General features: G+C 42.2%; 57 protein-coding genes and 2 pseudogenes (2 of these 59 only partly in view). 54 read left to right on the top strand and 5 right to left on the bottom strand.

The features are described 5' to 3' along the window. The 4 genes from FKX92_RS04685 to FKX92_RS04670 all read left to right on the top strand — a co-directional run. Positions 1-259 carry the 3' portion of a GNAT family N-acetyltransferase gene (locus tag FKX92_RS04685; RefSeq protein WP_149565676.1) on the top strand. Its footprint begins 251 nt before the window's first position, so 259 of the gene's 510 nt are visible here — the last part of the coding sequence; its start codon lies off the left edge, out of view; its stop codon occupies positions 257-259. A 125-nt stretch (positions 260-384) separates the two neighbouring features. Beyond that, positions 385-2,814 (top strand): phenylalanine--tRNA ligase subunit beta, encoded by a 2,430-nt coding sequence (gene pheT, locus FKX92_RS04680; RefSeq protein WP_392392043.1) that lies wholly within the window; start codon positions 385-387, stop codon positions 2,812-2,814. A 171-nt stretch (positions 2,815-2,985) separates the two neighbouring features. After that, positions 2,986-3,378, top strand: a complete 393-nt coding sequence (locus FKX92_RS04675) for a YbgA family protein (RefSeq protein ID WP_149565674.1) — start codon at positions 2,986-2,988, stop codon at positions 3,376-3,378. 150 nt (positions 3,379-3,528) lie between these two features. After that, positions 3,529-4,356, top strand: a complete 828-nt coding sequence (locus tag FKX92_RS04670) for an alpha/beta fold hydrolase (RefSeq protein ID WP_149565673.1) — start codon at positions 3,529-3,531, stop codon at positions 4,354-4,356. Between the two features lie 124 nt (positions 4,357-4,480). Here the strand turns inward: FKX92_RS04670 and FKX92_RS04665 are convergent, their stop codons facing one another. Next, positions 4,481-5,626: a cobalamin-independent methionine synthase II family protein gene (locus tag FKX92_RS04665; RefSeq protein ID WP_187759383.1), complete on the bottom strand. Its 1,146-nt coding sequence runs from the start codon at positions 5,624-5,626 to the stop codon at positions 4,481-4,483. 131 nt (positions 5,627-5,757) lie between these two features. Continuing rightward, on the bottom strand, positions 5,758-6,225 hold the full coding sequence (locus FKX92_RS04660) for a GNAT family N-acetyltransferase (protein ID WP_149565671.1): 468 nt from the start codon (positions 6,223-6,225) through the stop codon (positions 5,758-5,760). A 234-nt stretch (positions 6,226-6,459) separates the two neighbouring features. Between FKX92_RS04660 and FKX92_RS04655 the strand changes: the two genes are divergently transcribed. Beyond that, positions 6,460-6,930 carry an SP_0198 family lipoprotein gene (locus FKX92_RS04655; protein WP_149565670.1) on the top strand — a complete coding sequence of 157 codons (471 nt, stop codon included), beginning with the start codon at positions 6,460-6,462 and terminating at the stop codon, positions 6,928-6,930. A gap of 180 nt (positions 6,931-7,110) precedes the next feature. After that, complete coding sequence (locus FKX92_RS04645) at positions 7,111-8,148, top strand: zinc-binding dehydrogenase (protein ID WP_149565669.1); 1,038 nt, start codon at positions 7,111-7,113, stop codon at positions 8,146-8,148. Between the two features lie 90 nt (positions 8,149-8,238). Here FKX92_RS04645 and FKX92_RS04640 read toward each other — a convergent pair whose 3' ends face one another. Next, positions 8,239-8,964, bottom strand: a complete 726-nt coding sequence (locus FKX92_RS04640; protein ID WP_149565668.1) for a hypothetical protein — start codon at positions 8,962-8,964, stop codon at positions 8,239-8,241. Between the two features lie 109 nt (positions 8,965-9,073). Between FKX92_RS04640 and FKX92_RS04635 the strand changes: the two genes are divergently transcribed. From FKX92_RS04635 to FKX92_RS04445, 39 genes and pseudogenes are all read left to right on the top strand, one after another. Next, complete coding sequence (locus tag FKX92_RS04635) at positions 9,074-9,682, top strand: TetR/AcrR family transcriptional regulator (RefSeq protein ID WP_149565667.1); 609 nt, start codon at positions 9,074-9,076, stop codon at positions 9,680-9,682. Between the two features lie 67 nt (positions 9,683-9,749). Then, positions 9,750-10,811, top strand: a complete 1,062-nt coding sequence (locus FKX92_RS04630; RefSeq protein WP_187759382.1) for an ABC transporter permease — start codon at positions 9,750-9,752, stop codon at positions 10,809-10,811. Next, positions 10,812-11,477, top strand: coding sequence for an ABC transporter ATP-binding protein (locus FKX92_RS04625; protein WP_002909993.1), 666 nt, complete (start codon positions 10,812-10,814; stop codon positions 11,475-11,477). It begins immediately after the preceding gene. 50 nt (positions 11,478-11,527) lie between these two features. After that, positions 11,528-11,944, top strand: a complete 417-nt coding sequence (locus tag FKX92_RS04620; protein ID WP_149565666.1) for a GNAT family N-acetyltransferase — start codon at positions 11,528-11,530, stop codon at positions 11,942-11,944. Between the two features lie 173 nt (positions 11,945-12,117). Continuing rightward, positions 12,118-12,729, top strand: a complete 612-nt coding sequence (locus tag FKX92_RS04615; RefSeq protein ID WP_149565665.1) for a TetR/AcrR family transcriptional regulator — start codon at positions 12,118-12,120, stop codon at positions 12,727-12,729. 18 nt (positions 12,730-12,747) lie between these two features. Then, positions 12,748-14,514: an ABC transporter ATP-binding protein gene (locus tag FKX92_RS04610; RefSeq protein ID WP_149565664.1), complete on the top strand. Its 1,767-nt coding sequence runs from the start codon at positions 12,748-12,750 to the stop codon at positions 14,512-14,514. Beyond that, positions 14,507-16,255, top strand: coding sequence for an ABC transporter ATP-binding protein (locus FKX92_RS04605; RefSeq protein WP_149565663.1), 1,749 nt, complete (start codon positions 14,507-14,509; stop codon positions 16,253-16,255). The genes FKX92_RS04610 and FKX92_RS04605 overlap by 8 nt, the downstream gene beginning before the upstream one ends. 94 nt (positions 16,256-16,349) lie before the next feature. Further along, positions 16,350-17,324, top strand: a complete 975-nt coding sequence (locus FKX92_RS04600; protein ID WP_149565662.1) for a hypothetical protein — start codon at positions 16,350-16,352, stop codon at positions 17,322-17,324. A 200-nt stretch (positions 17,325-17,524) separates the two neighbouring features. Further along, positions 17,525-18,793: a DUF2130 domain-containing protein gene (locus tag FKX92_RS04595; protein WP_149565661.1), complete on the top strand. Its 1,269-nt coding sequence runs from the start codon at positions 17,525-17,527 to the stop codon at positions 18,791-18,793. A 5-nt stretch (positions 18,794-18,798) separates the two neighbouring features. Next, complete coding sequence (locus FKX92_RS04590) at positions 18,799-19,185, top strand: hypothetical protein (protein ID WP_002909978.1); 387 nt, start codon at positions 18,799-18,801, stop codon at positions 19,183-19,185. Beyond that, on the top strand, positions 19,182-19,652 hold the full coding sequence (locus FKX92_RS04585) for a GNAT family N-acetyltransferase (protein WP_149565660.1): 471 nt from the start codon (positions 19,182-19,184) through the stop codon (positions 19,650-19,652). The genes FKX92_RS04590 and FKX92_RS04585 overlap by 4 nt, the downstream gene beginning before the upstream one ends. After that, positions 19,633-20,430, top strand: coding sequence for a hypothetical protein (locus tag FKX92_RS04580; RefSeq protein ID WP_149565659.1), 798 nt, complete (start codon positions 19,633-19,635; stop codon positions 20,428-20,430). Before FKX92_RS04585 ends, FKX92_RS04580 begins: the two co-directional genes overlap by 20 nt. 391 nt (positions 20,431-20,821) lie before the next feature. Next, positions 20,822-21,628 (top strand): alpha/beta fold hydrolase, encoded by an 807-nt coding sequence (locus FKX92_RS04575; protein WP_149565658.1) that lies wholly within the window; start codon positions 20,822-20,824, stop codon positions 21,626-21,628. Between the two features lie 3 nt (positions 21,629-21,631). Then, positions 21,632-22,510 (top strand): tRNA pseudouridine(55) synthase TruB, encoded by an 879-nt coding sequence (gene truB / locus FKX92_RS04570; RefSeq protein WP_149565657.1) that lies wholly within the window; start codon positions 21,632-21,634, stop codon positions 22,508-22,510. A 248-nt stretch (positions 22,511-22,758) separates the two neighbouring features. Beyond that, complete coding sequence (locus tag FKX92_RS04565) at positions 22,759-23,688, top strand: bifunctional riboflavin kinase/FAD synthetase (protein WP_316250835.1); 930 nt, start codon at positions 22,759-22,761, stop codon at positions 23,686-23,688. A gap of 111 nt (positions 23,689-23,799) precedes the next feature. Continuing rightward, positions 23,800-24,201, top strand: a complete 402-nt coding sequence (locus FKX92_RS04560; protein ID WP_002906786.1) for a Spx/MgsR family RNA polymerase-binding regulatory protein — start codon at positions 23,800-23,802, stop codon at positions 24,199-24,201. 2 nt (positions 24,202-24,203) lie between these two features. Beyond that, positions 24,204-24,482, top strand: coding sequence for a UPF0223 family protein (locus FKX92_RS04555; protein ID WP_002897770.1), 279 nt, complete (start codon positions 24,204-24,206; stop codon positions 24,480-24,482). Beyond that, complete coding sequence (locus tag FKX92_RS04550; RefSeq protein WP_187759381.1) at positions 24,472-25,242, top strand: inositol monophosphatase family protein; 771 nt, start codon at positions 24,472-24,474, stop codon at positions 25,240-25,242. The genes FKX92_RS04555 and FKX92_RS04550 overlap by 11 nt, the downstream gene beginning before the upstream one ends. Further along, positions 25,243-26,547, top strand: a complete 1,305-nt coding sequence (locus FKX92_RS04545) for an RsmF rRNA methyltransferase first C-terminal domain-containing protein (protein ID WP_149565655.1) — start codon at positions 25,243-25,245, stop codon at positions 26,545-26,547. A 130-nt stretch (positions 26,548-26,677) separates the two neighbouring features. Next, positions 26,678-27,559 (top strand): phosphate ABC transporter substrate-binding protein PstS family protein, encoded by an 882-nt coding sequence (locus FKX92_RS04540; protein ID WP_002897767.1) that lies wholly within the window; start codon positions 26,678-26,680, stop codon positions 27,557-27,559. Continuing rightward, positions 27,556-28,473, top strand: a complete 918-nt coding sequence (gene pstC, locus FKX92_RS04535) for a phosphate ABC transporter permease subunit PstC (protein WP_002895771.1) — start codon at positions 27,556-27,558, stop codon at positions 28,471-28,473. The genes FKX92_RS04540 and pstC overlap by 4 nt, the downstream gene beginning before the upstream one ends. Continuing rightward, a complete protein-coding gene (gene pstA / locus FKX92_RS04530) occupies positions 28,463-29,347 on the top strand; it encodes a phosphate ABC transporter permease PstA (RefSeq protein WP_002895770.1) in 885 nt (294 codons plus the stop codon). The genes pstC and pstA overlap by 11 nt, the downstream gene beginning before the upstream one ends. A 10-nt stretch (positions 29,348-29,357) precedes the next feature. Next, complete coding sequence (gene pstB / locus FKX92_RS04525) at positions 29,358-30,161, top strand: phosphate ABC transporter ATP-binding protein PstB (protein ID WP_149565654.1); 804 nt, start codon at positions 29,358-29,360, stop codon at positions 30,159-30,161. 75 nt (positions 30,162-30,236) lie between these two features. After that, on the top strand, positions 30,237-30,995 hold the full coding sequence (pstB, locus tag FKX92_RS04520; RefSeq protein ID WP_009660526.1) for a phosphate ABC transporter ATP-binding protein PstB: 759 nt from the start codon (positions 30,237-30,239) through the stop codon (positions 30,993-30,995). A gap of 14 nt (positions 30,996-31,009) precedes the next feature. Then, positions 31,010-31,663: a phosphate signaling complex protein PhoU gene (gene phoU / locus FKX92_RS04515; RefSeq protein WP_002895767.1), complete on the top strand. Its 654-nt coding sequence runs from the start codon at positions 31,010-31,012 to the stop codon at positions 31,661-31,663. Between the two features lie 155 nt (positions 31,664-31,818). Further along, positions 31,819-32,447, top strand: a pseudogene (locus FKX92_RS04510) (hypothetical protein). Beyond that, a pseudogene (locus FKX92_RS04505) lies at positions 32,438-33,780 on the top strand (hypothetical protein). The pseudogenes FKX92_RS04510 and FKX92_RS04505 overlap by 10 nt, the downstream one beginning before the upstream one ends. A 10-nt stretch (positions 33,781-33,790) precedes the next feature. Continuing rightward, positions 33,791-34,087 carry a hypothetical protein gene (locus tag FKX92_RS04500; protein ID WP_149565653.1) on the top strand — a complete coding sequence of 99 codons (297 nt, stop codon included), beginning with the start codon at positions 33,791-33,793 and terminating at the stop codon, positions 34,085-34,087. 8 nt (positions 34,088-34,095) lie between these two features. Next, a complete protein-coding gene (locus tag FKX92_RS04495; protein WP_149565652.1) occupies positions 34,096-34,422 on the top strand; it encodes a hypothetical protein in 327 nt (108 codons plus the stop codon). A gap of 166 nt (positions 34,423-34,588) precedes the next feature. Further along, on the top strand, positions 34,589-37,129 hold the full coding sequence (locus tag FKX92_RS04490; protein ID WP_149565651.1) for a M1 family metallopeptidase: 2,541 nt from the start codon (positions 34,589-34,591) through the stop codon (positions 37,127-37,129). A gap of 152 nt (positions 37,130-37,281) precedes the next feature. Then, positions 37,282-41,496, top strand: a complete 4,215-nt coding sequence (locus FKX92_RS04485; protein WP_187759380.1) for a GbpC/Spa domain-containing protein — start codon at positions 37,282-37,284, stop codon at positions 41,494-41,496. 267 nt (positions 41,497-41,763) lie between these two features. Beyond that, a complete protein-coding gene (locus tag FKX92_RS04480; protein ID WP_125410330.1) occupies positions 41,764-42,048 on the top strand; it encodes a helix-turn-helix domain-containing protein in 285 nt (94 codons plus the stop codon). Between the two features lie 55 nt (positions 42,049-42,103). Next, positions 42,104-42,430, top strand: coding sequence for a DMT family transporter (locus FKX92_RS04475; protein ID WP_125410331.1), 327 nt, complete (start codon positions 42,104-42,106; stop codon positions 42,428-42,430). 3 nt (positions 42,431-42,433) lie between these two features. Then, a complete protein-coding gene (locus tag FKX92_RS04470) occupies positions 42,434-43,249 on the top strand; it encodes an SDR family NAD(P)-dependent oxidoreductase (protein WP_125341320.1) in 816 nt (271 codons plus the stop codon). A gap of 180 nt (positions 43,250-43,429) precedes the next feature. Then, positions 43,430-43,912, top strand: coding sequence for a hypothetical protein (locus FKX92_RS04465; protein ID WP_125410333.1), 483 nt, complete (start codon positions 43,430-43,432; stop codon positions 43,910-43,912). Between the two features lie 104 nt (positions 43,913-44,016). Beyond that, entirely contained in the window at positions 44,017-44,691 is a 675-nt protein-coding gene (locus FKX92_RS04460) for a response regulator transcription factor (RefSeq protein ID WP_002897753.1), read from the top strand. Beyond that, positions 44,681-46,072 carry a sensor histidine kinase gene (locus tag FKX92_RS04455; RefSeq protein WP_149565649.1) on the top strand — a complete coding sequence of 464 codons (1,392 nt, stop codon included), beginning with the start codon at positions 44,681-44,683 and terminating at the stop codon, positions 46,070-46,072. The genes FKX92_RS04460 and FKX92_RS04455 overlap by 11 nt, the downstream gene beginning before the upstream one ends. Before the next feature lie 160 nt (positions 46,073-46,232). Then, positions 46,233-46,619 carry a lactoylglutathione lyase gene (gene gloA / locus FKX92_RS04450; RefSeq protein ID WP_002895748.1) on the top strand — a complete coding sequence of 129 codons (387 nt, stop codon included), beginning with the start codon at positions 46,233-46,235 and terminating at the stop codon, positions 46,617-46,619. A gap of 61 nt (positions 46,620-46,680) precedes the next feature. After that, positions 46,681-48,078, top strand: coding sequence for a polysaccharide deacetylase family protein (locus FKX92_RS04445; RefSeq protein ID WP_149565648.1), 1,398 nt, complete (start codon positions 46,681-46,683; stop codon positions 48,076-48,078). Positions 48,079-48,171: 93 nt separating this feature from the next. Here the strand turns inward: FKX92_RS04445 and FKX92_RS04440 are convergent, their stop codons facing one another. Both FKX92_RS04440 and FKX92_RS04435 read right to left on the bottom strand, forming a co-directional pair. Then, the gene (locus tag FKX92_RS04440; RefSeq protein WP_187759379.1) at positions 48,172-49,263 is read right to left on the bottom strand and encodes a DEAD/DEAH box helicase; all 1,092 of its coding nucleotides are present in this window, start codon (positions 49,261-49,263) and stop codon (positions 48,172-48,174) included. Then, a complete protein-coding gene (locus tag FKX92_RS04435; RefSeq protein ID WP_149565647.1) occupies positions 49,253-50,263 on the bottom strand; it encodes a Gfo/Idh/MocA family protein in 1,011 nt (336 codons plus the stop codon). Before FKX92_RS04435 ends, FKX92_RS04440 begins: the two co-directional genes overlap by 11 nt. Positions 50,264-50,342: 79 nt before the next feature. On the opposite strand from FKX92_RS04435, the gene udk reads away from it, so the two are divergent. The 9 genes from udk to FKX92_RS04385 all read left to right on the top strand — a co-directional run. Further along, the gene (udk, locus tag FKX92_RS04430; RefSeq protein ID WP_187759378.1) at positions 50,343-50,978 is read left to right on the top strand and encodes a uridine kinase; all 636 of its coding nucleotides are present in this window, start codon (positions 50,343-50,345) and stop codon (positions 50,976-50,978) included. 166 nt (positions 50,979-51,144) lie between these two features. Next, positions 51,145-51,813: a YoaK family protein gene (locus FKX92_RS04425; RefSeq protein WP_149565645.1), complete on the top strand. Its 669-nt coding sequence runs from the start codon at positions 51,145-51,147 to the stop codon at positions 51,811-51,813. Positions 51,814-51,885: 72 nt separating this feature from the next. Further along, complete coding sequence (locus FKX92_RS04420) at positions 51,886-52,566, top strand: hypothetical protein (RefSeq protein ID WP_149565644.1); 681 nt, start codon at positions 51,886-51,888, stop codon at positions 52,564-52,566. 157 nt (positions 52,567-52,723) lie between these two features. Further along, a complete protein-coding gene (locus FKX92_RS04415) occupies positions 52,724-53,722 on the top strand; it encodes a hypothetical protein (protein WP_149565643.1) in 999 nt (332 codons plus the stop codon). Between the two features lie 69 nt (positions 53,723-53,791). Continuing rightward, positions 53,792-54,457, top strand: coding sequence for a DUF443 family protein (locus tag FKX92_RS04410; RefSeq protein WP_149565642.1), 666 nt, complete (start codon positions 53,792-53,794; stop codon positions 54,455-54,457). A 959-nt stretch (positions 54,458-55,416) separates the two neighbouring features. After that, complete coding sequence (locus FKX92_RS04400; RefSeq protein ID WP_149565641.1) at positions 55,417-55,962, top strand: hypothetical protein; 546 nt, start codon at positions 55,417-55,419, stop codon at positions 55,960-55,962. A gap of 238 nt (positions 55,963-56,200) precedes the next feature. Further along, positions 56,201-56,353 (top strand): DUF443 family protein, encoded by a 153-nt coding sequence (locus tag FKX92_RS12215; RefSeq protein ID WP_392392042.1) that lies wholly within the window; start codon positions 56,201-56,203, stop codon positions 56,351-56,353. A 58-nt stretch (positions 56,354-56,411) separates the two neighbouring features. Then, positions 56,412-56,984 (top strand): hypothetical protein, encoded by a 573-nt coding sequence (locus tag FKX92_RS04390; RefSeq protein ID WP_227963327.1) that lies wholly within the window; start codon positions 56,412-56,414, stop codon positions 56,982-56,984. A 6-nt stretch (positions 56,985-56,990) separates the two neighbouring features. After that, positions 56,991-57,671, top strand: partial view of a hypothetical protein gene (locus tag FKX92_RS04385; protein WP_149565640.1) — the 5' portion only. The gene runs 183 nt beyond the window's last position; only the first 681 of its 864 coding nucleotides appear in the window; the start codon lies at positions 56,991-56,993; its stop codon lies beyond the right edge, outside the window.

The raw sequence follows: 57,671 nt of genomic DNA, 5'->3' as shown, positions 1-57,671 counted from the left end.
GCCACAGGCCTTTGAGGTTCAGCGAATCTATGTCTTAAAAGCCTATCATGGTCAAGGCTTGGGCAAGGAAATGTTTGAATTTGCCTTAGAAGAAGCTGAGAAACGAGGCTTTGACTGGGTCTGGCTAGGCGTCTGGGAAAAGAATTTTAGAGCTCAAGATTTTTACTTTAAATACGGCTTTGAAAAATTTAGCCAGCACGACTATATCACTGGTGAGACAGTAGATACAGACTGGCTGCTGCGCAAGAAATTGAAATAAACAAGAAAATTTAAAGAGAGGAAATGATACGACCTAAAAGCTCGAAATTTAGATGATTTGTTTCTGAAATCAGGCTTTCGGACAAGTCCCTAACATTTGGTCGCTTTTACCAATTGCCTTGGCAATTGGCCGGTCTTAATATCTTAAATATGCTAGTAAGTTATAAGTGGTTAAAAGAGTTAGTAGACATTGATGTGACAAGCGCTGAGCTGGCTGTGAAAATGTCAACGACAGGAATTGAAGTGGAAGGTGTGACATCACCCGCAGCTGGCCTGTCAAAAATTGTTGTTGGTGAGGTGGTATCGTGTGAGGATGTTCCTGATACCCACCTGCATGTTTGTCAAGTCAATGTCGGAGAAGAGGAGAACCGTCAGATTGTCTGCGGTGCTCCAAATGTTCGCGCAGGCATCAAGGTCATGGTGGCTTTGCCAGGTGCTCGCATTGCGGACAATTATAAGATTAAAAAAGGGAAAATCCGGGGCTTGGAGTCACTGGGCATGATCTGCTCTCTCGGTGAACTTGGCATTTCTGATTCTGTCGTGCCAAAGGAATTTGCGGATGGTATTCAAATCCTGCCTGAAGAAGCAGTGCCGGGCGAGGAAGTCTTCTCTTATCTGGACTTGGATGATGAGATTATCGAACTTTCCATCACACCAAACCGAGCTGATGCTCTGTCTATGCGTGGGGTGGCTCATGAAGTGGCTGCCATCTATGACAAGTCAGTACATTTCAAAGATTTTCCGCTGGTGGAGAATGAAAAGCAAGCAGCTGACAGTCTATCAGTGGCTCTTGAAACCGAGAAAGCCCCTTACTATGCGGCTCGTATCTTGGAAAATGTCACTATTGCCCCAAGTCCTCAGTGGCTGCAAAATCTCCTCATGAACGAAGGAATCCGTCCGATTAACAATGTAGTGGACGTGACCAACTATATCCTGCTCTACTTTGGTCAGCCTATGCATGCCTTTGATTTGGATACTTTTGAGGGTGACCAGATCGTTGTGCGGGAAGCGCGTGCTGGTGAAAAGCTGGTGACGCTGGATGGCGAAGAGCGCGAGCTGGAAGTTAGCGACCTAGTTATCACTGTGGCAGATAAGCCAGTGGCTTTGGCTGGTGTCATGGGCGGAGCAGCGACTGAAATTTCCGGTAAATCCACTCGTGTTGTTCTGGAGGCGGCTGTTTTTGATGGAAAATCAATCCGCAAGACTAGCGGTCGCCTTAATCTGCGCTCAGAATCATCTTCCCGCTTTGAAAAAGGCATCAATGTGGCAACTGTTAATGAGGCGATGGATGCAGCAGCAAGCATGATTGCGGACTTGGCAGGTGCAACTGTTCAGGCTGGTATCGTATCAGCCGGTCACTTGGATACTCGTGATGTAGAAGTGGTGTCTAGTCTCGCGGATGTCAACCGAGTTTTAGGAACAGACTTGCTTTATACAGATATTGTGGATGTCTTCCGCAGACTTGGCTTTGGCTTGTCAGGAAGTGCTGAACAGTTCACTGTCAGTGTCCCTCGCCGTCGCTGGGATATTTCTATCGAAGCAGATCTCTATGAAGAAATTGCCCGCATTTACGGCTATGACAAATTGCCAGCTAGTCTGCCAAAAGATGATGGGACTGCTGGTGAATTGACTGCAACGCAGCAACTGCGCCGTCAAGTACGGACCTTAGCAGAGGGAGCTGGACTGACAGAAATCATCACCTATGCTTTGACGACGCCAGAAAAGGCGATTGAGTTCACTCTCAATCCTAGTAACTTGACTGAGCTCATGTGGCCGATGACAGTGGAGCGCTCTGTTCTTCGTCAGAACATGGTTTCTGGTATTTTGGACTCGCTAGCCTACAATGTGGCTCGTAAAAATAAGAATCTGGCCCTCTATGAGATTGGAAAAGTCTTTGAGCAGACCGGCAATCCTAAGGAAGATCTGCCAAATGAAATCAATAGCTTTGCCTTTGCTTTGACAGGTCTGGTTAATGAAAAAGACTTCCAGACCAAACCAGTAGCAGTTGATTTCTTCTATTCTAAGGGTGTAGTGGAAGCACTCTTTGCTAAGTTGGGCTTAACAGCTGAATACGCGGCTAGCAACCAGATTAAGAGTTTGCATCCTGGTCGGACTGCTTTAATCTCTATCAATGGCCAGCCTGTCGGCTTTGTCGGGCAAGTCCATCCTGCGACAGCCAAGGCTTACGATATTCCTGAGACTTATGTGGCCGAGCTCAACCTGTCTGCTATCGAAGAGCAGCTCCAGCCAGCCCAGCCATTTACAGAAATCACTAAATTCCCAGCTGTCAGCCGTGATGTGGCCCTTTTGCTCAAGGCAGAAATCACTCACCAAGAGGTCCTTGATGCAATCCAAGCAGCTGGTGTTAAGCGCTTGACAGATATTAAGCTCTTTGATATCTTCTCTGGGGACAAGCTGGGTGTCGGCCTCAAATCCATGGCCTACAGCCTGACTTTCCAAAATCCAGAAGCCAGCCTGACTGACGAGGAAGTGTCTAAATACATGGAAAAAATCGAAAAATCCCTGACCGAAAAACTCGGAGCAGAGGTACGTTAATGAACTATTCCCCAGTCATGTGATTGGGGATTTTGATTCATACTCTTCGAAATCTTATTCCAATCATAGTTGATTTGCTTTCTATCTTGGCAAACTTATCACTGGGATGCGAACAATGATGTAGACGAAACGAGAAGTATTCGAAATTAAAAATCAGTAGGAAAAGTAATCATGGAAAATTCAAACCAAATATCCCAATGTCAGACTCTTTGGGCTAGAAATAAGTATCTGGTTCTCAGTCATTCCAGTAAGGTCTATCTGGAAATCCGCCAATACCTGAAAAGTGACTCGGTGGAAGCGGCACATGTTCAAGGCTTGATTGACCAGGCGGTAGCCCTGCCTGAAAACCGCGGTCAGGTCAGCAATGCCTTTCAGCATATATGGGGCTATTTTAAGAAGAAAGCCAACTCAGCTGAAAAAGAAGATTTTATGCATCTTTTGCTTCGTTACCAATCAGGTCAGGCTGAGCAAAAAGACTTGGTAAGAGCTGTAAGGGACCTGCTAGTCAAGTATCCCAATCCTTATCTGCAGCAGTCGACCTTGATATTTGGGGATGAGGCATGAAGCTCTGAAATCAAGGGGAAAGAATAAGCTTGCTCGTCTAGTAGCTTTGAGGGGTGTATATGATAAGAATAATTTGTTAGGCTCATAAACAATATTATTTTGACTAGTTTCGATAAAAGATCCACCTTGAGCAAAACGCGTCTTTAAGGTATGATTGGAGAAAAAATGTTTTTTACTTATCAGGAAAATAAATTATACTATAAAGTGATTGGTCAAGGAAAGCCAGTCTTGGCAATTCATGGTTTGGGCTGTTCATCTGAATTGATGGAAGGATGTTTGGAACCTATTTTTGAGAAACATGCTGACTATAAAAGGATTTATTTAGATTTACCTGGCATGGGTAGGTCTGATGCCAATCCTGCTTTTGCAAGTTCGGATGCGATTTTAGAGATGCTATTGAACTTTATAGAGACTGTAATCGGCGGACACAGCTTTCTCTTAGCTGGAGAGTCTTATGGTGGCTATCTTGCTAGAGGAATTTTGGCTAAGAAAAGGTCAGAGATTGATGGTTTGCTGCTTATTTGTCCAGTAGTTGTACCCAATCCGCAAGAAAGAATTCTGCCAAAAGACAGCCTGCTAATTAGAGAGGTAGGTTTTGATACAGCAGGCAAAAGCGAAGATTTCGTTGATTTAGCGATTTTACAGACTAAAGAAACTTATCGACGGTTTGCAAAAGAAATCCTAGCAGGGCTTCAGATGATGAATGCTCCCTTTGTCCAAAAGCTGCAAGAAAACTATGCTTTTTCGTTTGAAGTGGATCAAGAGATACAGGAAAAGAGCTATGACAAGCCCAGTCTTTTTATAGCAGGAAAGCAGGACCAAGTCGTGGGCTTCCAGCAGTTAGCCCAGCTGTCTCACTATTATCCAAGGGCAACTCATGCTGTAATGGATCTTGCTGGCCACAATGCACAGATAGATCAAGAGGCTCTCTTTACGGCCTTGGTTGAAAATTGGCTCAAGCGAATTGAACTTTCCTAATACTCCAAGATTTAATATGTTGAACAGATGCAGATGAAACTGGAGTTCATCAAAGAAATCTAATTCAGCCCCAAATTGATTTTAAAATCATAGAAAAAAGCGGTGTGACCGCTTTTTTTGCTTATTATCCCCAGAATTTTTGGGCGATTTCTTGGCCTTGTTTAATTTTGGCCCATTGTTGCTCAATGGTGAGTTCGTTTCCAGAGTCACAAGAGGCAAAGCCGCATTGGTGGGAGAGCAGGAGACGCTCTTTCGGTAAAACGGTTGCTGCTTTCTCGAGCAGGTCTAGGACGCGTTTTTCGTCATCCAAGCCTGTCGTCTTACTGGAGAGCAGTCCTAAAACGACTTCCGCATTCTTGTCCTTCAAAGCTGCTAGAGCTGATACATCACCAGCTACATCGCTGTCCCACTCTAGGAAGTAGCGATCATAATGTTGGTCGCACAGGAATTTTTCCGCGATAGCTTCGTAGGTTCCTTCAGCAGCAGAACGGCTTTCGTAGTTGCCACGGCAGTTGTGGGTCCAGACAGTCAGTCCTAGCTCATGAGCGTAGTCTACGACTTCGTTATTAATAGCGACAAACTCGTCTGCCAGGTCAGCCAGACTGGCATTCTCCTCCGCAAAGAAGCTAGCAGGATTGGACTCATCAAAGAGTTCCCAGAGGCAGTCGTCAAACTGGATAATATGTCCGCCAGCAGCCTTATAGTCGTCCAAAAATTCCTTGTAGGCCTGAATTAAGCCTTTTTTCAAATCTTCATTGGTCTCATAAACTTGTCCTGGTCCCGCCAAGCGGTCAAAGACAGCTAACTCAGTATAAGCATGGGCAGGCCCCCAGACAGTCAGCTTGGTATCTTCACCAGCAGCCTCTTCCTTGACTAGCTTATAAATCTCGATAAAGTGATGATTTTTTCCAGAGAGTGGTGCTGTGATGCGGATACCAATGTCCTTGCGGGTCTCGTATTGCCCACCGTCGTGGTCCTTGAAGGTATAACCGTGGTCAGCAATGTAGCGCTCGATTCCCTTAAGTCCCCAGACAAAGTCCAGATGCCACATAGACTTGGAGTATTCTCCGTCCGTCAGGATGTCAATTCCCTTAGCCTTTTGCTCAGCGATAATCTCCTTGATGTCAGCTGTCTCCGTCTCATGGTAGCCTGGGAAGCTGTCGTAGAATGGGTATTGAATATCATCGCGGTGCTCAATTTCTGTCTTATACTGGCGCAGATTTTCTGGGCGCAGAAGTGATCCAACCAGTTGAAATTTTGATTTTGTCATAAGATTTCTCACTTTCATTAGGGATTATGGTCTATTGTATCGAAAATCCCTCGGCAAATAAAATAGTTAATTATACTGGTAGGGTATAGCCGAAAACTATTGCTAGCGCTTTTAGAAACTGTTATTTCAAATCAAAGTATCTTCTCCATCACTGTTTCCTGAGGCTGAAGCCCTAACCGCTCATAGAAACGTAGGGCTCCGACATTGTCGTTCCAAGCATTGAGAGTAAGAATATAGCATCCGATTTTCCGAGCATAGTCTTCCGCAAAGCGGTAAAGTTGCTCACCAACCTTTTGTCCTCTGGCTTTCTCATCTACACATAAGTCTTCGATAAAAAGTGTCTTGATGGGATTGAGTACAGGACTGACAGGTTCCTTGATGGAGCAAAAGAGATGACCGAGGATTCCTCCAGCTTCATTTTCAAAGACAAAAATAGGGGTGGATTCTTGACCCAGAATCTTCTCTAATTCTTCATTGCTAAACTTGCTGCCCTCGGCCTTGAAAATGTCCGGACGAGCCTGATGGTGGACAAACAGGATTTGCTGAAGGAGTCCTTGGAGTGCAGGAATATCGCTGACTTGGGCTTTTCTGATTGGCATGATCTTCTCCTTTTATCTTTTTAAGAATCATTATACGACAGGGAACTATTTTGTCAAGAGAGCTTGGAAAGACTAACAGAACAAGCAGCGTCTGAATAGCAAATGTCAATCAGAGTGAGTCATTTCCTTTAGATGTATTTTCCTTATAATAAAAACTGCTTTTTCTTGACAAATGAAACAGACAAGTGTAGAATATAAGTATAAACTACAAATGTAGAAAAAGGAGAAAGCGATATGACTATTACAAAAAAAGCCTTTATCGGAATTCTATCTCTGACAGCAGCAGTCCTATTAGCTGCCTGCTCAGGCAATACTAACCAAGGAGGGAATACTAGTTCATCACAGAATACACAAGGCCAAACATCACAATCTGCACAAAATCAGACTTCGCAATCATCAGCTGCATCTTCCTCTAATCAGCCTTCGTCATCATCAAATGCAGGGCAAGCTACTAATCTAGACGGGCGCTACCAAGCAACCGATCATGATGGTGACCAGCATGTCCTAGAAATCAATGGTACGACTGGTACCTGGACTGAGACCGAGGTTGATGGCAGCAAGGAATTCAAGCAGGTACAAGTAGATAGTGCTAATCAAAGACTGATTGTCGGTGATGATGTCAAAAGTTACCGCCAAAATGGCAATCAGCTGATTGTGGACGAATTGGATGATGATCCAGACACTCTGACATTTACCAAGCAGTAATACGCTTCTCATTCTGCTCAGGACAACAGGATGAGCAGTGAGGAAATCAAACTAGGAAACTCTGAGAAAGGAGTTTCCTTTTTTATAAGAATTTTATCGTAAATGATACCCAAAATTTGACTTATGGGGTGCCCTAAGTTGTATAATAGTTACTATAAAGATATCAAAGGAGAAGAAACGATGAAATTGGCAGTTTATTCAAAAGCAGGTCAAGTTGGACTGACTGAGATTGATCGTCCGCAAATTATTGAGGCAGATGATGCCATTATTCGGATTGTTCGGACCTGTGTCTGTGGCTCTGACCTATGGCGCTACCGCAGTCCAGATATTGAAGCAGGCCATCAAAATAGTGGGCACGAAGCGATTGGAATTGTCGAAGAAATCGGAGAGGCTATTACAACGGTCAAACCGGGAGATTTTGTCATTGCACCTTTCACTCATGGATGCGGGCAATGTGATGCCTGCCGGGCAGGATTTGACGGTACCTGTGATTCTCATATTGGGAATAACTGGTCAAATGGGGTGCAGGCAGAATATATGCGCTTCGAATTTGCTAACTGGGCTCTAATCAAAATTCCGGGCCAGCCCTCTGATTATACAGAAGGTATGCTCAAATCACTCTTGACACTGGCAGATGTCATGCCGACAGGTTACCATGCCGCGCGTGTGGCAGACGTCAAGCCTGGTGATAAGGTGGTCGTGATTGGTGACGGAGCTGTTGGACAATGCGCTGTTATTGCTGCTAAAATGCGTGGTGCTTCCCAAATCGTTCTTATGAGTCGTCACGAAGATCGACAAAAGATGGCCTTGGAATCCGGTGCGACAGCTGTTGTGGCAGAACGTGGCGAAGAAGGAATTGCCAAAGTCCGTGAAATCCTTGGTGGTGGTGCAGATGCAGCTCTGGAATGTGTCGGGACAGAAGCAGCTGTTGATCAAGCTCTGGGAGTTCTTCACAACGGTGGTCGCTTGGGCTTTGTCGGTGTGCCTCACTATAATAATCGAGCTCTCGGTTCTACCTTTGCTCAAAATATTACAGTGGCAGGTGGAGCAGCCTCTGTGACGACTTATGACAAGCAAATCTTGCTCAAGGCAGTTCTTGACGGTGATATTAATCCAGGTTGCGTATTTACTTCAAGCTACAAACTGGAAGATATTGATCAAGCTTATAAAGACATGGATGAGCGCAAGACCATTAAGTCCATGATTGTCTTTGATTAGGTAAGGAAGAAAACAGCCTTGCTGCGGTCTCTTTAAGATGGCAGTGGGCTGTTTTTGCATGGCTTGGTAGTTCTTTTCATGAAAGGAAATTCATTCTTTATGCTCTTTGCACCAAGTTATCCATCTTGACCATTCGGCAGCCAGGTGGAGCTGGTGTTCTTTGATAAGGCTGTCTGGACAAAGGCTGGGGAATTCGACGCAAAATCGGGCTTCTAGGCATTTTTCTGTGTCGCGAAACTGATGGCGAATACCACCAATATTGCAACCATTCGCTAGACTGGCGGTACCGACAGTTTGGAAGGGATAAGACGCATCACGAGGCTCCTCTGTCTCAGCTTCACCACCAAGGTCAAGGAAAAACTGTGTCGGCAGAGGGCTGTTTCCTGCAGTCTCAATGACTTCAAGTTTGTCCCCGTGCGGCTGCAAGGCATAATGGTCTGGACAGGCACCAAGATTGACTCGTTTATGAACATTTGTCTTTTCTAACATCAACTTTTCTAGCATTATACTGAAAGAAGCAGCAGTCAGTCCACTTTCAAAAATCGTGATGATTGCTTTTTTTCTAGGTTTCTTGGACCATTTGGCCGCCCATTTCATTAAATATTGGCTCCATTTGAGTTTTGTTCCGATTTGCTGGATTAGATCTTCGTATGTCAGCTTCATTTTTGCTTCCAGTAGGGCTTGGTCTAAAATCTCCGTGTTGTCAGTATTAGGTAGCTGTAGATTAAGCATCTTAGCTGCTTTAAGGGTTCTCTGCTTCCGCCATTGCTCAATTCTTTCTTGACTGACTTCCTTTTGATTAATCATAATCTTCATCTTTTAATCCTCCTGTTCTTGCCTTCTGCTTATATTTATTATATAGTGGGAGCTGGATGGCATACAAGCATCAATTTTAGATAGACTGTTGCATTTTGAGGTGAATGGCATGTATGAGAAAAAAAGAAGAAAGACAGAAAAGAAGATAGAGACTAGCTTGCTGCAGCTGATGAAAGAGCAGACTTTTGAGGCTATCAGTATTCGCCAGCTGATTGACTTGGCAGAGGTGAATCGCAGTACCTTTTATCGTCATTATTTGGATAAATATGATCTGCTGAAGAAGATAGAAGACCGCTTGCTAGGTGATTTGCAGACCTATTATCAAGAGGCTTTAGATTCTGCCTGCTTGTTCAAGTTAGAAAAGGATTTTAAGGTGGCTGACTTTATCCATGAGAAACAAAATCTTTTTCATTTTTTTGGGCCTTACTTGGAAGACTTAGCCATTCTTTTAGGGCCGAATGGCAGTCCAACTAGTTCGAGGCGGTTGCAGGAAGCTCTGAGGGAGATTTTCTGGCAGAGTATTTCCTTGGCTGATCCACATTTAGAGGAGGTAGAGGTGGACTTGCTCCTGAATCATCAAGCCGCGTCCTTTATGGGAACCCTGACTTACTGGCTGGCTCATCCTCGCTATAAGGCTCAGCAAATGAGTGATTTTCATGCTAGGGTGACCGCTGTCGGTCTGGTGGGCTTTGTCAGAGAGCATATGGAGGGGGATTGACAGGATAGTTTTTCCAGTTTGCTTCTTTATGGTATAATAGTCTCGAATATCTCAAAGGAGGACAGCTTTGTTTTTAGCTTTTAAAGAGATTGTCTACAGTCGCGGACGCTATCGTTTAGTGGTTGCTGTGGTCTTTCTCATTACCTATATGGTTTTCTTTTTATCTAGTCTTTCCGTCGGTTTGGCTAGGCTCAATCGCTTGGCTTTGGACCAATGGCAGGCTGAGTCGATCGTCTTGTCGGAGTACGCCAATAAGAATCTAATAGCTTCGACTCTCAAGGAAGAGGAATACAGCCGCCTGCTTCAAGGGGACTCAATCGCTGCTTTGGGACAAACGTCAGCAGTGGCCAATTATGAAGATGGGACTGATAAACTCAATGCTCAGGTTTTTGGTCTCTCTTGGGATAGTTTTCTGGCGCCTGACATTATTGAGGGACGTCCTGCTGAGAATGCTTATGAAGTTATTGCGGATAAGCGTCTCCAGCAAAAAGGTGTGAAACTAGGCGACCAGCTTCAGCTAAATGGCAGTGAGCGCCTCTATCAGGTTGTTGGTTTCACAGAGGATAATAGCTTCTTTACGCAACCTGTAATTTTTATGGATCTAGATGATTTCAGGGAATTAAAGTACGGCTCAAGTCAGGTTAAGAATATCAGCGCACTTGTGGTCAAGGATGCTCAGAAGATTGAAGAAGCTGGAGTTAGTCAGCTCTCTATGAGTGATTTTATAGAAAATATCCCTGGTTATCAGCCTCAGGTACTGACTTTTTCCTTTATGATTGGGGCCATGGTTCTGATTACATTTTTGGTATTGGGAATTTTCATGTACATCATTACCATCCAAAAGACGCATCTTTACGGTATTATGCGCGCCCAAGGGATTGCCAGTGGGAAGATTATTGCTTCTATTTTTTGGCAGATTTTCATCCTGTCCACTCTGGGAATCAGCTTAGCTGTCTTGGCTCTTTTGGGAACCCAGCTAGTCTTGCCAGCTTCTATGCCTTTTTATAGTGACTGGCGAGCTTATGCTGGATTGATTGTCCTCATTATTTTCATGTCACTGGCTGGCGGACTTTTGTCCATTCATCGGGTTCTGAAAATTGACCCTATCACAGCGATTGGAGGTGAGTAAATGTCAATCATAGAGCTAAAAGGGGTTACAAAAGAATATGGTCAGGGGCATACGCTGGTTCAAGCCCTGAAACCAACTGATTTCCAACTGGAAGCGGGGCAGTTTGTAGCTATTATTGGGCCGTCAGGCTCGGGTAAAACAACCTTTCTGACCTTGCTGGGGCATTTGCAAACTCCCTCAAAAGGACAGATTCTCCTGCATGGGAAAGATACCTCCCAGCTCAAGGAAAAGGAACGAGCTGCTCTGCGTTTCAATGATTTCGGCTTTATTTTGCAGGCTTCCAATCTCATTCCTTTTTTGAAAATCGAAGACCAGTTCCAGCTGATTGACCGCTTATCTAAAAAGGAGAGAACAGATTTAGACAGTCTGATTGAGTTGCTAGATTTAAAAGGAACTCTCAAGCAGTATCCGAAAGAATTGTCCGGCGGAGAACGGCAGAGAGCTGCTATCGCCCGAGCACTTTACAATAGCCCTGATATTATCTTGGCTGATGAGCCGACAGCTAGTCTGGATACAGAGCGGGCTAAGCGCGTGGTCCATCTGCTCAAAGAGGTGACCCAGAAATTCCATAAGAGTGTGGTTATGATTACTCATGATACCCGCTTGCTGGACGAGGTTGACAAGGTTTATGAGATGCAAGACGGAGTGCTGACTCAAGTTCGATAAAGTTTTAGAAGGTTTCGGCAATCAAACAGAGAAAAAACAAGGAGAGGACTATGATTCATTATAAAACAAATCCTCAGCTGGATTTTGCAGCAGTACTAGATCTCTATGCTTCGGTTAATTGGAGCAATTATACTAATCGTCCTCAGCAGTTAGAGCAGGCTTTCCATCAGTCCTTGTTTGTGATGGCGGCCTATGATGATGAAGAGTTGGTTGGTTTGATCCGAGTGGTCAGAGATGGGCTTACCATTGTCTTTATTCAGGATTTACTGGTGTATCCACTCTACCAGCGTCAGGGGATTGGCCGAAGCCTTCTTCAGCAGACGTTGGAAAGATTTAAGGATGTTTACCAAATCCAGCTGGCAACGGAGCAGTCAGATAAAAATCTAACTTTTTATCAAGAGCTCGGCTTTCGCCGACAGGAAGATTTCGACTGTACTGGCATGATTTATGCACCCAATAAAAAGTAAAATTCTATAGGAGTTTGTTAATAAGCTCCTTTTGTTATGTTTACAAGAGGAAAAGGAATAGAACCAGACCGATGAAAATATTTATCGGTCTTTTTTGTTTTTCCTTGACAGTTAAATTGTCAGAATTTATAATAAAAGAAGAAAGGTGATAACAGTGTTATCGAATTGAAACTATGAAAAAAGAAACAGATGAGTTAAACGAAAAAATCTTGGAAAGCGCGAGGAGTGAGTTCTTAGCTTATGGCTATCAGAATGCTTCACTGCGGAGAATTTGTCGCGCGGCTGGCTTGACGACTGGGGCTCTTTATAAGCGCTATGAGGGTAAGGACAGTCTCTTTAGTGCTCTGCTTGAGCCTACTCTGACAGCCTTAGACCAGTATGGACAAGAGCAGAAGCGACGTGACTATGCTTTCCTAGAAGAGGGACACCTGTCTGATATGTGGGCCCATCGCTTGGAGGATCTCCAGTCCCTGATGGGGATTCTCTATGAGCATAAGGATATTATGCAGCTCTTGCTCTTTAAATCTCAGGGTTCTTCGCAAGCGGACTTCAGGATGCGTCTGCCTCATTTGGCAGCAGACGAGACTTATCGCTATTTGGAGCTGGCTTACAAAGAGGGGAAGATCAATCATCTGGTCAAACACGAGTTTCTGCGATCGTGCATGACAGCTTATTACACAGCTGTATTTGAGCCCTTGGCTCAAGACTGGCCCCAAGAGCAGGCGCTGGAATTTTGTCATTCCATCATGGACTTGTTTGACTGGGGAGGTTGGCTCGGTTTTTGATAGAAAGAAGGAAATTCTATGAAGAAAAAATCTGTTCTTGCTTGGATCTGGGACTTTGTTTCCCTTCATAAGATATATTTTGTGCTCAGTCTGATCTTTGCCTTTGCTTCTGTGATTTCAGGATTTCTGCCTTATTTCTTTATTGGCGGGATGATTAATCAGCTCTTGGCGGGCAATAAAAACTGGGATTTTTACCTGCAGCAGTCAGCTTGGGCAGGTCTGGCCTGGATTGGCTACTGGGGATTCCATGGTATTTCCACCATGCTGTCGCATACGGCTACTTTTAAGATTTTAGCGGAAATGCGGCGCCGCCTGACAGACAAGCTAGCTAGGCTGCCTCTAGGTACAGTGCTTAGTCAGTCATCAGGCAGTTATAAAAACATTATCGTTGAGCGGGTGGATGCGACCGAAACGACCTTGGCTCACCTGATTCCAGAGTTTACCGCTGGGATTTTTGGTCCGATTATTGTTCTCATTGCCATGCTAGTCATTGATTGGCGGCTGACCTTGCTGTCTCTCCTGACTATTCCCATCGTTGTGCTGGCCTATGTTCGGATGGCTGTCAATAGCGAAGCAGACTATCAAAATACTCTGGTCAAGACCAAAAAACTCAATGATACAGCGGTGGAATACATCAATGGGATTGAAGTCATCAAGGTTTTTGGCAAGGAAAAATTTTCTTACGATAAGTTTGTCACGGCTGCTAGAGAAGGAGCAGACTGCTTTATTGAGTGGATGCGCAAGTTCAATCTGGAGATGGGCATTGTGACTGCTTTTCTGCCATCAGGCTTGCTCTTTCTGCTGCCGGCTGGCTGTTATTTCTATCTGCAAGGTAGCTTGACTGCGGGCAATTTCATTCTGATGATTATTCTTTCGCTCAGTCTTCTGACTCCTCTGATTTTAGTGGCTAGCTATATGGACGATTTACGGAAAATCGGGACTATTTTTGGCCAAGTCATTGATATTTTGGAAAAGCCTGATTTGAAAAGGCCTCAGGAGCTGCGAGAACTTCCAAAAGGAAGGGATCTGGTCATGACAGATGTCAGCTTTGGCTATACAGATGAAGAGGAAGTACTCCATGGTATTTCGCTAGATATTAAGGCTGGCAGTATAAATGCTTTAGTCGGTCCATCAGGCTCAGGTAAGTCTACAATTGCTAAGCTTCTGGCTTCTTTCTGGGATGTCAGTTCTGGTCAGATTACCTATGGTGGCTTGGATATTCGCCAGCTTCCGCTAGATTATTACAGTCGGCAGATTGCTTACGTGACCCAGGATAACTATCTCTTTGATGAGACTATTATGGAAAATATCCGGATGGGAAATCCAGCAGCTTCTGATGAAGAGGTCATCGAAATTGCCCGTCGCTGCGGCTGTTATGACTTTATCATGAACTTAGAAGACGGCTTTGAAACTCAAGTAGGCTCTGGCGGCGGTCATCTATCTGGTGGGGAGCGTCAGCGGATTGCTATCGCCCGTGCCATGCTCAAGGATGCGCCGATTCTTATCTTGGATGAAGCGACTGCTTATACAGATCCGGAAAATGAAGCACGGATTCAGTCCAGTCTAGCTCGTCTGATTGAAGGACGGACCTTGATTGTCATTGCCCACAGGCTGTCTACGATTATGAGTGCAGACCAAATAGTCCTGGTCAAGGATGGTCGGATTGAAGCTAGAGGACGACATGAAGAATTGCTGGCAACCAGTCCGCTTTATGCTTCTATGTGGCAGGCCCATATTGCTACTAGGGATAATAGTGAGATGGAAGGAGGGCTGATTCATGCTTAATATACTGAAGAAATTCTTTGATTTCTGTACGGCAGAGGACCGTAGGAAATTTTATCAATCCATTTATCTGGGCATCATCAAGTCTTTTATCATCGCTCTGCGTATTCCAGCAATCGGCCTAGTCGTTATGGGACTGATTGAGAAGAATCTCTCTATGCAGACCTTCTGGCTGGCTCTGGCTATCATGCTGGTATCCACTGTGCTAAACGTCTGGATTACCCTGAAAATCACCATGCTGCAGACGGAAGCGGGCTATCATACCTGTGCTCAGAAGCGGATTGAAATTGCCGAACACATGCGCTATCTGCCCATGGGTTACTTTAATCAAAATAGCTTAGGCAAGATTACCAGTGTTACGACCAATACGCTGGAAGGACTGTCTGATGTAGCTACGCGAGTGGTTATGATGACTGTGCAGGGCTTTCTGACGACTGGTCTCATCACCGTTTTAGTCTTTCTCTATGACTGGCGGGTTGGTCTGGTTCTCTTGGTGGAGCTCGTCCTCTTTCTCCTGCCAAATACCCTCATGCGTTGGCAAGTTGGCAAGGTTTCTGATGAAAAGTATCAGGCGGATATGGACCTAGTAGCCGTTGTTTTAGAGTACAGCCAAGGTATCGCAGAGGTTAAAAACTACAATCTAGTTAACCGCTCTGCTAAAAAGTTGTCTAAGGCTATTGACCGCAAGAGTCAGCTAGATACCAAAATGACACTCGTGACCTCACCTTACATTGCCCTCCAAGGCATAGTGACCAAGCTGACCGGTCTCTTTATGGGGCTCTTCTCTATCTATTTTTATCTCAATGGCAGTATGGAGCTACTGGTAACCATTATGATGATTGTTAGTGGTTTTATGATTTATGAAAATCTAGACGGAGTTGGCTCTTTCTCTTCTCTCCTGCGCATTGTTGATCTGTCGGTTGATATGGTCAATCAAGTCTTAGCCATCCAGCCGATGGATATCAGAGGTCGGGATATTGAACCCAAGAGCAGTCGTATTGAGCTGAGAGATGTTAGTTTCTCTTATGGAAATAAGAAAATTATTGACCGGGTTTCACTCACCATTCCAGAAAAAACAACAACTGCCCTGGTCGGACCTTCTGGCTCTGGCAAAACAACGCTCTGCAACCTCATCGCCCGCTTCTGGGATGTGGACCAGGGAAATATCAGTCTGGACGGACACGATGTTAGAGATTACAGCTATGACAGCCTGATTCGTAATTTCAGCTTTGTCTTCCAAAGCGTCTATCTCTTTGAGGATACCATTGCAAATAACATCCGTTTTGGCAAGCCGGAGGCCAGTCAGGAAGAAGTGATAGAGGCTGCCAAGAAAGCTGCCTGTCATGACTTTATCCTGTCGCTGCCTGATGGTTATGAGACCAAGATTGGTGAAGGAGGAGCTAGCCTTTCTGGTGGTGAGCGCCAGCGCATTTCCATTGCGCGAGCTATTATCAAGGATGCGCCTATTATCATTCTTGATGAAGCAACAGCCAATGTTGACCCAGAAAACGAAGAAGCACTCATGCAGGCTATTCAGGCTTTGACTCGCGATAAGACCATTATCATGATTGCCCACCGGCTCAAGACGGTTGAGCATGCAGATCAGATTTTTGTGCTGGATCAAGGCCGCATTGTTGAGCAAGGCAAACACCAAGACTTACTGGCCAAACAAGGCATCTATAGTAAGTTTATCCAAGAAAGAAAAACAGCCGCCAGCTGGCGGATTGAGCTGGCGGATTCATAAACTGAAACAGCAGGCCAACGGCTTGCTGTTTTTCATCTGAGAAAAGAATGGTATAATAAAACTATCTTTGCTAATCAAAATAAGAGGGAGTCTCATGTTTAAATCGAAAAAGTGGCTTTTTATTCTTTTTATTGTTATTGCCCTTCCGATTCTTATTATAAATCTACCATTTTTGACTAAGCCTCAATATAGTAACGATGGTAAGTTTATTCTTGAGCTTCAAGATTCTATTAAAAAAAAGATAATTGAAAACTTGGATTTCGAAAAAAAACACATAAAATCTGTGACACTTTTGCCAGGTTCTGCTAGGGGAGAGTATGACAATGGCGGTGACGTGAGTGGGAATTATCATATCTATTTTTCAGCCTATGTCAATGATAATAAAGAACAATCATTAAGAACTGAATTGTCTTTTCCAGATGCTGGCATTGCACCCTTTACTTTTATCCATCCTAACCCTTATAAAGACAAAAGTCAGGATATGAGTACCTGGTATATGGGCGAAATTGAAATATCGGAAGACTCTTCTTGGGATTGGAAGCGAGAGCAGGATGAGGCAAAGGAAGCCTTGTATAATTTTTCGAATGCTCTTGCTGATTCAGGAGAGAATATCGTGTATCGAGTTCAAAAAGAAAGGGCGACTCGTTTCTTTAATGAATGGCTGCAAGTACATCAGGAAAATTTCAAATCAGCGATTCAATCAGAACTGTATAGGGAACTTCCAGAACTCGAACAATCATTGGGAAAGATTCAAAGTATTCGTCTGAGTGAACATCAGTCCTATTTTCCATCTTCTTCTAGAGAACTTAGTTTCGATATATCCTTTGAAAAATATCCTGAAGAAGTTGCAACCATAAAAGGAGTGGTTCGTTCTCAGAGTGAACAATCTATCTTTCAAGATTCTTCAGCGTCCGCATCTATAAGTTTTGACAATGGACGTTTTGTCATTGATTCTGAGAATGATTCAAAGCTATATTCCATTTTTAGTAAGAGTAGACTAGGAAGCAGTGCAGGGGACATATCTTATTACCTCCCAGAGGATCATGGACATAGCATTTTAATTCCGTGAAAATCGAGCAAGCCGTTTGGCTTGCTGTTTTTCATTTATTGGCAGGAATGGTATAATAGTTGATAGTCGTGAGAAGTAGATTAATGAATTTGGGAGAATGATGAAAAAGAGAGTTAGAAATAATAAATGATAGCGATATAATCTATCAACTTGGAAAAGAAAAGGAATAAAATTTTTAATTTTAAATGAAGAGGTACCCCATGAACGAAATCAAATGTCCCAACTGCGGGGAGGTTTTTACTGTCAATGAGAGCCAGTACAGTGAGCTTTTGTCGCAGGTTCGGACAGCAGAGTTTGACAAGGAGATTCATGCTCGGATTGAGCAGGAACTGGCTTTAGCAGAGCAAAAATCCCAGAATGCCCAACAAGCTCTCCTATCGCAGAAAGAACAGGAAATTAGCAATCTTCAAAGTCAAATTGCTCAGTTTGAGACCCAGCAGGAGTTGGCTAAGAAAGAGGCAGAGCAAGCAGCTAGTCTTCAATTGCAGGAGAAGGAAAAGGAAGTTCAGCAATTGGAAAGTCAGTTGACTACTCTGCGCTTGGAGCATGAAAATCAACTGCAAAAGACCTTATCTGCGCTGGAAAAAGAGCGAGACGAGGTTAGGAATCAGCTAGTTTTGCAAGAAAAGGAAGCAGCGCTGGCTCAGACCTCGCTTAAAGAGCGCTATGAGGTAGAGCTGCGGCAGAAAGATGAGACAATAGAGTTCTACAAGGATTTTAAAGCCAAGCAGTCCACTAAGATGATTGGTGAGAGTTTGGAACAGCACTGCGAGTACGAGTTTAACAAGAACCGTATGGGGATGTTCCCACGAGCTGAGTTTGGCAAGGACAATGATGCCAGAACCGGCAGCAAGGGTGACTACATTTACCGTGAAGTGGATGAAAATGGTGTAGAAATCCTCTCCATCATGTTTGAGATGAAAAATGAAGGCGATGAGACGGCGACCAAGAAGAAAAACGAGCATTTCTTCAAAGAGTTGGATAAGGATCGGCGGGAGAAAGGCTGTGAGTATGCTATTCTGGTGACACTTCTTGAGGCTGACAGCGAGCTCTACAATTCGGGTATTGTCGATGTGTCCTATGCCTATGAGAAGATGTATGTTATCCGACCACAGTTCTTCCTCCCCATGATTACACTCTTGCGTAATGCTGCGCTCAACTCGCTTCAGTACAAGCAGGAACTGGCCTTGGTGCGGGAGCAGAACATTGATATTACGCATTTTGAGGAAGATTTGGATGCCTTTAAAGTAGCTTTCGCTAAGAACTATCAGTCTGCTTCGACCAATTTTGGCAAGGCCATCGAAGAGATTGACAAAGCTATCCGTAGGATGGAAGAAATCAAGAAATTCCTGACAACTTCTGAAAACCAGCTGCGCTTAGCAAACAACAAACTGGACGACGTCTCTGTCAAAAAACTGACACGCAAAAATCCTACCATGAAAGCTAAGTTTGAAGCTTTGAAAGAGTGAGAAAAATGGACTTAACAACCCGTTGGATACAATCAACCAAATTTGCTGAGATTGATCGAATTATAGAAAGACTGCCACAAGAAGGGAAGGAAACTTTTTATCAGCAATGGCAGGCTGCTTCTTCAGAATTACGTAAAGAAATTTGGATTGAACGAGGCAAACAAGTACTGTTAGCTAATGTAGTTTATTTTTTACTACTTTGCTATTTAGTCTTTTTTCAAGGGATGTCCTTATCTGTTAAGGATTTACCTTATCTTGGACTAGGTTTGTTAGTTTTTTCAGTGATTGGATTTATGGACGATGAAGAGGCGACTGACTTGGTTATTAAGAAAAAACGTCAGATAGCAGTAACTATTTATAAGCAGTATTTTGAAAGAAAAATAGAAAAATGATAGATCAATTGACTGTTCAAGAATATCAGAAAGAAGACGCAGAAGTTCTGCCGCCCCTGTATAAAGCATTGGGCTATTCAGCAGAAAAAGATGAATTGCAAAGTAGACTCAGGTATATTCTTGCTAATCCAGCTTACGGTTGTTTAGTTGCTGAGAAAGAATCTCAGATTCTTGACTTTATCGGCTATGTTAAGCTTTACTTTTTCGAGTCCACAGCTTTCTACTATCGGATTTTAGCTCTGGCAGTCAGTCGAAATGCTAGGCGGCAAGGAATTGCGACAGCTCTGATGGACAAGGTCAAGAAGATAGCTAGTCAAGACGGTGCCAAAGCTATAGCCTTAAAAAACGGAGATAATGATCAACGGTTGGTTGCGCATGCTTTTTACCAAAATTATGTCTTTCGTCAGACTAGCCTAGCTTTTGCGAGGAACGTAGAGGAGGATGAGCATGGGAAAGAAAAAAGCTAAGACTAGACCGGAAATACCGAAGAAGCCCGACCTCAGCCCTGCTATGCAGGCCCTTTTAGAAGAGGCTTATACCCTGTTTAAGTGCGAATTGCACTTTCCTCTGACCCTTTGTACCTGCCCTGTCTGCCTCTCCGAGGAGAATCTCAGAGCTTTGCAAACCACACCTGTCAGGGAACTGAGTGAGGCGTTAATCTATGAATACCTCAATGCGGTGGTTTCTAAGAGTGATGACGACTACCAAATCAGGCATTTTCTGCCTCGGATTTTAGAGATGATTGCTCACTACATTGAAATCAGAGTCGATGATTCTCTTAATCTGGATCGGTGTCACTTTGAAAGTGACAGTTGGAAGCCACAGGAGTTAAATTTTATGCGGCGCTTCTCACATCAGTTTATCTTTGATACGATTAATTTTAGACCCAATCAAGCTGATGGTGTGGCGGTTTATTTGGTTATGTTTGATCTGGCTGGCCTCGAAACCAGCCATCTGCTAGATAGGAGTCTTTGGCTGGAGGAAGCTGATCCCATCAAGGCACTACTAGCTCTGGAGGAGATTTACTACTATTACACCAAGGATTATGCCCACTTTGACTATATTTTTTCGGACAATCCTGCCTTTAACCAGCAGATGACAGATTGGCTGAACAGTCGAGAACTGGCTCAAGGTTTTTTTCCAATATTGGAAAATGTTCTCCTATCGGAGGAGGAAATGGCGTCTACTGAGAACTACCGCCTTGAACAGCTTTATCAGATTTTTGAAAGTCGGGTAGAAGTGTGACTGTTTCGTTATGTCTTTCTAGTCAATCATTAGCATTCATATAAACTGATGGAATTTTGGAAAAAATCAAGAACAAAAAGTGACTGCTGATTCAGTCTCAGACCTGTCAAGAATATGATGCAAGAGCAGACAAAAATTTCTTATCCGACCTTGCTTGTCAAGGCAGAGATGGGTGATGGACTAGGACTTGAAAGCGATTTTGAATTAAATCGATAGTTTCGAACAGCTACTTAATCGTCCTGCTAGAATGTGGCCGAGGCACTGACCTTAAACAGTTGGCTTGCGGATGCTATACGGGGAACCTATCAGTTTTACGAAAATCATGGCTTTGAAAAACTAACAACCGCTTTTTGATTATTCTTTTAAGTACGCTTTTGAGAGGATTCTGAATATGGTCTATCGTGCAAAAAATCATGTCCTGCATTTTAACGATAAGAGCATGGACTATGTGATCTTTGGAAAAGGAAAGAAGCCTCTGCTTATCATTCCAGGTCTAGGAGATGGTTTGGCGACTGTCAAGGGAATGGCGCAAATGCTTGCCCTATCTTATTGGAGCTTCGCAACAGCTTACCGAGTGTATGTTTTTAGCAGAATCAATGAGTTGCCAGAAAATTATACAACACGAGATATGGCGACCGATATAGCTGAAGCAATGGATGTTTTAGGTTTGAAAACGGTAGCTGTCCTAGGAATTTCCCAAGGCGGTATGCTTGCCCAATGGTTGGCAGCAGATTTCCCAGAAAGAGTTGAAAAATTGATTTTGACAGTTACTACTGCGAAACTGAATAATCTTGGTAAGGAGAGGATTGCTTGCTGGCTTGAGTTGAGTCAGACTGGAGCTTATAAAGAATTAATGTTGGATATTGCAAGTCACTCTTATACGCCAAAATCTTTTGGAAAGTTTAAATACCTTTATCGAATAATGGGAATCTTTGGTCGCATTAAAGATAAACAGCGGATTGCTATTCAGGCCATATCTTGCTTAAGACATGATAGTTTAGCAGTTCTGGAAAAGATCAACTGTCCTACGCTAATCATCGGAGCAAAAGAAGATGAAGTTCTAGGTGTAGAAGCTTCGCTCGAATTGCACCATCACATCAAAGATAGCCAGCTCACTATTTTGCCAGACTGTGGCCACGCACTCTATGAAAAGCATAAGGATTTCCAAAAGAGAGTTTTACTATTTTTAGAAAGTTAATCAATGAACGGAATTATCAACCTAAGAAAAGAAGCGGGCATGACCTCGCATGATGCAGTATTTAAGCTGCGCAAAATTTTAAAAACCAAGAAAATCGGTCATGGGGGAACCTTGGATCCAGATGTAGTAGGGGTGCTTCCGATTGCTGTGGGCAAGGCGACGCGCTTGGTCGAGTTTATGCAGGAGGAAGGCAAAATCTACGAGGGAGAGATTACCCTGGGCTGCTCAACAACGACAGAGGATGCCAGTGGAGACCTCCTAGAGCGGACACCGGTGACAGAGCTTTTAGAAGAAGCTCTCATTGATGAAGCGATGGAGTCCATGACCGGTGAGATTCGCCAGATTCCACCCATGTATTCAGCAGTCAAGGTCAATGGCCGCAAGCTTTATGAGTATGCAAGAGCGGGTCAAGAAGTGGAGCGGCCAGAGCGGCAGGTGACCATCTATAGTTTCGAGCGCACCAGTCCGATTTCCTATGAAGATGAGCAAGCCCGCTTTCGTTTTCGAGTCAAGTGCAGCAAGGGGACCTATGTCCGAACTCTGTCTGTTGATTTGGGAGCCAAGCTTGGCTTTGCCAGTCACATGTCCCAGCTGACACGGACTTCCTCAGCAGGTATGAGCTTAGATGATGCCTTGACCCTAGATGAAATAGCAGAGCGAGTAGCAGTAGATGATTTCTCCTTCCTCCAATCACTCGAATTAGGAATCGGAGATTTACTGAGAGTTGAGCTCTCTGACGAGCAAGTTGAGGATGTGAAAAACGGTCGTTTTATCAGCTTGATGTCAGAAGAAGCTGAGTTAGCTGGCTTTTATAAGGAGAAGTTAGTAGCCATTTTGGAAAAGCGGGAAGCCGCCTACAAGCCCCGCAAAGTCTTCCTTTAATATCCGCAGTAGAATTGTCAAAAGATTGTTACTCTTTTGTAATATGAAATGTGCGCTTGCATGTTATAATAATCTCATTAAACCTCACAAAAGGACAGCAACTGCACAACTGCTGTCCTTTTGTTTTGCATTTTTTCTGATTTTGACAAACGTCCTGACTAGAGTAGTAAAATTTTTTTGAATGTTTTGCAGTTTCGTGCGGAACGGATATTGTAAAAATAGCAAATGCGTAGTAAAATAGAGGAATGATGATAACCAAGAGAATTATAGATGAAAAAGGGATTGATCAGACAGAAGATACGGTCCTTGTTCTAGGCTATTTCGATGGGCTGCATAAGGGCCATCAGGCACTCTTTGAGAAAGCGAGAGAGATTGCTGCGGAGCAAGGTCTCAAGATTGCCGTGATGACCTTCCCAGAGTCTCCTAAACTGGCCTTTGTCCGCTATCAGCCTGAACTCATGCTGCATCTGGCTAGTCCTGAAGACCGGATGGCGCAGCTGGAAAGTCTGGGTGTTGACTATCTTTACCTGATTGATTTTACTAGCCATTTTGCGGGCAATACAGCCCGGGACTTTTTTGAGAAATATGTATCTCGTTTGCGTGCCAAGGCTGTGGTAGCTGGCTTTGACTATCATTTTGGCTCAGACCGCAAAGAGTCACATGAGCTGAGAGATTATTTTAATGGTAAGATTGTTATCGTTCCTTCGGTTAATCTGGATAATTGGAAAATTTCTTCCACTCGGATTCGGGAGACGATTGCTGTCGGAGATATGCTGAAAACACAAGAGCTGCTGGGCTATCCTCTGTCTACTCGCGGTATTGTGGTTCATGGAAATGCCAGAGGACGGACGATTGGTTATCCAACAGCCAATCTAGCTCCCTTGGATCGAGTTCTGCTTCCAGGAGATGGCGTTTATGTCGCGGATGTTGAGCACAATGGTCAGCGCTATCGTGGTATGGCTAGTGTTGGGAAAAATGTAACTTTTGACGGTGATGAACTCCGTTTTGAGGTCAATATCTTTGATTTTTCTCAGGATATCTATGGCGATACCATTCGGATTTACTGGCTGGATAAGATTCGCGAGATGGTTAAGTTTGATGGTATTGACAGCTTGATTGCTCAACTGCAGAGTGATGAACGGATCGCTAGAAGTTGGACTGGTTATCGAAATAGTTGAAAAATTTATATTTTCATGACATTCGGCAGTAATTTTCAAAAAAATATAGTCAAGCCAAATAAAATTTAGTATAATAGAGGTAGTTATTATACAGAATTAGAAGAGAAACGCATGATTACATTATTTTTATCGCCGAGTTGTACTTCTTGCCGTAAGGCGCGTGCTTGGCTGCTAAATCATGAAGTGCCCTTTCAGGAACATAATATCATGACGAGCCCTCTGTCAGCTCCCGAATTGCAACACATTCTTTCTCTGACAGAGAACGGTACAGACGACATTATTTCAACTCGCTCAAAAATTTTTCAGAAATTAGATTTGGATGTGGAGGATTTGTCCATTTCAACCTTGATTCAGTTGATTGAGGAAAATCCCAGTCTTTTGCGACGCCCAATTATTTTAGACGGCAAACGGATGCAAATCGGCTTTAACGAGGATGAAATTCGTGCTTTCCTGCCTCGTAGTTATCGTAAGGAAGAGTTAAGATCCGCAACCATGCGGGCAGATATTCAGTAAAGATGAACAAAAATTATAGTTACCCACTAGATTTATCGTGGAGCACTGAAGAGCTTGCTTCGGTGCTCTCTTTTTTTAATGATGTAGAAGCAGCTTATGAGCAGAAAGTCCAAGCGGAAAAGCTCTTGAAGTCCTATGCGGCTTTCAAGCAAGTTGTTCCTAGCAAGGGCCAAGAGAAGCGAATCGGCCGTGAGTTTGAAAATGTCAGCGGTTATTCGCTTTATCGTGCTGTTCAAGAGGCAAAAAGTAAAGGTAAAGGAAGCATTTCTCTTGGAAAATAAATTTCATTTTGCTAAAGAAATCATCTACCAAGCTGGTGCTTTTTTGAGAGAACATCTCTATGATGATTTGGATGTGAGTCAAAAGACTAGTGCCACTGACTTGGTCACCCAGATGGACCGGAAGGTTCAGGATGATTTGGTGGCTAAGATTCTAGCCCGCTATCCGCAGGATGCTATTTTAGCGGAGGAAAATGGACTCCGACATAATATTACTGATGGCAATGTCTGGGTGATTGATCCGATAGACGGGACCACCAACTTTATCACTCAGAAGGCTGATTTTGCCGTTATGATTGCCTATTTTGAAAAGGGCATTGGTCGTTTTGGCTTGATCTATGATGTGACTAGAGACCAGCTCTATCATGGTGGCGGAGACTTTGACGTCTATTGTAATGACCGGAAACTTCCTGCTTTTGAGGACCGGCCTTTTCAAGATTTTCTCATGGCTTCCAATGCTGGTATGCTGCAAGCCAATGATTGGGGCTTGGCAGACTTGGCCCGAGAGTGTTTAGGGGTTCGGGTTTATGGCAGTGCTGGAATTAGCTTTAGCAAGGTACTGTCTGGTGGCCTCCTAGCTTATTTCTCCTACAACTGGCCTTGGGATTATGCGGCGGCTTCGATTATGGCGAAGAAACTAGGCTTTATCGTCCAGACCTTGGATGGCAGTCAGCTAAATTTCCAGACTCGGCAGCCTGTCATGATGGCGCCTAAGTGCAAAATATTGGCTCTGAAGCCTTATTTAGAAAAGGGGAAGCAGTAGATGGACTTTCCTAAAGGTTTTAAAGAAAAATATGAGCAGATTTTAGGTGCAGAAGCGGCGGACTTTTTTGCGACCTTTGACGAGGAGCCGATTTCGGCCTTTCGCAGCAATCCTCTAAAAGAAGGCCAGCAGAATTTCTCAGATGCCATTCCTCAGACAGACTGGGGCTTTTATGGCAAGGTGTCTGGCAAGTCTGCTGAGCATGTGACTGGTCTGGTTTATTCGCAGGAGCCAGCAGCTCAGATGGTGGCTCAGATAGCAGCACCATCTAAGGGGATGAAAGTCTTAGATTTGGCGGCGGCACCAGGTGGCAAATCAACTCATCTCTTGTCTTTTCTGGATAATACGGGCCTGCTGGTCTCCAATGAAATCAACAGTAAACGCTCTAAAATCTTAGTGGAGAACATTGAGCGCTTTGGTGCCAGAAATGTGGTGGTTACCAATGAATCAGCTGACCGACTGGCTCAGGTTTTCGAGGGATATTTCGATTTGATTGTGCTGGATGCTCCTTGCTCGGGCGAGGGCATGTTTCGTAAGCAGCCGGATGCTACCAAGTATTGGACGCTGGATTACCCAGCCCAATGCGCCCAGCTCCAGCGAGAAATTTTGACAGCTGCTATGAGCATGCTTGCCAAGGACGGTCGTCTAGTTTATTCGACCTGTACTTGGGCTCCTGAAGAAAATGAAGACATCGTTGCTTGGTTACTGGAAGAATTTCCACTTGAACTGATTGATATTCCTAAGATAAACGGGATGACTGAAGGAATTGGCTTTCCTGAGACAGCTCGGATGTATCCACATCGCTTCAAAGGAGAAGGTCAGTTTGCAGCCCATTTTCGCTTTACGGATGAGAATTGTAGCAAGAAGATTAAATCAAGTAAGAATCGTTTGACGAGCGAGCAAAGAAAACTCTGGCAGGATTTTGAGAGCAAGCATTTAAAAACAGTCTTGACTGGAGATCTGCAGACCTTTGGGGACAATCTTTATTTGTTGCCTTCTGGCCTGCCAGACCTGTCCAAGCTAAAGATTGCTCGTAATGGTTTGCATCTAGGAACGTTTAAGAAGAATCGCTTTGAGCCTAGCTTTGCCCTAGGCTTGGCTATGAAGCCCAGCGAAGTTCTGAATCGAGTTGAAATCAATAATCAGGACTTCAAGAAATATGCTGCAGGCGAGACGATTGAACTGGCAGAAACGAAGCCAAACGGCTGGTACCAAATAGTCCTTGGCGGGAACGGCCTGGGCTTTGCAAAAGTCACTGGAAAAACCCTGAAAAATTATTTTCCAAAAGGCCTGAGATTTAGATAAAATATTAGGAAAAGCTGGTATTATATGATATAGTTGAAGATGTGAATGTATTGAAAAAAAGCTTCTTTCTGCTAAGTAAGAATACTAAAGATACTTCCCATCCTCTTGATTTTATTAAAGGAGAAATCTTTTGAACAAATTGAAAAAATTTGCTTTAGCGCTGACAGCTCTGGGCTTAGGACTCACCTTATCAGCTTGCTCATCTTGGATTGACCGTGGTGAATCTATGACAGCAGTAGGGTCAACTGCTTTGCAGCCTTTAGTTGAAGCGGCAGCTGATGACTTTGGCTCTAACAACATCGGTAAAACAGTCAATGTTCAGGGTGGTGGATCTGGTACAGGTCTGTCTCAAGTGCAGTCAGGAGCTGTTGAAATCGGGAACTCGGATGTTTTCGCTGAAGAGAAGGAAGGAATCAAAGCGTCTGACTTGGTGGACCATAAGGTCGCCGTGGCTGGGATTGCTGTGATTGTCAATAAAGAAGTTGACGTGGATAATCTAACGTCCGAACAGCTGCAGAAAATTTTCACTGGTGAAATCACCAACTGGAAAGAACTGGGCGGTAAGGACTTGGAGATTTCAATTATCAATCGTGCGGCTAGCTCTGGGTCCCGCGCAACCTTTGACAGCGTCATCATGGATGGGAAATCAGCTGTGCAGAGTCAGGAGCAGGATTCCAACGGTATGGTCAAAAATATCGTTTCGCAAACTCCTGGTGCGATTTCTTACCTGGCCTTTGCCTATGTTGACGAGTCTGTTAAAACCTTGAAACTCAATAACTACGAACCAACAGCAGAAAATGTTGCTACCAATAACTGGTCGCTCTGGTCTTATGAGCATATGTATACACTGGGCAAGCCGACCGGTCTGGCTGCTGAGTTTTTGGACTATATGCTGTCAGATGATGTTCAAAAAGGCGTTGTTACCAGCATGGGCTATATCTCAATCAACGATATGAAAGTCAGCAAGGACGCTGATGGGAATGTCACAGCAATAGAAGGAGATTCAAAATGAAAAATGAGGAATTAACCAAAAAGTTGTTATCACCTTCTAAAAATTCTCGCTTGGAGAAGTTTGGTCGCTATCTGACTTTTGCCTGTCTGTCACTGATTGTGGTTATTGTGGCTATGATTCTAATCTTCGTTGCTCAGAAAGGCCTATCTACTTTCTTTGTCAACGGCGTTAATGTTTTTGATTTTCTTTTTGGTGGTGTCTGGAATCCTTCTGGTAAGGAATTCGGTGCCCTGCCAATGATTTTAGGCTCTTTTATCGTTACCATTCTGTCAGCCCTGATAGCAACTCCCTTTGCGATTGGAGCAGCAGTCTTTATGACAGAGGTTTCTCCAAAAGGAGCAAAGATACTGCAACCTGCGATTGAACTTTTAGTTGGTATTCCGTCTGTTGTTTATGGATTTATCGGTCTGCAAATCGTAGTTCCTTTTGTCCGTACAGTCTTTGGAGGTACTGGTTTTGGTATTTTGTCTGGTATTTTTGTGCTCTTTGTTATGATTTTGCCGACAGTAACCTTTATGACGACGGACAGTCTTCGTGCTGTGCCACGCCACTACCGTGAAGCAAGTCTGGCTATGGGCGCAACGCGCTGGCAGACCATTTGGCGGGTAACACTCAAGGCTGCTCGCTCAGGTATCTTTACAGCTGTGGTCTTTGGAATGGCGCGTGCCTTCGGTGAAGCCTTGGCTATTCAGATGGTCGTTGGTAACTCTGCGGTGATTCCAACTTCTTTGACAACACCAGCAGCTACACTGACCTCTGTCTTGACCATGGGAATAGGAAATACCGTTATGGGAACAGTGGACAATAACGTTCTCTGGTCTCTGGCTCTGGTGCTCTTGATGATGAGCTTAGCCTTTAACAGTGTGATTAAACTAATTACAAAAGAAAGAGGTAAGAAAAACTATGCACGCTAAGAAATTAGATAAATTGGCGACTGGTGTTCTCTACACAATAGCGAGTATCATTGTTGCCATCCTTGCCTCTCTCATCCTCTATATCTTAGTTAGAGGTCTGCCTCATGTTTCCTGGTCTTTCTTGACAGGGAAATCCTCTTCTTACCAAGCTGGCGGTGGTATTGGGATTCAGCTATACAATTCCTTCTTCCTGCTGGTGATTACTCTGATTATCTCTGTGCCTCTTTCTATGGGGGCTGGGGTTTATCTGTCAGAGTATGCTAAGAAAGGCCCAGTGACCAACTTTGTCCGTACCTGTATTGAAATTCTGTCTTCACTGCCTTCGGTAGTAGTCGGACTTTTTGGTTATTTGATCTTTGTTGTCCAGTTTGAGTATGGCTTCTCAATCATTTCTGGTGCCTTGGCTCTGACCGTCTTTAATCTGCCTCAGATGACGCGGAACGTCGAAGACAGTCTGCGCCATGTCCATCATACCCAGCGTGAAGCTGGTTTGGCCTTGGGAATTTCCCGCTGGGAAACGGTCCTGCATGTGGTCATACCAGAAGCTTTGCCTAGTATTGTGACAGGGATTGTACTGGCTTCCGGTCGTATCTTTGGTGAAGCAGCAGCCTTGATTTATACAGCAGGTCAGTCAGCTCCGGCTCTTGATTGGTCCAACTGGAATATTTTCAGTGTCACCAGTCCTATCTCTATCTTCCGTCAGGCTGAGACCTTGGCTGTCCATATCTGGAAGGTCAACAGCGAGGGAACAATTCCTGATGGAACGGCTGTTTCTGCTGGTTCAGCAGCAGTTCTCCTGATCTTCATTTTGATTTTCAATCTGGGAGCCCGCAAACTGGGCAGCTATCTGCATAAGAAATTAACCTCTGCTTAAAGGAGAAGAAATGACAGAATATAATTGGAATGAAAAACATATCATTACTTTTCCTGAAGAAAAGGTAGCCCTGTCGACTAAGGATTTGCATGTTTACTACGGTAAAAAGGAATCCATCAAGGGCATTGATATGCAGTTTGAAAAAAATAAAATCACTGCTTTGATTGGCCCGTCAGGATCGGGTAAATCAACCTATCTTCGCAGCCTCAACCGCATGAACGATACCATTGATCTTGCCAATGTGACTGGAGAGATCCTCTATGAGGGGATTGATGTCAACCGCCCTGAAATCAATGTTTATGAAATGCGTAAGCATATTGGCATGGTTTTCCAACGGCCAAATCCTTTTGCCAAGTCCATCTATCGAAATATTACCTTTGCTCATGAACGGGCTGGTGTCAGAGATAGAAAGGTTTTGGATGAGATTGTGGAGACCTCGCTTAAGCAAGCAGCTCTTTGGGATCAGGTCAAAGATGACTTGCACAAGTCAGCCCTGACTCTCTCTGGGGGTCAGCAGCAGCGGCTCTGTATTGCCCGTGCTATCTCAGTCAAACCAAACATTCTGCTCATGGATGAGCCAGCGTCAGCCTTGGATCCGATTGCGACCATGCAGCTGGAAGAAACCATGTTTGAACTTAAGAATAACTATACCATTATCATTGTGACCCACAATATGCAGCAGGCTGCCCGTGCTAGTGACTACACTGGATTCTTCTATCTGGGCGACTTGATTGAGTACGATAAGACGGCTAATATTTTCCAAAATGCCAAACTTCAGTCCACTAATGACTATGTTTCAGGCCACTTTGGTTAAGCAGCTATCCGTATTCATCACGATTCAACAAGCTTAGTCTTTGGTTGAATGTAAAATAAAATGAAGGAAAAACGTATGACAGAACCTATTTTGCAAGTCAAGGACTTGTCGGTTTATTATAATAAAAAGAAAGCCCTTAATAGTGTTTCACTTGATTTCATGCCAAATGAGATTACGGCTTTGATTGGACCGTCAGGCTCAGGTAAGTCAACCTTGCTTAAGGCCATCAACCGAATGGGCGACCTGAACCCAGAAGTAACAACTACAGGAACGGTCATTTATAACAGTCACAATATCTATGGCCCGAGGACAGATACGGTAGAGCTTCGCAAGGAAATCGGAATGGTCTTCCAGCAGCCCAATCCTTTCCCTATGACTATTTATGAAAATGTAGTCTATGGACTTCGGATTAATGGTGTTAAGGACAAGGCAGTTTTAGACGAAGCAGTAGAGCGCTCCCTTATTGGTGCTTCTATCTGGGACGAGGTCAAGGACCGTTTGCATGATTCCGCTATCGGTCTTTCTGGTGGTCAGCAGCAACGGGTTTGTGTGGCTCGCGTGCTAGCTACTAGTCCTAAGATCATTCTCTTGGACGAGCCGACATCAGCCTTGGATCCAATCTCGGCTGGGAAAATCGAGGAAACCCTCTACAGCCTGAAAGACAAATATACCATGCTTTTGGTCACTCGCTCCATGCAGCAGGCGTCTCGGATTTCTGAAAAGACCGGCTTCTTCCTTGGCGGAGACTTGATTGAATTTAATGAAACCAAGAAGATGTTCCTCAATCCAGCCCACAAAGAGACCGAAGACTATATTACCGGTAAATTCGGATAACAGAAAGGAATCTTATGCTTAGAGTACAATTTGAAGAAGATTTAGAAAAACTTCATAATCAATTCTACGCGATGGGAAATGAAGTCCTATCGCAGATTAATCGGACGGTGCGTGCCTTTGTTACGCATGACCGTGAACTGGCTCGTCAGGTCATTGAAGACGATGCTGAAGTCAATGAATACGAGGTGAAACTGGAGAAGAAATCTCTAGAAATTATCGCCCTGCAGCAGCCTGTGTCTCAGGATTTGCGGACCGTTATCACCGTGCTGAAGGCCAGCAGTGACTTGGAACGGATGGGTGACCACGCCGTATCGATCGCCAAAGCGACTGTTCGGATGAAGGGAGAGGTCCGCATCGAGTCTGTAGAAGATGCCATCAGCAAGATGGGGCGCGATGTTAAGAATTTCGTCGAAGAAACTCTGAACGTCTACCTCAATGGAAATGTAGACCAAGCCTATGCTGTAGCAGCTATGGATGAGAAAATCAACCAATACTTTGATGATATTCGCGATCTTGCTACAGAGGAAATCAAACAAAATCCAGAGCTGATTGTAACTGGCCGCGATTATTTCCAAGTTATTTCTTATCTGGAACGAATCGGCGATTATGCCAAGAATATCTGTGAATGGGTTGTTTACTTTGAAACAGGTAAAATTATTGAGTTGTGATGATCAAAAGATGCGATTTGTTTCGTGTCTTTTTTGTATAATCTCAAGTATGATTAGCATTCTATTTTGTGTTTTAACTTACAACTAACTATGTTATACTACGGAAGTAGCGTCAAAAATTGTTTTTTTATATGAGCAAAAAATGGAGAATGTTTATGAAGAAAAAGATCATTTTCACCTTGGCAGTTCTGGTACTTCTCATTCCAGGTGGAATCTTTGGTGTGAGAAAGTGGATTGGACACCAAAACTCACCCTATAATGTTAGTGATGTTTTAGACGATAAAGGAGTAAAACTTTACAAACGCGGATTTCGTTTGTTGGAAGAACAACTGGCGACTTACATCAAAGAACACTATTCAGGAGTCACTAAAATAGAATTTTCACCTATACTAGTTCGAGGAGGTGACGGACGATATATGTTTCATGCCAATATTGTTCCTATAGTTTATGATGAATATGGAGATAAGGCGTATTTAGGTAAAAAATTGGAAATCAAACATTTGCTCATTATGATGATTTTAGTAGTATTAGACTCGATTTTAATGGCTGGGATGAAGAAATCATTGAAATAAGAGTTGGTAGTGAATTTATTGATATATCTGATAGTAAATGTTTACCTGAAAATGCAAAACTTAATTCTGTTAAAGAAATTGATGAAAATATTGAAGCGCTTGTCAATGCTGGTCACCTAAAAGATGTGGTAAAAAGTGAAAAAGGTAGTCAAAAAGCGGAAATTCTCTATAATACAGAAATTAGGAAAGGAGACCATTTGGAATGGCGTTGACAGATGAAAAAATACAAGAGCTACAAGTCAATGTGCTTGATATAATAAAAGAAAGCGATGCTGGAAAAGACTATACAATCCCCAGAACTAATTATAAGTATAGGTTAATCAACGAAATCAATGAAACCACCCAAGCTATTGCTGTTGCGCCTCTTGATAAGGAAGGGAATCCAGATTTCAGTCAAACTACTATTGTTGTTGCTGGTACTCAATCACCTAATAACGAAAATAATAACCATGTTATAGAATCTGGATTTAATGCGGTACTGGCAAGAAATCAATTAACAGAACAGACAAAGGACGTTCGAGAATTTTATAATCAATCATTAGCTAGTGCTAAAAAAATGGCTGGCAAAGGACAAGAAGTTGATATCAGTAATATGTCGGGATTTAGTCAAGCGGGACCAGCAGTTGCTAAAGTAGCTGCGGAAATGAAAGTCCAAAAGATTACAAATTTCATGGACTGGGGTGCGTGGAATTCGTTGATAAAAAATACAGCCGACTATAGAGGTATTAGTGATGAAGAATTAGCATATATTAATAAACACTTACATTCATACAGTGATCAAGGGAAAGATTTAACAAGTTGGGATGGTCATGGAGGGATCATTCCGTATGGAAAAGTATTTACTGTAGAGGGAAAACATCATAATGCTGGGTTACCAAAGATTAAAGGTAATAGGCCAGATTTTGAATGGTATGAAAAAAATGGTCTTTTCTGCTCTGGCATGACCGAAAAGCAAGTCAAAAAGATTGCAAAACTTAAAGCAAAAACGTACAAAGTAAATGTAGCAATCGCTAATTATGGTTTAGAGATGGAAAAGGTGACTCCTGAATACTATGTTCGTGAGTATTTAAAGGAATATGGAGACTTTGCCCTTGAGCCTTCTAAGCAAGATTTAATCGCCATAAATAGACAACACATTGATGAACTTCATGCTTCTTTAAGAACCAGTTCTGACAAAAAAACAATTAGTTTGAGAGAGGAGCTTGTTCGTACAAGCGCGCAAACAGCTCAGCTTCAGGCTGAAGTATATGAGCAAGAAATTAAAGATAAGATAAAAAGTGCTAAATCTAGTGTTGAAAATCATATCAAAGAACTGAGAGATGCAGCTCATACCCTTGCTCACAACCTTTCATCTGGTGAAGTGGAAGATCTCTTGTCTGAACTGACCTTATCCAAAGTTTGGAATGGGGGGCAGAAGCCTCAACTCTCGCATCAGCAAGTGCATATACGACTAAAATGACGGAAATCGCTGGTAATTTAAACAAGGCCGCTGATAATATCGTAGCGATTGATCAAAAAGGCGCCCAGATTTTCACAAAAAAATAGGAGAAAACGCATGATTGAACCAAATACAGAAGATCGAGCTGAAGCCGAACGGATAAAAAAAGAATATTTAAAGATTCAGGAACGAATTGCCATTCGCGGCTTGATTTCAGCTAAAAGAGCTGTCCTACTTGAAGAAATTCAAGCATTGCAGAGTTGGCTAGATAGTAAAGCTGAGGCTATGAAAACTTTTGCCTCTACTCAAGTACCTGCTGACTTATCTGCGGCATTCACAGGTGGAGCAGCAGATTCCATCAAGGAGGTACTAGGCGCTGTTCCTAAGCCTAGTTTGACCAGCCCTATCTTATAGGAGGCTTTATGGATATTCAGAAAAAGATCAATCGTCTTGATGACGATCACATAGCGTTTCGAAAGAAAGTTAGTGAGTATGAATGGGATTATCAGGATATGAGACGAGAAGCTAAAAATGTTTCAGAGCAAATGAGCGAATGGATATTATCTTTTTGTTGCAATAGTCCTGATACCGTGCCCTCATATGAATTAAGCCAAATAGAAGAAAATAGAGAAATTTTTGAGAGAAAAATTCAGCGTTATGAAGAACGGCTAAACAAAACTTATCACGAAGAAAATCGAATCTATAATAAAAAATTAGAGGAACTTGAGAAAGAAAAGAAGAACTCTTGACCTTTCTTCCATTATCGTAAACCAAACGGTCAGGTACTACCTGTCTTTTTGTTTGCATTTATTCTGCAACGAAATCTTCTAAATATGATACAATAATAACAGATTATAAGTGGACAAGTATGGCGGAGCAATCTTGCCATGTTGTTCGCTAGATGAGGAGAAGCTGATGCAAGCAGTTAAACATTTTATTGAAACATTTGTTCCTGAGCACTATGATCTCTTTTTGGATCTGAATCGTGCCGACAAGACTTTTTCAGGCAAGGTGACCATTACTGGGGAAGCTAAGACGAGTAAGGTTTCCCTACATCAAAAAGATTTGACAGTTGAAGCTGTAGAGGTAGCTGGCCAAGCTCGTCCTTTCACTCTTGATAAGGACAATGAAGCTCTTTATATCGAGCTGGAAGCGGCCGGGCCTGTAGTGATGACAATAACTTATACTGGTAAGATTACGGACAATATGACGGGGATTTACCCATCTTACTACACGGTAGATGGCGTGAAAAAAGAAATCATTTCTACGCAGTTTGAGAGTCACTTTGCCCGCGAAGCCTTTCCGAGTGTAGATGAGCCAGAGGCTAAGGCAACTTTTGATTTGGCTTTGAAATTTGACCAAGCAGAGGGTGAGTTGGCTCTGTCTAATATGCCAGAAATTGATGTTGAAAACCGCAAAGCGACTGGCGTTTGGAAGTTTGAAACGACTCCACGTATGTCTTCCTATCTCTTGGCTTTTGCTGCAGGTGATATGCAAGGAATTACTGCTAAAACCAAGAATGGAACTTTGGTAGGAGTTTATGCGACCAAGGCCCACCCAGAGAGCAATCTTGAGTTTGCTTTGGACATTGCGGTTCGCTGTATCGAATTTTATGAAGAATACTATGGAGTCAAGTATCCTATTCCTCAGTCCCTTCATGTGGCCCTGCCAGATTTTTCTGCTGGTGCTATGGAAAACTGGGGCTTGGTGACCTATCGGGAAATCTATTTGCTGGTGGATGAAAATTCAACAGCTCTGAGCCGTCAGACAGTTGCCTTGGTTGTTGCACACGAACTAGCCCACCAATGGTTCGGAAATCTGGTTACCATGAAGTGGTGGGACGATCTCTGGCTCAATGAAAGCTTTGCCAATATGATGGAGTATGTCTCAGTTGATGCGATTGAGCCTAGCTGGAAGATTTTTGAAGATTTCCAGACCAGTGGAGCTCCTTATGCCCTCAAGCGTGACGCGACAGATGGGGTTCAGTCGGTCCATGTAGAGGTCAAGCATCCTGATGAAATCAATACTCTTTTTGATGGAGCCATTGTCTATGCCAAGGGTAGCCGTCTCATGCACATGCTGCGCCGTTGGCTGGGAGACGATGCCTTCCGTAAGGGACTAGGCGCCTACTTTGAGAAGCACCAGTATGGCAATACCATCGGTCGTGATCTTTGGGATGCTCTTTCTCAAGCTTCTGGCCGTGATGTAGCTGCCTTTATGGATGCTTGGCTGGAGCAACCTGGTTACCCAGTTGTCACTGTTAAGGTTGAAAATGACTGCTTGATTTTGACCCAGAAGCAGTTCTTCATTGGAGAGCACGAAGACAAAGGTCGTCTATGGCCAGTGCCTCTTAACAGTAACTGGCAAGGACTTCCTGATACTCTGACGACAGAAAGACTGGAAATTCCTAATTATGCAGCCTTAGCAGCGCAAAATGAAGGAGCCCTGCGCCTCAATACAGAAAACACTGCCCACTATATTACAGATTATCAGGGTGAGTTGCTGGATGCTCTTCTGAATAATCTCAGCTCTTTGGACAATATCAGCAAGCTGCAAATCGTGCAGGAGCGCCGACTTCTGGCAGAGTCAGGTATGATTTCCTATGCGGACCTGCTACCAGTTATCAGCAAGCTGGCAAACGAAACTTCTTATATGGTAGTTTCAGCTGTTTCCCAAGTGCTGGAAGGGTTGAATCGTTTTTTGGATGAAGGCAGTCAGACAGAAGAAGATTACAAAGCCCTGTTGAAAGTACTTAGCCAAAGCAATTTCGACCGTCTTGGTTTTGAAAAACAGGAGGGTGAAAGCGATGAGGACGAGATGGTTCGTCAGTTGATTGTGGGTAATATGATTAAGTCTGACGATGAGACAGCTAAAGCTCAAGCAAGCCAGATTTTTGACAAGTATCGTGATAATTTGGAAAAACTCCCTGCCGCTATTCGTCTGCAGGTATTGGTCAACCAAATCAAGCATCATGAAAGCAAGGAACTGACTAAGCTTTATCTGGACCTATATGTCGCTTCAAATGACGGAAGCTTCAAAAATGCTCTTTCTACAGCCCTTTCTTATACGAAGAACAAGGAAACCTTGGATGAACTTTTAGCGACTTGGAAGGATAAATTTACTGTGAAACCGCAGGATTTGTCAGCTTGGTATGCCCGTTTCCTCAGCCGAGATTTTACTCAAGAAGCAGTGTGGACTTGGGCGCGTGAGAATTGGGACTGGATCAAGGCAGCACTAGGTGGCGACATGAGCTTTGATAGCTTTGTCATTAGCCCAGCAGTGGTCTTCAAGACAGAGAAGAGATTGGCAGAGTACAAAGCCTTCTTTGAACCGCAGTTGGACGATATGGCGATTAGCCGAAACATCAGCATGGGAATCAAGGAAATCGCTGCGCGTGTTGAACTGGTTAAGCGTGAGAAAGAAGCAGTGGAAAAAGCAATTCGAGCTGCGATCTGATGGATTTAATTAAATTGACTAGAAAGTCTGAGATAGTAGCCTATCTCAGGCTTTTTCTTTATCATTTTGAGTATTTAAACATTGCTAATATGCCTTTGCTTTGATAAAATAGAAAAGTATGTGAAATAAACAGGAAACTGTTTAAAGGAGAAATGGAGTTTATAATGGAAAAGAAAATAGTCTATGGCTTCCGCAAGAGCCGCCTTTCTAAGGGCTTGTGCGGAGCTGTTTTGGGTGCGGCTTTGTTGGTAGCTGCCGGATCAGTTCAAGCAGAGGAAAAGGTATCTTCAGCAGCAGGACAGTCTGCCCTTTCTGAAGCTACTCTTTCGCCAACCGAAGCGTCCCAGCCAACTGTTGCGCCTGCTCAGTCAGAGCCAGTTAATCAAGACAAGCTTCCCTTGGAGGTTTCTCATGCAGAAATGGACCAAGCTTTGGCAGAGGCCGAGAAAGCAGGAGTTCAGCTAAAGCAGGAGCCGACTGTTGATTTAGGAACAGCTAGAAATCCAGAAGAAGCTGCTAGTAAACGGGAGACAGCGCTAGCAGATTATGCGACCCAAGTCAAGGAAATACGTGAAACCACAGCAGCTTATCAAGAGCAACTGAAGACTTATGAGAAAGAACTCAGTCAGAAAGAGTCTGACAATCAAGTCTTGAAAAACCAATATGACAAGGCTTTAGCTTCCTATGAACAAGAGTCCAGTCGTATTCAAGCTGAAAATGCTCAGCTTCAGGCAGACTATGAACAGAAACGGGCTGCTTATCAAGCAGAATTGAACCGTATAGTAAAAATCAATCAAGAGAAAGAAGCCTCCTATCAAGCAGTTTTAGCAGCCTATCTAGAGGAGCGTTCACGGATTTTACAGGAAAATGCTCAAGCGAAAGCAGACTACCAAAATGCTATGGAGAGCTATGCTACAGAGCTGAAAGCTACTCAGGAGAAGAATGCAGAAGCAAAGCGTCGCTATGAAGAAAAGCTTGCTCAGGTCTCAGCTCACAACAAAGCAGCCCAAGCTGAAAATGCAGCCATTGCAGAACGAAATCAGGCCGCTGAAAAGGCCTATCAGGAAGCAGTCAAACGGTATGAAACTGAGGTTTCCATATTGGCTCAGGTTAAGGCAGAAAAAGAAGCTGTTTATCAAGCAGCCATGGCTGATTATGAGAAAGAGTTGGCTAGAGTTCAGAAAGACAATGCCGAGCTAGAACAGCAGTATCAGTCAGATTTAAGGGCTTACAAGCAGGAAGTAGAACGCATTCAAAGAGACAATCAAGCTGCAAAACAATCTTATGAGACATCCTTGGCTAAAATCCAAGAGCAGAACAAAGAGATTGAGGCCCAAAATCTAGCTGTTCAGAAGAAAAATATAGCCTTAAAGGAGCAGTATCAGGCTGATTTAGCTGCTTATCAAGAGCGATTGGCTGAGATTCGTCAAAAAAATCAAGCGGCAGAGAAAGACTATGAGAGCAAATTAGCTGCTTATCAAAAGAATCGCTCTGAAATCGAGGCGGCCAATGATGCCAAAGCGAGAGATCATCAAGCAGCTTTGACTGCCTATCAATCTGAACTTGAGCGTGTCCAAGCTGAAAATAAGAAGCGGCAAACTGCCTATGAGACAGAAAAAGCAGAAGTAATAGCCCGTAATGCTGCCATTGAAGCTGAAAACGCCCAGATTCGTCAGCAAAATCAGGAAAAACAAGAGCTTTATAAAAATCAATTAGCTCAATATGAGCAGGATGTGGCTCGAATCACCGAAAGCAATCAGAAAAGTCGAGAAGCATATGAGAAAGCCTTGCTTACCTACCAGGAGGCGACTGCTCGGATTGAGACAGAAAACAAGAATAAACTAGCTGCTTATCAGGCAGACTTGGCGGGCTACCAAGAAAATCTTGCAAGAATTGAAGCAGAAAATCAAATACTAAAAGAAGATTATGAGTCAAACCTTGCGGCTATTTCAGCGCAGAACGCGGTGATTGAGCAGGAAAATGCAAGCATTAAGGAAAAAAATGCCCGCTTGAAAGCTGACTATGATAAGCTCTTAGAAGAATATAAGAAGGCAAAAGCTGCCTATGATACAGCCAAAACTAAGTATGATGCAGCTCTTGTAATTTTTGAGAGAGAGTTGCAGGAAGCTGAAGCTAAGAAAAATGAAGAAGGCTATCTCAGTAAGGTTGAAAGCCAGCCTTTTGTTTTCAAATCTGAGCCCCAGGCTGTCTTGACGCTTGATCCCTCTATTAGAACCTATACCAATGATGAGCTGACTGATGAGGTTCGTTCTTGGGGAATGGATCAACAAGGAATAACTGCTTTGACCAGTGTTTTAAAAGGGAAAGAACATCAGACTAAAGTCATTTTACAAAAAGATGTGCCTCTGGTAGCTACTTATACCAATATCAAAAATTCCAGTATTCAGGGTAAGAAAATTGCTAAAGTTGTCTACACTTATACTCTGAAAGAATCAACGAAGAGTCAGGATAAGCTTCCAGTTTTCTTAGTTAAGGATCCGACCTTGACTGTGTGGACCTTGGATTTTTATGGCCATTCTCGGGTCAATGTCCAAGCGGAGTTTTTCGATGAGGCAGGAGAAAAGCTTGATATGACAGGCTCGCTAGTCAGCTTCTCATCTTTAAATACGAACAAAGCTGCGATTGAGTACATTAAGAATTTTAATGGTGAATATGTTCCTATCACAGGATCTGCTATTAACATTCACCCAGATACCAGTGTTCATGCCGATATTTCTATTAACCATGAGAAGGAAGGCTCTCGCTTTGAGTATAACAAATGGGACTCGCCGAACAGTCCCTATAACTGGTATGGCGCTATCGTCGGTAAGGCACAGGGAGATGTCATTTCTTTTGATATCGGTTCGCGAAATCGGGGTTCTGCTTGGTTTGTATTTAACTCTGATATTAAAGCCAAAGGTGTTCCAATGAAGCCTGTTGCTCCGACAGAAGTTGCTCAACCTAAGGAACCGGCTTATGAGGAAGTCAAGGCCTTGAAGCCTCTTCCGAGTCAGCCAGTCTATCAACCTTTGCCAGAAGAGCCAGATCAGCCGACCTATCAAGAAGTTCCTAAACAGCCGACAGAAACTCAACCTCTTCCCCTTCCCAATCGGCCTGAGGAGCCAGTAGTTTTACCGGAAAGAGATTTGGAACTTCTGCCACAAGAGCCAACTTATCTGCCTGAGCCGCTTCAACCTCAAAAGCCAGTTTATCAGGAAGTGCCAGAAGAACCTAGCTCCCCTTCTCTATTGACAGAGCCGACTGCAGTTGAAGAGCCAACCTATGAGAAGGAGCAGCCCTTGCTGAGCCTTCCGCAAGAATCGGTTGAAAAACCACTGCCACAGGAACCACAACGACCATCTTATTTGAAAGAACCAGGAAAACCTCAAAAAGATCCTGAAGCAAGCACGGGAGAAGGTCCGAAATCGCCTGCTTATGAAGAAGAAATTGCTTTAGAGGACCTGCCTCAGGAGCCACGCTATCTACAGGAACTCCAGCTCCCACAAGAACCAGTTCTTCAGCCTGAGCCTCAGGCACCTGTCAGAGAAAGTGACCTGCCTCTGATAGAGGAGCCTGACAAACCAAACTATAAGGAGCTTCCTCAAAAGCCGGCTGAGCCTAGCTATCAAGCTTTGCCAAGCCGTCCGCAAGCGCCGACTCAAACTTATCACTTTAACCAGCTCTTTATCCAGTTAAAAGTCAGAGAAGAGGTGGAGAATGAGTCCAAGAAGAATATTCATCAACAAGAGGTTAGCCAGGGAAGTTTTGCTGTCCTTAATCTGGTAACGGATGCTTTGCCTGCTTATCGCCTGCCAATTCATTCTTTCGTATTGGAAGATCGCCTGCCAGAAGGTTTTGAATTGGATCTAGAAGCAACCAGAGCGAAAAGTCCTGGTTACGAGGTTTCTTATGACCCAAGCACCAGAGTCTTGACTTTTGTTGCTGCACCAGGTCTGCTTGAACGCTACAATGCTGACTTGAATTCTGCGACCGAGACCCTAGCTCTAGCAGCAGTCGGTCGACTCTTGTATCCAGGCAGAACTTATACCAATCATTTCAGCTTGCTGATTAATAATCAATACCGGATAGAGTCCAATCAGGTTAGTGTTTCAACACCTCCTGCAGAAATTACTATTCAAACAGCACAGAAATTTGAGCCTCTGTCAAACCAGACTTGGCAGCATCAAAGATCTGCAAGTAAACAAGCAAGCAACTTGCAGCTATCTGTCAGCTACCAAACCAAAGAAAGAGCTTCTCAAGGTCAACTGCCTAAAACTGGAAGCAATACGAGCTCTCTTCTTACTTATCTTGGCTTTGCGGTCTTGCTAGCTTCAGCTGGCTTCCGTTCTTCTAAGAAAGAGTCATAAAAAGATAAGCAGCTCCTGCATCCAGAGCTTTTGAACATGATAAATCAAGACTGAGACAATTTCGTCCCAGTCTTTTTTACTGAGGAATTTTTGAGGAAATGGTTGATAGATGTATCAAGTGTTTTAGATAGGCAAGTATTTTAAGATGAACGTAAATCATGTTATAATAGCCATGTCAAAGAATTTTTACCTACAATAATCACTAATGTTAAAGAATTTCATCTAGCCAAATAACTAAAAAATAAGTATGATGAGGAGGAAAAGATAATGTTAGGTAAACAATTGAAGTTTATACGGGAGCAAAAAGGCTATAGCCAAGCTCAGATTGCAGAATCACTAGGGACGACTCGGCAGACCATCTCGAACTGGGAAAATGATAAGACGATTCTAGATAGTGCAAGTCTTATTCGTCTAGCCGATTTTTACCAGATTTCATTAGATGAGCTATGTGGTCGAAAAGCTCCATCTATCTCCAAAGATTCGAGCATAAAATCAATGATTTTGACAAATGCCTGTACACTTTGGACTTGCTTTGTTTCATCTCTCGGATAATTCTATTGATTTTCCTGCTAACTTTTTAGTTATTTAGAATATTAGGAGGAAAACAATGTTTTACTATTTTTATTTATCTCTCGCAATTCTATTTGAAATTGCCACCACAAGTCTTTTAAAACTATCTCAAGGTTTTTCGAAGTTATTTTTCGGTTGCCTTGCTTTGATGTTTTATGGCTTGTGCTTTTTCTTTTTATCTCTATCTTTAAAGGGCATTCAGTTAAATCTAGCTTACGCTATTTGGTCTGCAATAGGTCTAGTAGGGACAACGATATTATCTATTCTGCTTTGGCACGAAAAAGTAACAGCTGTAAGCCTTTTAGGGATAAGTCTAGTTATTGTCGGACTTGTTTTATTGAACTTATCACAAAAGACTCACTAGAGAATGGAGAATTATATGTTTGATAATTATTTTAAAAATAAAAAGGTTGTAATTATTGGTGCAAGTGGTAGTTTGGGAAGAGTCTATACACGGGCTTTTCATCAAGCAGGTGCTAGGTTATATCTATTAGGAAGAGATATAGAGAAGTTAAAGATGTTTGTGCAAGAATTTTCGTCTTTTATTCCAATAAGCTCAGTGGATATTACAAGTGAAGAGTCTCTAAAAAATGTAGTATCAGAGATACAAGAGTGGTCGGAATGTATAGATATTGTTATCAATGCAACTGGTTTTGATGTAAGAAAGTCTTTGTCAGCGCATTCTCTTGAGGACATAGAGCAGACACTATTGATCAATTTATCTGGCGCCATTCTGATTAGCAAGATTTTTCTGCCCTTATTAGCAAATGAAAAAGGTGCTACAATTGTGCATTCTGGCGGTTTTGCAGATGGGCGGCTCGCTTTCCCTTACTATAGCGTAGATGTGGCTAGTCGCGCAGGGATTTTTTCTTTTATTGAATCAATGAATCGCGAATTAAAGCAGGAGCAGAAAAAGGTGTATTTAACCTATTTTTGTCCCAATGCTGCGGACACACCCTCAGAAAAGCCTTACCATCCTGTTTGGAAAGAAATGGGAATTAAGATTTCAACTACAGACGAAGTTTGCCTAGCTTTGCTAAAAGGTATTAAGTCTCATCGAAGAGTCATCCTAATGGGGCGAGGGGCATCTTTGTTTGCTAAACTCAATCTTCTGTCTTCAAGATTAGCTGATTTTCTTTTATTAGATAAGTATAGCCGTATATTAAAAAAGCACTTTGCATAATCCATTTTCCCTATCTTTCAGCCTTTTTTAAGAAAAAATTCAGTCCTGTTTAAGTAAAAATCTATATGATAATGCTATTCAAGTGAAAGGATGTGTATGGGATGACTTGTAAGCTGCATTAGCTTCTTGTTTGATAGAAACAGATAGAAAAATTTACAAAAGAAAGAAGGAACATATTAAATGGATATGGAAAAAATGATTGTTGTAGAAAAAAGCACTAAATGGTGGCTGACGGTTGCGACGGGTGGTGCTCTAGCAGTCGGACTTCTGGGCGGTTATGGTCTTGCGACAGCTATTCACGGTACAAACAATCAGCAATCAGCTATTCAACAGCCAGCTACTATGCCTGGAGCACCGGAGCAGGGTCAGAATGGTCAGGATGCAGGAAATGGAATGCCGCCACAAGTTGGTCAGAATGGTCAAAATGGTGGACTAGGTAATGGAATGCCGCCGCAGGATGGTGGTCCAGGACAGAACGGTCAAGACCAAGGAATGCCGCCTCAAGACGGCCAGCAGTCTGACAATGACAAGAGCAAGAATTCTTCTGCTCAGCAAAATGACAACGGGAAGAAAAACAAGAAAAAGTCTTCAACGAACATAAATGAACAATCGGACAAGAACAATAATAAGTCGACAAAAGAAAATAAAACGTCGCAGTCGTAGAAAAAACTTACTGATTTTGACCCAAGTCATGATATAATAAGAATAGCAAATAAAACAAAAACCAAAAGACATAATCTTGGAAAGTTTTATTGGAGGAAAGAAAAATGATTAAAATTCTATTGGTAGAAGATGACCTTGGACTGTCAAACTCAGTTTTTGATTTTTTAGATGATTTTGCAGATGTAATGCAGGTTTTTGATGGTGAAGAAGGTCTATATGAAGCAGAAAGCGGTGTTTATGACCTCATCTTACTGGATCTCATGCTGCCTGAAAAGGATGGTTTCCAAGTGCTGAAAGATCTCCGAGCAAAAGGAGTCACAACCCCTGTCCTCATCATGACAGCTAAGGAAAGCTTGGATGACAAAGGACATGGCTTTGAGCTAGGCGCTGACGACTATCTGACAAAACCTTTCTATTTGGAAGAACTGAAAATGCGGATCCAAGCGCTCTTGAAACGCGCTGGTAAATTCAACGAGAATACTCTTTCTTATGGTGATGTAACTGTCAACCTATCTACAAATTCGACCACGAAGGCGGGTAAAGATGTAGAGTTGCTTGGTAAAGAGTTCGACCTCTTGGTTTATTTCCTGCAAAATCAAAATGTAATCTTGCCTAAGACTCAAATTTTTGACCGTCTGTGGGGCTTTGACAGTGATACCACTGTTTCCGTTGTCGAAGTGTACGTTTCAAAGATTCGTAAAAAACTGAAAGGAACGGCATTTGCGAAAAACCTACATACTCTTCGTAGTGTCGGCTACATTTTAAAAGATGCTGAATAAAATCAAGAAGACCTTTTATGCGGATGATTTCTCTTATTTCATTCGCTATTTTGGGTTGTTTACATTAATCTTCTCAGCCATGACCTTGATTATTATTCAGGTTATGCGCTCCAGCCTTTATACGTCAGTTGATGAAAATCTGAGGAATCTGAGTAATGATCCTAGTTCGGTAGCTGATTTGGCCTATCGGACGACAGGTCAGCAGTCTGATCCGAGTAATAAGGTCAATTCTAAAAGTCCTAAAAGCAGTAAAGAGCCAGATGGTGATTCAGATGAAGAGCCTAAGCCTAACAATCTAACTACGCCAAATGTCAGCTCTAATACTTTTGCCCTGCTTTTGGATGATGATTATAAAAATATTTCCACCAGCAAGAGCGATGGTTTTCTGGACTTTAATTCATTAGAGTTTAACAAGTCCTATCTAAATCAAATCAAGGAAATTGTGATTGGTAATAGCTTTGGTCAGACAGAAAGCTATCGGGCTTATCTCTTTGATATTGATCCTAAAAATGAGTATCCTGATATCAAGTACGCTGTGGTCATGACTAGTATCAGCCAGCTGGAGCAGACCAGCAGCAAGCATGAGCAGTTGATTGCCATGGTCATGGTCAGTTTCTGGGGAATTTCTCTGATTGCCAGTATTTATCTGGCTCGGATGAGTGTCAAGCCTCTGCTGGAAAGTATCCAGAAGCAGAAGGCTTTTGTGGAAAATGCCAGTCACGAACTACGGACTCCTCTGGCAGTATTGCAGAGCCGCTTAGAGACGCTCTTTCGTAAGCCTGAAGCTACAATTATGCAGAGCAGTGAAAATATCGCTTCTAGCTTGGATGAAGTACGAAATATGCGCTTGCTGACGACCAATCTGCTCAATCTGGCCCGTCGCGATGATGGCATCAAACCTCAATATGGTGAAGTCGAACCAGAATTTTTTGATACGACCTTTGCTAATTACTGTATTATCGCAAGGGAGAATAAAAAAGCCTTTCATTCAGAAAATATGATTAAGCACCCTATTGTGACCGATCAAATTTTCCTCAAGCAGCTGATGACTATTCTATTTGACAATGCTATCAAGTATACAGATGATGATGGCGTAATCAGTGTCATGGCTACTTCGACAGATCGTTACCTTATTTTCCGAGTGGCGGACAATGGCCCTGGTATCAGCGATGAAGATAAGAAGAAGATTTTTGATCGCTTTTATCGGGTGGACAAGGCTCGGACCCGTCAGAAAGGTGGCTTTGGTCTGGGACTTTCTCTAGCCAAGCAGATTGTCGATGCTTTCAAAGGCTCTATTTATGTCAAGGACAACAAACCAAGAGGTACGGTCTTTGAAGTTAAACTGCTATTGAAAGAAACGAAAAAGCGTTCTGTTAAATAGCGGAAGAGTGATTTTCATTGACAAATTTTTTGAAAAACAATTCTTAGCAGGTCTTAATGGCTTGCTTTTTATCTGGCTTCTATTTACTTTTTTAAAAATTTAATATAAGTTTTGCCCAAAATAAGGTATAATAATAAACAAGAAAGAATGAGGTGAAATTATGGCATCAAAAATGTTACATACTTGTTTGCGTGTTGAGAATTTGGAAGCGTCTATCGCTTTTTATGCAGAGGCTTTTGGTTTTAAAGAGCTGCGCCGCAAGGATTTTCCAGATTATCAGTTTACTATCGTTTATCTAGGTTTGGAAGGCGATGATTATGAGCTGGAACTGACCTATAACTATGATCATGGTCCTTATGTGATTGGGGACGGTTTTGCTCACGTGGCACTTAGCACGCCAGACTTGGAAGGTCTGCACGCTGAGCACAAGGCGAAAGGCTATGAAGTGACAGATCCAAAGGGTCTTCCCGGCAACCCGCCTAATTATTATTTTGTAAAAGATCCTGATGGCTACAAGGTGGAAGTCATTCGTGAGAAGAGTCTTTAACATCTAGCTGCAGTTAATTTTGCAAGATAAATGATGATTTTTATTCATTTAGGACAGGTGTATGAAAAGACAAAATAACAAGAAACACGGAAAGAAAACACTCATTGTTCTCAGCTTGCTAGGTTTAGCTTTTGTTGCTGCTTTATTTCTGGGTGCTGTAAAAATTTACGCTATTTTCCAAGAAAAGGAACTGCAAGAGAAAGTTAGTGTGCTGATTGCCCAAGAAGAGACCTACCACGCTGAAAATACTGAAAAGCAGAGCAAGATGATTGGCAGCCACTATGTGGAGTCCTTCTATCCTCTGCTGGATGGTCAGGTTATGGCAAGCGTCAAGGAGCAGATGGACGCAGATAGCCAGACGATTAAGGATAATCAGAAGAAGGGCGATAAGATTGAGGAATTGACCTTCTACTATGCTGAGGAAAAAGAAACGAGCCTGAAGGATGTTAAAGAAGTACTGGTGCATCGCAAGGACTATCATGTCAAAGAGATGAAAATCAGTAAAGGAGAAGAGCGGGAAGTTGCTGACAGCTATCTCGGTGCAGACGGCGGCCCTTTCACTCTGGATAAGCTCTTTCAGGATCCCGATGCAGCTAAGGAAATCTTCATCAACGAGATATCCAGCCAGCTGACCTTTAGACAGGCCGATGAGGCGGTGCAGACGGAAATCCTCAACACCCTCAATGGAACGGAGTTGGGTCAGTGGTCCTTCCGTTATGAGTACAGCCATTTTTCTATTAAGCTGAGCAAGGAAGTGCAAGGCTTAACCAGCATTGACGTTCCATTATCCAGCTTTTATGACCAGATCAATGCGGACTATCTGACCGGAGATGACTTGGCGGCTTATCAGAGTTTCGAGGCTAAGAAGCATGTGAAAATGGTTGCTCTGACCTTTGATGACGGTCCAGATCCTAAGACAACACCGCAGGCTCTGGATATCCTCAAGAAGTATGGTGCCAAAGCGACCTTCTTTATGGTTGGGCAAAACATTGCTGGTAATGAAGCGATTGTCAAGCGCGTGCACAATGAAGGTCATCAGATTGGGATTCATACATGGGACCATCCAGTCTTAACCAAACTACCTCTGGAGTCAGCCCAAAAAGAAATCCTTGATACCCAGACCGCTATTAACAATGTCATAGGCATCAAGCCAACGATTACGCGGCCTCCTTATGGAGCTATTAATGCTACAATCCAAAATTCGGTTGACCAGTCCTTTATCATGTGGAATGTGGACAGCCTAGACTGGAAGACACGCAATACTAAAGCCATTATGCAAGAGATTGCTAAAACTCAGCCAGGATCGATTATCCTCATGCATGATATTCACCAGACCAGTATTGACGCTCTGCCAAGTGTCCTCGAATATCTGAAGAGTAACGGCTATACTCTGGTGACGGTCGATGAGCTGCTGGAAGGTCAGCTAGAGCCCCATCGTATTTATTACGGCAGAGACTAAGATGGTCCTTGGGTTAAGATGTTTGAAATCGACATTGATAAGAAGTAGAAGAAAAAAGCTTTGGAAACATGAGATTTCCAAAGCTTTTTTAGCTTAACTCGTTACATAAAGTTCTTGATTTTTTAGTACAATTTCGCGAACGGAAGCGTATTTTTTCAATGTTTTCAGCTCTTCTGGATGGCTGATGAAGGTAATCACGTAGCCTTCCTTGCCCATGCGGCCGGTTCGTCCAGAGCGGTGGGTATAGGTTTCTAAATCGCGCGGAAGCTCATAATTGACGACGCATTCTAGGGAGTCAATATCAATGCCGCGAGCAACCAAATCAGTGGCTAGCAGGAGAGTAATCTGGTGTTCTTTGAACTTATCTAGAATCACCTTGCGGAACTTAACGTTGACATCGCTGGCTAGAGAAACGGCGTTGGTTTCACGATACTGGAGTTTTTCTTCAGCACTGCCCAGGTCTGACAGAGCGTTGAAGAAGACCAGTCCACGGAAATCTTCAACATTGGATAATTTGCGGAGCAAGTCCACCTTATCACGTTTTTCGACTTGCATGTAAAAGTGCTGGATGTTGTCCAAAACTTGGTCGTCAATGCTGATTTCTAGAGTATTTTCAGCAATCTTATCGTGGTCGAACTTAGCGGTGGCGCTCATATATATCAGCTGGTGGTCACGAGGCGCATAGTGGGTGATTTTATCTACAAAGTGATACTGAGAATCGCTGAGCAGCTGGTCAAATTCGTCCAAAATGATGGTTTCGACATTCATCATCTTGATTTTCTTGAGCTTGACCAACTCAAAAATCCGTCCAGGCGTTCCGATGATAATTTCTGGGCCTTTCTTAAGACGCTCAATCTGTCGCTTCTGACTGGAACCGGAGAGCAGGAGTTGAACTGTCAGCCCTAAAGGCTCCGCCCAAGTCTTGCAGACCTCAAAGATTTGTCCAGCCAACTCGGTGTTAGGAGCTAAAATCAAGAGCTGTTGTGCTTTTCTAGGTGTCAGCTTGAGCAGACTGGGAAAGAGATAGGCCAGAGTTTTACCAGTACCAGTCGGACTGATTCCCAGCACCGTATCGCCTGCAGAAATAGGCTCAAACATCTTCTCCTGAATAGCTGTCAAATCTTCAAAGCCTAGCTGAGCCAGCTGATTTTGCCAGCTCAGGGGAAATTGTTCCTTAATCATCATCAACCTCAAATCTAATGCCAGCGTCCTTGCGCATGGCAAATAAGCTTTCATGAACGGCCGCTGCCGCATCCAACCATTTCTCGTAAGCCGCATCCTGTCCACCCTTGAGCACTCGTGCGAAAGCCTGAGCCTCTTCCAGCATGGTATGGGAAGCACGCTTGATAGGCAGCACCTCCTCTTGGCCGTTCAGACTTTGGAAAATAGCAGAGCTGATAAATTCAATCCCGTCTAAAGTCAGAGTTCCCTGATCTGTGTAAATCTCTGCTGGCAGATTGCTGTTGATATTCTTACCGGCTTGAATCTGAACTTGAAAATCCGGATAGATGAGACAGCCAGCTCCATTTAAATCAATCGTATTGGCTAGCTGCTGAGCGCTGTATCGAGCGAAGCGAGGATGGCCAAAAAGTCTGATAGCCGCATAGACAGGATAGACACCTAGATCCATCAAAGCGCCGCCAGAAAACTTAGCTGAGAAAACATTGGGCTGCTCTCCCGCAAGCATAGCCTGCATTTTTGAAGAATACTTGGCATAGGTGAAGTTGGCTCCCAAGACGGTCTTGCCCTTGAGAAAATCACTGATTGTATCAAAGGCCTGCTCATGATAGTTGCGGGCAGCTTCAAAGAGATAGACTTGGTGCTCGTCAGCCAGCTTGACCAATTCACTCCATTCTTTGGGACGGGAGACAGCTGGCTTTTCGACAATGACATGTTTACGAGCCAGAATAGCTACCTTGGCATGCTTGAAATGCAGGCTGTTGGGACTGGCGATATAAACGACATCGATATCAGACGACAGAAAGTCCAGCATTTCAGTATAGACTGCTGTATTTTCATAGTTTTGCACAAAGCGCTCAGCAGAAGCCAGAGTCCGAGAGTAGACTGCCGCCAGCTGATAGTTGCCTGTTGAGTGAGCGGCCTTGATGAACTCATGAGAAATAGAACCTGTTCCGATAATTCCAAGTTTGAGCATAAAAACCTCCTTTTTTCTATTTTTAAGCATGTACTTTTTTTATTTTAGCTCTTTCATTATAACATGAATTGCGGTAAAATAGATAAGATAACAAGAGATGGAGCTTATAATGCAAAATAGACCTATTATTATTGGTGTAACTGGTGGTTCTGGAGGCGGAAAGACCAGTGTTTCTCGAGCAATTTTAGCTAATTTTCCAAATGAAAATATTTCCATGATTGAGCATGACTCCTACTATAAGGATCAGACGCATCTGACTTTTGAGGAGCGGGTTAAGACCAACTATGACCATCCTTTTGCCTTTGATACGGACCTGATGATTGAGCAAATCAAGGAGCTCTTGGCTGGTCGACCAGTGGATATTCCCACTTACGACTATACGGAGCATACCCGCAGCAAAAAGACCTATCGTCAGGAGCCTCAGGATGTGTTCATCGTTGAGGGGATTTTGGTCTTAGAGGACCAGCGCCTGCGAGATTTGATGGATATTAAGATTTTTGTGGACACAGATGATGATGTTCGGATTATCCGCCGGATTAAGCGGGACATGGAAGAGCGCGGCCGCAGTTTGGATAGCGTTATCGAACAGTATTTGGGTGTCGTTAAGCCTATGTACCATCAGTTCATCGAGCCGACCAAGCGCTATGCGGATGTCATCATTCCAGAGGGAGCTTCTAACAAGGTGGCTATTGACCTGATTACGACCAAGATTGAAAAAATCCTTAAGGAAGCCAGAGAAGGCTAGGACAGACAGCTTTCTAGCTCTGTCATTTTAGGAAAATAAATAGCTGTAAATCTGGCGAATCGCAGTAGCTGCAAGATTTTTGAAATCTAATCTAGCAAGGGGAAGTGGACGGACTGAAATCTAGGAATTTCGGAGTCTGGTCACTCCCTTATTTTGTAGGTGGTTTATGAAACAATTTGTAAAAAGAGAGTTTCACTCTCGTTCAAAATTTTTTGCCTGCCTCTTGACCTTTTGTGCAGGATTTATCGACGCCTATACCTTTATTGAGAGGGGAGGGACCCTGGTGGCAGGTCAGACGGGAAATGTCGTTTTCCTTTCGGTTGAACTCATCAATCAGGAGACAAGAGGAATCGAAGTTAAATTGGCAACTATGCTAGCCTTTATGCTGGGTATTTTTCTGATGACCGTTTTTCAGTATCACTTTGAGCATTCTTGGCGCAGACTGTCCAGCGTTTTTCCCTTGATATTGACGACAACTGTCGCAGGATTTTTGCCAGCAAATGTACCCCATCTCTATATTGTGCCGCCACTGGCTTTCTGCATGGGACTGGTTGCGACGGCTTTTGGCGAGGTGGATGGCATTGTCTATAACAATTCCTTTATGACGGGGAATATTAAGAAAACCATGGTAGCTTTTGGCAACTATGCTCGAAATAAGAAAGGGAAAGATTTGAAAGAAGGCCTTTTCTTTGTAGCCTTATTAGCAAGCTTTGTAATCGGAGCCATCATCTCTACCTATCTGATTCAATTTTACCTCTTGAAGACCATCTGGTTGGTTTCCCTGATTCTAACAGCCTTTCTCCTTTTCCGAGGCATTCAGTATGCGAGGAGATGAAGTTGCTGAATGCCAATGGATCGTATTTATTAAAATAAAAAATAAATAGAAAGAAGGATAAATAGAAAGAATTTGAGAAAAATCATTTATATAGGGCAAGGAAGCCTGCAATCCGTGTATTATAATACAAGGACAAGAGAGGCGTTAGCGACAGAATCTAGCACCGTTTCAGACACCGATGGTGTCATCAGTTCAAAGAAATCCAAGTGGCTTTGGGTTCTCTTCTTTGCTTTCGTGCTAGTTGCTATCATCGGTATTTGGATTCGTTCCTTGATAGCGCCCTTTAGATTGAGTGAGTGGATGATTCCTATCCATCTAGCCGCAATCCTTTTCGTTTTTATCGGAAGTGTTTATGGATTCGAAAAACTCTTCTACAGTGGGGTCGAGTCTGTCGTTCCAGCAAGTGAAGAGCAGTTTAAACAGGCAGTTGAAAGAAGTACCTTTTGGAGAAAATCTCCAGATAAGAAACCAACAGTCGATAAAATCATCTTGTATCTATTTGTTATCCTTGTTCTTTTGTTCTGTCTGGTTATTGCTGTGTTCCTTGTCATACCTGCAACCTTCATTCCTTACTATGAACATGAATGGTTTGAGCCGTCTATGTTCATGGTACCAATCGGAGCAACGATTATTCCAATTAGCGTCGTACTACTCTTATTCCAAAACAACCCCATCCGCTGGTTGTTAGCCGTGCGGAAGTATGAGCAAGGGAAAGTGATATTTGCAGAAGAAAAGGGGAAGAAAGATAAATAAAATTGAATTCTTTGTTCTTCATTTATAGTGCAGATTTTTTATAGGGATTAATTTATCAATAATGCTGAGTATTATCGACAGCATTTTCATAGATTGAACAAAATGCTCATGTAAGGATGAAGGGAACACGGCTAGTTTATTTTTTAGGTATAAAGATTTGAAAGAAAATACGTTTAAAGAAATTAAAGATGCAAATAAGCTGTATTTTAAAAGTCTAGCTAACACACGAGCATCTGTCAGTATGCTGGTTATTGCATGGACTGGATTACTAATATTGGCTATTGAAATTATTGCTTTTTATTACTATTTTAATATAGGTTTGGAAATTAATCCATTTAGCAATATATTTTTTAATTTACTCGTGTTTATTGCATGTTATCTTGTTATAGCTTTTTTTCTTCCTTTTTTAGGTTCCTTTGTTTACAAAAGGCAAATTTTATCAACTGCTTTTCTAGCATTATGTTATGCAAGTATATTCTTTTCTTTACAGTTGATGATGCTTTTAATTGTAGTTACTTCGATATCAACAAAAGAATTTACGATAGGGTTTCCCAAGTACTCACCATTTTTTGTGCCACTATTTATCGTAGAAACAGTTCTAAGTTTTATCTATCATTATCTTTGGTTAAAAAGGCAGCTTAAAAATGGATTCTCTTTTAATAGAACAGTGGGCAACTATTTAGCGAAATCTAGCGTCTATAGTCGAAATTCTCTTCTCATTATTTTCGGTCTCTCTATGTTAGGAGGAATTCTTTCAGGAAAGTTAATTCTTATCTTTGGGATTTTTGGTTCTCTTCTTTTCAGCTATGCGTTCTCCCAACTAATCATAGAGGTTACATACCTTTTATATCTAAAAATTCAGAGTGAGGAATATTGGGAAGAGGCTCCTAAAAAGAAAGAAACTTTTCGAAATCTATTTAAAGGATTTAGTTTGAAAAAAACAAAAATTCGTATTCCTATTGAAATCTTAGCTTTTGCAATATTCTTAGGTGTTTTTTATAATACTAACTATTCGAATCCAAGTATAAAACATCCTCTTTGGCTAAATTTCATTGGCAGAGTTTTCATCTACCTAATAGGAGTAGATTGCTTGGCTAGTTTTATACTATCGAAAATTAAAAAATCAAAAGATAGAACTAAAAAAGGGAAGAAATAAGGAAATTAACAATCAGATTTGATTCAAACAAGACCTGTTTATTTTTATATTTATTGTAGGAGGTTTGCTATGCGAGCGCATCATGTAAATTTTCGATATATATTGCTGGAGGATGGTAAGGAATATTTTCTATTGGATAAGCTACCGACATTGTGGGGTTATTTTTTTCCTTATCTGAATTGGTTTAGCAATCGAACGATATACCAATTGACAGAGTCGCAATTTTGGGAGGTTCGAATGCGTAAAAAACATTGGTTGGAGACACTTGTAATTCCAATGCCAGTATTTTTAGCTGTTTCAGTCTGGGCAGGGCGGATACGAACTAGTGAAAGCTTAGATACTTACCTTAATTCACCTCGCTTCTCATTCACTGAAAGATTGATTTATTGGTTTCTTACTTTTATACTAGCAGTATTATTTGCAAATCTAGTCCATTTTTTATCATCTCGATCTTTAGCAAAGAAATTTAATTTTAGTCTTTATACAAAAGAGCAAGGGAAAATAAAATTAGCTAAATTAGCTCCTTGGATGAAAAAGCAGTTTAAGAGTGTTCTGATTCTCAACTTCCTAATTGTTTTGTTTAGCTATCTCATTTTAAATTGGGGAACTATAATCTTCCTGATATTTCATGGTCTTATGTTACTAATTAGTTTACTTTTAGCAGGTGATCTAAGCTATAGTGAGAATTGTCAGTATATAATAGAGAGAAAAGAGGAGAAAGAATGGAAGGATTAGATTTCTAAATGTGGGACAGTATATTGCCTGATAGTTTTAGTAAGCTCTGTTACAGTAAAAGAAGTTTTCTCCATTAGCTTGTATATTAGAAACGAATATAAGATAACTAATTTATTATTTATGAGCAGGATAGTTAGTGTGTTAGATGAACTGAAAGTAAAAATAAAATTCTGAAGAAGTTAAATGATTCAATGATTAAGGAGAATAAAATGCCTGCAATTAAAAAATGTTGTTTGTTGGAAATTTTCAAGAACAAGATATTTTCTATCATTTTGAATCAGGGGAGCTCTATTCCTACTCTTATCAATCAGATAAATCATGGGATATTAAATGGGCCGTTTTATCTTCTGGACTGATACTAACCAACCTACTCTCTTCTATTGGTTTTCTTACTTTCTCAGTTCCTTTTGTAAAATATGGCTTGCTTATAAGTATGATAATGGCAATTGTTCTTTTAGCAGAGTGGGCTCTGAAGCCAAAGTATGAGCCAAAATTGATGACTTATAATCCTAATAATTATTTTGGTTGGTCTGACTTTATTAAGAAGTGCAAAAATAATTTGTTGTTCCTCTTATTGACAGGTATTGTTTTCTCCATAATGACATTTCAATTTTTATTGGCCTATCTTCAAGAAGCGAACCTGCATAACTATATCCTGTTTAGCCTTTTGTCCCGGTCTCTTATTTTTCGACAATTAAGCTTCGACCGATCAAAAAATTTTTGATGCTAAAGGAATTATCAGAGGAAGTATCTAAAGGGTAATTTATTGCCAATAGGAAGTGTCAGTCAGCTCTATGATAATAAGGATGAAATTATTATCATAGACTATTTTGGTATGATATTGAAAAAGTTTAGTATGGGCGATAATGTATTAAAAATGATTGTCACGAATGATAATTGCTGGCAATTATTTGAAACAAATTGAGAATGAAATAAGCTGATTACTAAGGAGAATATGATTGAAAAATAAAGCAAAGTTGGTGAATTTAGGTGCTTATAAGGATAAGTGTTACCATTTTGATTTTGAAAATAAAACATTATTAGAAGAGGTGAGACCTCCTAATTATTGGTCTTATATTTTAGTGCCGATAACTGTTTACGTTTTAAGATTTCTGATGACTGGTATTGAAAAAACTGGTATATTTGAAAGTGGGAGTACTCGGATTTTCCTAGTTCTATTTCTACTTGTAATCTCTTATCTATTGGCCCAATGGATTACAAAAAGTTATCAATCAAAGCTAGAACTTCAAAAATCCGCGCTTGATAAACATGTGTTGGCTAATTTTGTAAAAAGCCTTAGAAGAAGACGCATAGTTTTTCTTACACTGAAATCAGTGATATATTTAGCAATTTTGATTTGTGCTTGGCTATTTCTATCAGGTGTTCTTGGAGATGTCTTTCTGATATTTCTAGGGGCTTTACTTTCTTTATTTATACTAAATGCAGATTATCTATTAAAAAAATGGCCCTTCATTATTCAAACTCTGCAAAATGACAACTTTTAATTTTTTAGACTTTGTACGATTTTGGGATAATAGGGCATACAAGGGAATGGATATCTAATTTACTATTTTTAGTTATATCATTATCTTTGTTTTCTCAATTTATCACTCAAAAAACGTTATATCCCTTTTCGATTCAAGGTTGAATTATCAGAGGCTATGTAAGTCTTAGAGAATTTTCATATGAAATCAAAACGGATGAATTATCACTTTATTAGACGTTACGAAAGGTATTATATAAATGTTTAAAAAGGCTGAAATGGAGCCCTTGGCTAAAAGAAATCTCCGCTATCGTATATTAAAAACTGAGGATGAATATTATCTTCTTGATGTAGAACGCCCCTTTTTGATTGTCTACTTCTTGCCCTTGTTGATTTACTTTGTGCCTCAATAGAGAAGGGATATATAAACTGATTAAGTCGTATAGTGAACTAGGCGATAAGAGTTTAAAATTGGGGAAATGGACCATATCTGCTAATTCAATTGGTAAAAAGATAGATTCTTTTAATAAAGGCTTGGGTTTTCTATTACCAACCACTACAATTAAACAGACGGTGACAGAATTTGTTAAAAATTCAAATGTATACAAAACATTATCTAAGAATGCTTGGTTAGGAAAATCTGCAAAGTTTTTAGGGAAAGCAAGCACTTTCTTAACTGTTGCTGACATGGCTATAACTTACACTAGTAGTGCTATGCAAGAATTTTCTGAATCAGGTCATGTTGGGAAAGCAGTGGCTGTTGGTGCATTAGATACAATTAAATCAATTGGTCCATTGGAAGGTGCAACGATTGGGTCGATGTTTGGGCCGGTTGGAACGGCAGTTGGATTCGGTTTGGGAGCGGTTAATACGGTAGTTCAAATGGTAAATCCACACCTTTATAGTGATATAAAAAAGGGAACTAAGCAGTTTATTGATGATGCTTCGAAAGTTACCAATGCTGTTGGAAAAGCAACGGAAAAAGCCGTTGGCAATATTGTAGGGGGCGCTTCGAAAATGTTTTCAGGATTTTTTGGAGGATGATAATTAATGAGAAAAACATTGTTTAATGCTAATTTTTATGAAAGTCGTCGATTGCGTCATGATGCTTTAATAGAGTATATGGTTAGAGATACTAATAGCCGTGGACTTTATACTGAATACTTTAGTGTTGCAAGAAAAATATTTTCTATTTTAGGAGTGCTGGTTATGTTTGGCATTGCTATTTTTACCGATGCGAATGTTCGTCATCCAGCTTCTGATGCTCCTATGGAAACATGGAGAATCAATTTTCTACCTCTTTGGATGTTTTTCCTATGTTGGATTTTGTGGTTTATTTCTTGTCGAGTAAATTTATATAAAAAATATTGTGCCCAAGTACCCTACATTGGTATCCTGAACGCTAATCTTTATATGATGTGGATGATTGTATCAATAAACTTATTTTTTATTACTTTTTTTGGGAAATTTATGACGGTATATGGTTTAATTATCTTTTATCTTTTAATTATTCTAATTGAATTGTGGTTGACTAAAAAAAGACTTGCTTCTCTTAAATATCGACTTTATAAAAGTGCAACTAATGATTCACTTGAGAAACAAAGAAAGGTGATACAGTTATTCATACTTTCAATCGGGTTAGTTGTTGCTGGATGGCTGACACTAAAAATTTTGCTTCCGGGTATTGGTGAGGTAAAGACAGATGTTTCAGGTGTGTTGTTGTCAATAGGC

The organism is Streptococcus sanguinis, assembly GCF_008329445.1.
Taxonomy (GTDB): domain Bacteria; phylum Bacillota; class Bacilli; order Lactobacillales; family Streptococcaceae; genus Streptococcus; species Streptococcus sanguinis_O.
This window is presented reverse-complemented; position numbering and strand designations above follow the sequence as displayed.

Coding starts and splice junctions, on each gene's coding strand:
- FKX92_RS04495 (WP_149565652.1), top strand. CDS start 34,096: ATGGATATTCAGAAAAAGATCAATCGTCTTGATGACGATCACATAGCG.
- FKX92_RS04545 (WP_149565655.1), top strand. CDS start 25,243: ATGGACTTTCCTAAAGGTTTTAAAGAAAAATATGAGCAGATTTTAGGT.
- FKX92_RS04675 (WP_149565674.1), top strand. CDS start 2,986: ATGGAAAATTCAAACCAAATATCCCAATGTCAGACTCTTTGGGCTAGA.
- FKX92_RS04425 (WP_149565645.1), top strand. CDS start 51,145: ATGAAACAATTTGTAAAAAGAGAGTTTCACTCTCGTTCAAAATTTTTT.
- FKX92_RS04565 (WP_316250835.1), top strand. CDS start 22,759: ATGATAACCAAGAGAATTATAGATGAAAAAGGGATTGATCAGACAGAA.
- FKX92_RS04440 (WP_187759379.1), bottom strand. CDS start 49,263: ATGATGATTAAGGAACAATTTCCCCTGAGCTGGCAAAATCAGCTGGCT.
- gloA (WP_002895748.1), top strand. CDS start 46,233: ATGGCATCAAAAATGTTACATACTTGTTTGCGTGTTGAGAATTTGGAA.
- FKX92_RS04635 (WP_149565667.1), top strand. CDS start 9,074: ATGTATGAGAAAAAAAGAAGAAAGACAGAAAAGAAGATAGAGACTAGC.
- FKX92_RS04615 (WP_149565665.1), top strand. CDS start 12,118: ATGAAAAAAGAAACAGATGAGTTAAACGAAAAAATCTTGGAAAGCGCG.
- phoU (WP_002895767.1), top strand. CDS start 31,010: ATGCTTAGAGTACAATTTGAAGAAGATTTAGAAAAACTTCATAATCAA.
- FKX92_RS04465 (WP_125410333.1), top strand. CDS start 43,430: ATGGATATGGAAAAAATGATTGTTGTAGAAAAAAGCACTAAATGGTGG.
- FKX92_RS04455 (WP_149565649.1), top strand. CDS start 44,681: ATGCTGAATAAAATCAAGAAGACCTTTTATGCGGATGATTTCTCTTAT.
- FKX92_RS04410 (WP_149565642.1), top strand. CDS start 53,792: ATGCGAGCGCATCATGTAAATTTTCGATATATATTGCTGGAGGATGGT.
- FKX92_RS04580 (WP_149565659.1), top strand. CDS start 19,633: ATGGGAAAGAAAAAAGCTAAGACTAGACCGGAAATACCGAAGAAGCCC.
- FKX92_RS04595 (WP_149565661.1), top strand. CDS start 17,525: ATGAACGAAATCAAATGTCCCAACTGCGGGGAGGTTTTTACTGTCAAT.
- FKX92_RS04665 (WP_187759383.1), bottom strand. CDS start 5,626: ATGACAAAATCAAAATTTCAACTGGTTGGATCACTTCTGCGCCCAGAA.
- udk (WP_187759378.1), top strand. CDS start 50,343: ATGCAAAATAGACCTATTATTATTGGTGTAACTGGTGGTTCTGGAGGC.
- pstA (WP_002895770.1), top strand. CDS start 28,463: ATGCACGCTAAGAAATTAGATAAATTGGCGACTGGTGTTCTCTACACA.
- FKX92_RS04660 (WP_149565671.1), bottom strand. CDS start 6,225: ATGCCAATCAGAAAAGCCCAAGTCAGCGATATTCCTGCACTCCAAGGA.
- FKX92_RS04585 (WP_149565660.1), top strand. CDS start 19,182: ATGATAGATCAATTGACTGTTCAAGAATATCAGAAAGAAGACGCAGAA.
- FKX92_RS04640 (WP_149565668.1), bottom strand. CDS start 8,964: ATGAAGATTATGATTAATCAAAAGGAAGTCAGTCAAGAAAGAATTGAG.
- FKX92_RS04645 (WP_149565669.1), top strand. CDS start 7,111: ATGAAATTGGCAGTTTATTCAAAAGCAGGTCAAGTTGGACTGACTGAG.
- truB (WP_149565657.1), top strand. CDS start 21,632: ATGAACGGAATTATCAACCTAAGAAAAGAAGCGGGCATGACCTCGCAT.
- FKX92_RS04655 (WP_149565670.1), top strand. CDS start 6,460: ATGACTATTACAAAAAAAGCCTTTATCGGAATTCTATCTCTGACAGCA.
- pstB (WP_149565654.1), top strand. CDS start 29,358: ATGACAGAATATAATTGGAATGAAAAACATATCATTACTTTTCCTGAA.
- FKX92_RS04480 (WP_125410330.1), top strand. CDS start 41,764: ATGTTAGGTAAACAATTGAAGTTTATACGGGAGCAAAAAGGCTATAGC.
- FKX92_RS04560 (WP_002906786.1), top strand. CDS start 23,800: ATGATTACATTATTTTTATCGCCGAGTTGTACTTCTTGCCGTAAGGCG.
- FKX92_RS04500 (WP_149565653.1), top strand. CDS start 33,791: ATGATTGAACCAAATACAGAAGATCGAGCTGAAGCCGAACGGATAAAA.
- FKX92_RS04575 (WP_149565658.1), top strand. CDS start 20,822: ATGGTCTATCGTGCAAAAAATCATGTCCTGCATTTTAACGATAAGAGC.
- FKX92_RS04445 (WP_149565648.1), top strand. CDS start 46,681: ATGAAAAGACAAAATAACAAGAAACACGGAAAGAAAACACTCATTGTT.
- FKX92_RS04435 (WP_149565647.1), bottom strand. CDS start 50,263: ATGCTTAAAAATAGAAAAAAGGAGGTTTTTATGCTCAAACTTGGAATT.
- FKX92_RS04555 (WP_002897770.1), top strand. CDS start 24,204: ATGAACAAAAATTATAGTTACCCACTAGATTTATCGTGGAGCACTGAA.
- pstB (WP_009660526.1), top strand. CDS start 30,237: ATGACAGAACCTATTTTGCAAGTCAAGGACTTGTCGGTTTATTATAAT.
- FKX92_RS04620 (WP_149565666.1), top strand. CDS start 11,528: ATGATTCATTATAAAACAAATCCTCAGCTGGATTTTGCAGCAGTACTA.
- FKX92_RS04605 (WP_149565663.1), top strand. CDS start 14,507: ATGCTTAATATACTGAAGAAATTCTTTGATTTCTGTACGGCAGAGGAC.
- FKX92_RS04670 (WP_149565673.1), top strand. CDS start 3,529: ATGATTGGAGAAAAAATGTTTTTTACTTATCAGGAAAATAAATTATAC.
- FKX92_RS04490 (WP_149565651.1), top strand. CDS start 34,589: ATGCAAGCAGTTAAACATTTTATTGAAACATTTGTTCCTGAGCACTAT.
- FKX92_RS04475 (WP_125410331.1), top strand. CDS start 42,104: ATGTTTTACTATTTTTATTTATCTCTCGCAATTCTATTTGAAATTGCC.
- FKX92_RS04460 (WP_002897753.1), top strand. CDS start 44,017: ATGATTAAAATTCTATTGGTAGAAGATGACCTTGGACTGTCAAACTCA.
- FKX92_RS04485 (WP_187759380.1), top strand. CDS start 37,282: ATGGAGTTTATAATGGAAAAGAAAATAGTCTATGGCTTCCGCAAGAGC.
- FKX92_RS04625 (WP_002909993.1), top strand. CDS start 10,812: ATGTCAATCATAGAGCTAAAAGGGGTTACAAAAGAATATGGTCAGGGG.
- FKX92_RS04590 (WP_002909978.1), top strand. CDS start 18,799: ATGGACTTAACAACCCGTTGGATACAATCAACCAAATTTGCTGAGATT.
- FKX92_RS12215 (WP_392392042.1), top strand. CDS start 56,201: ATGTTTAAAAAGGCTGAAATGGAGCCCTTGGCTAAAAGAAATCTCCGC.
- pstC (WP_002895771.1), top strand. CDS start 27,556: ATGAAAAATGAGGAATTAACCAAAAAGTTGTTATCACCTTCTAAAAAT.
- FKX92_RS04470 (WP_125341320.1), top strand. CDS start 42,434: ATGGAGAATTATATGTTTGATAATTATTTTAAAAATAAAAAGGTTGTA.
- FKX92_RS04600 (WP_149565662.1), top strand. CDS start 16,350: ATGTTTAAATCGAAAAAGTGGCTTTTTATTCTTTTTATTGTTATTGCC.
- FKX92_RS04610 (WP_149565664.1), top strand. CDS start 12,748: ATGAAGAAAAAATCTGTTCTTGCTTGGATCTGGGACTTTGTTTCCCTT.